This window comes from Butyrivibrio sp. AE3006 (genome assembly GCF_000424165.1).
Taxonomy (GTDB): Bacteria; Bacillota; Clostridia; order Lachnospirales; family Lachnospiraceae; genus Butyrivibrio.
On record NZ_AUJJ01000010.1, the window covers coordinates 115,344 to 173,014 of the forward strand.

Consider the following 57,671-nt stretch of genomic DNA (forward strand, 5'->3'; position numbering starts at 1 on the left):
AGCTATAACAAGGATCACGGAATCGCTGAGGCGACTGTGATCAGCGCTATAAAACTTGACGATAGTCAGGTGAGCGCACTTAAGTCAAAGCTTGAATCCATAAGCGGCAAGAAAATTCTTTTAACCCAGAAAACCGATGAAGCTGTTCTTGGAGGAATCCGGGTGGAGATCGAAGGAAAGCTCTATGACGGAACCGTTCAGGGCCGACTTGATGAACTCCGCAGAAAGGTCGACGAGACAGTCCTATAAGTAAGAATAAAACCCACGGAGGCTTTTAGAATGGAATTAAAACCAGAAAAAATATCCGAGGTGATTCGAAGCCAGATCAAAAACTATCAAAATGCGATCATTCAGAATGAGACCGGAACAGTTCTTACCGTTGGTGACGGTATTTCAAGAGTATCAGGACTCCTGAACTGTATGTCAGGAGAACTTCTTGAGTTCGAGAACGGCACATTCGGAATGGCTCAGAACCTCGAAGAGACAGTAGTATCTGCGGTTCTGTTCGGCGAAGATGTTGGTATCAGCGAAGGACAGACCGTTAAGCGTACCGGACGTGTTGTTTCCGTACCGGTAGGCGATGCAATGATAGGACGTGTTGTAAATGCTATCGGACAGCCGATCGATGGCGCAGGCCCTATCGAATCAGATGATTATAGACCTGTTGAAATTAAGGCACCCGGCATCATCGAGAGACAGCCCGTTAAAGAGCCGCTTCAGACCGGTATCAAGGCTATCGACTCCATGATTCCCATCGGACGCGGACAGCGTGAGCTGATTATCGGTGACCGTCAGACAGGTAAGACCACTATTGCTATAGATACAATCATCAACCAGAAGGGTAAGGATGTTATCTGTATCTACGTAGCTATCGGTCAGAAGAGATCAACAGTTACAGGCCTGGTTGCAGAATTGCAGAAAGCCGGCGCTATGGAGTACTCCATAGTTGTTGCTGCTACAGCATCAGAGCCCAGCCCGCTGCAGTACATCGCTCCTTACACAGGATGTACAATGGGTGAGTATTTTATGAACAAGGGTAAGCACGTGCTGGTTATCTATGATGACCTTTCCAAGCACGCAGTAGCATATCGTGCACTGTCACTGCTTATCCGCAGACCTCCGGGACGTGAGGCATATCCCGGTGACGTATTCTATCTGCACTCAAGACTTCTTGAGAGAGCAGCTAAGCTTTCCGATGAAAACGGCGGCGGCTCACTTACAGCCCTTCCTATCATCGAGACTCAGGCCGGTGACGTATCTGCTTACATTCCTACAAACGTTATCTCCATCACAGATGGTCAGATATTCCTTGAGACCGAGCTTTTCCACTCTGGTATCATGCCGGCGGTTAACCCCGGTATCTCAGTATCACGAGTAGGTGGTAATGCTCAGATCAAGGCCATGAAGAAGGTTGCCGGAACCCTGAAGCTTATCTATTCACAGTACAGAGAGCTGCAGAGCTTTGCTCAGTTCGGTTCTGACCTTGATGAAGACACCAAGTCACGTCTTGCACAGGGTGAAAGAATCGTTGAAGTACTGAAGCAGGATAAGAGTTCACCTGTTGCCGTAGAGAAGCAGGTAGCCATTCTGTACGCGGTTATCAACAACGTTCTTACAGAAGTTGCTGTTACTGATATAGCTGAGTACGAAGCAGGCCTCTTCGATTTCCTTGATTCAAATCCTGACGGAAGCGATGTTATGAAGACAATCCGCGAGACAGGAAAACTTGAATCAGATACCGAAGAAAAGCTTAAGAACGTACTTAAGGCTTATACCGATAATTTCCTTAGCAGGAAATAACAATCACGGAGGAATGATACATGGCTGCTAATATGAAAGCTGTGAAGCTCCGGATAAAAAGCGTACAGAGCACCATGCAGATCACAAAGGCGATGCAGCTGGTTGCAGCAAGTAAGCTGAGAAAAGCTAAGGAGAAGGCAGATAATTCCAAGCCCTACCTTGGAACCTTGCTGGACACCTTAAGAGACATCGCTGACGGTAACCAAGATTTCCAGTCACCTTATACCAAGGTGGGAAGCAATGATAAATGGTTATACGTTGTAATCGCAGGTGACAGAGGACTTGCAGGAGGATACAACTCCAACCTGTTTAAGTTCATGGAAAGCGAGACAAAGGGACGCGACATCGAGGTATTTCCCATTGGTAAGAAATCAGTGGAATACTTCAAACACAGAAATGTTCCGATCTTCACTGAGGAATTTTCAGAGGTTGCCAAGGTAACCATTTCTGACTGCTTCTCAGTGGCAAATCTTTTATGTAAAGCATATAAAGAAGAAAAATTCGGACATATTTTCCTGTGCTATACGGATTTCATATCCATGATGTCACAGGTACCAAAGGCCAGTCCGATACTGCCGCTTTCAGACCTTAAGGTTGAGGATGGAGAACCTAAAAAGTCGAAATCCCTGATTCTGTACGAACCGGATAGTGAGACTGTTTTCAATACAGTTGTTCCGGAGTATTTGGCGGGAGTGCTTTATTCGAGTATCAATATCTCTGTTGCGAGTGAACTTGCAGCGAGAAGAACTGCGATGGAAGCAGCTACCGACAACGCAGAAGAAATGATAGAAACACTTAGTTTGTACTATAACAGAGCACGACAGGCAAGCATCACGCAGGAAATCACGGAGATCGTTGCCGGTGCCGAAGAGCCGTAAAGGAGAAAACTCACAATGAGTGAAAAACATGTTGGAAAGGTAATACAGGTAACAGGACCTGTCCTTGACATTCGTTTTGGCGAGGGTGAGCTGCCGGATCTGCATAGTGCTATTGAAATTCAGAATGGAGATACAACTCTTGTTGCTGAGGTAGCACAGCAGATAGGTGATGATGTAGTTCGTTGTATTGCAATGAGCTCCACGGACGGACTTGTTCGTGGAACCGACGCTGTTGATACAGCGAATCCTATATCTGTTCCGGTAGGTGATGAATGCCTCGGACGAATTTTCAATCTTCTCGGTGAGCCGGTTGATAACCAGCCTGCACCGCAGACACAGGAGAGATGGCCTATTCACAGACCCGCTCCCTCCTTTGAGGACCAGGTTCCTGCAACTGAGATTTTTGAGACAGGTATCAAAGTAGTAGATTTAATCTGCCCTTATGCTAAGGGTGGTAAGATTGGTCTGTTCGGTGGTGCGGGAGTTGGAAAAACTGTCCTCATCATGGAGCTTATCAATAACGTAGCGAAGGCACACGGTGGTATCTCAGTATTCACCGGTGTTGGAGAGCGTACACGTGAAGGTAACGACCTTTACGGAGAAATGAAGGAAAGTGGAGTTATCAACAAGACTGCACTGGTTTACGGACAGATGAACGAGCCTCCGGGAGCACGTATGAGAGTTGCTCTTTCCGGACTGACAATGGCTGAGTATTATCGTGATGTAAAGAATCAGGACGTGCTTCTTTTCATCGATAATATCTTCCGTTTCACACAGGCCGGTTCAGAGGTTTCAGCGCTGCTTGGACGTATGCCTTCAGCCGTTGGTTATCAGCCTACACTGGCTACAGAAATGGGTGCTTTGCAGGAGCGTATCACTTCTACAAAGAAGGGTTCAATCACATCAGTTCAGGCCGTATACGTGCCTGCTGATGACCTTACAGACCCTGCACCTGCAACCACTTTCACACACTTGGACGCTACAACCGTTTTGTCCCGTGATATTGCTTCTAAGGGTATTTACCCCGCAGTTGATCCGCTTGATTCAACCAGCCGTATCCTTTCTCCCGACATAGTTGGAAAAGAACACTATGAGGTAGCAAAGGGTGTGCAGCAGGTTCTTCAGAGATACCGCGAACTGCAGGATATTATCGCAATCATGGGTATGGATGAGTTGTCTGATGAGGATAAGCAGACAGTATTCAGAGCACGTAAGGTTCAGAACTTCCTGTCACAGAGCTTCTCAGTTGCTGAGCAGTTCACAGGACTTCCGGGCAAATACGTTCCGCTTAAGGAGACTATCCGCGGATTCAAGATGATCCTTGATGGTGAATGTGACGATCTTCCTGAGTCAGCATTCCTGCTTGTTGGAACAATTGACGAAGTGTTCGAAAAAGCTAAGAAGAATTCATAAAATATAGCCTTCTCCATTTAATGGAGAAGATATCTGTAAAGCAGAAGGATACTAATATTCTAGCCTTCTCCTTTTAAGGAGAAGGTGTCTGCGAAGCAGACGGATGAGGTAAAATATGGCTACTTATCATTTACAGGTCGTATCCCTGGATGGAATGGAATATGAGGGCGAGGTTGAGAAGATCATGCTCCGTACTGTAGATGGCGATGTTGAGATTCTTGCGAGACACACCAACTACTGCACAGGAATAGGCATGGGAACTGCTCATGTAACCTTAGCCGATGGCAAGGAACGCCGAGCTGCCTGCATAGGTGGAATGCTTTCTGTCATGGACGGTATGGTCCGCGTACTTCCAACTACATGGGAGTGGAGCGACGAGATAGATGTGGAACGTGCGCGTTCAGCGAAAGCCAGAGCCGAAGAAAGGCTTAAGGATGCGCAGCTCACCAAGGAAGCCAGAGTCCGCGCTGAAGCCAAGCTTTATCGTGCACTTGTGCGCCTTGGTTCCGCACAGTGATGAAATGACGGTCTTGCGATTTTGAGGGAGTAACATACTCGGGGGAGATGTGATCCTGTCAGATTAGTAAAGGTCGGAACATTAGACATTATGAGGCGCTGTGGTTTGCCTAGACGGCTTGCTGCAGCGCTTTTGTTGTATCCGGCATGAATTAAGAACTAAAGAGAATAAATTTAATGATTAAAATAATAAAGGCCAGGAAAGGCTTCTATCACGAGTTATTCGTACTCGTGATTCCGATAGTAATACAGAATCTGATAGCATCTGCTGTAAGCATGGCAGATGTAGTTATGCTGGGAAGAGTTGATCAGACCTCAATTTCAGCGTCAAGTCTTGCAGGGCAGGTAATGTTCCTTCTAAATGTAGTATTCTTTGGGCTGAATTCTGCGCTGACTATTCTTGCTGCCCAGTATTGGGGAAAAAGAGACACAAAGACCATATCCAAGATCCTTGGAATAGGGCTCATAATCTCGCTTGTGATAACGGTATCACTGGCACTAGCGGCCTTTTTCTTCCCTCGTTATGTCATAAGAGTTTGGACCAATGTGCCGGAACTCATTGATGCAGGAGCTGTTTACCTGAGATATGTTGCACCATCATACATTTTTCTTGGAATAGCGCAGCCCTATCTTACCATCCTTAAAAGCTGTGAGAGAGTAATGTTTTCAACCACTCTGTCAGCTTCAACGCTGGTGCTGAATGTGATACTTAATGCGCTTTTGATATTCGGACTCGGTCCGTTCCCTGAGATGGGTATCGCGGGAGCAGCCCTTGCAACGACTATCTGCTGGGCCTACGGAGTTGCTGTATGTATCGTTGATTTTTGCAAACAAAAGATTTTGCCAAAGAATATCATCGATATGTTTAGGATACCAAGAGCACTGGTTTCTGACTTTGCTAAGTATTCGCTTCCTGCATTTATAAATGATGCAATGTGGGGTCTTGCTTTTAATATGAACTCCATCATTATGGGACATCTGGGCTCTGACATTGTGGCAGCCAACTCCGTAGTGTCTGTGGCAAGAGACCTTGTAACGGTTGTGGGCTTTGGAATATCGGCAGCAGCGTCCATTATGCTGGGAAAAGAGATTGGAGAAAATCGCCTTGATGATGCCAAAAAAGATGCTTCATCAATAATGAGGGTTACTGTCTTGTCCGGAATAATATCAGGAGCGGTTTTATTTGCCATTAGTCCCGTTGTTCCGGGGCTTGTGAAAATATCAGCAACCGCAGCGCACTATCTTAGGATAATGCTGTATATAAATGTTTTTTATCAGATGGGCCAGATTATCAACACCGTGCTTATCGCATCCCTCTTTAGGTGCGGCGGCGATTCAAAATATGGAATGGTCCTTGATATAGCATGTATGTGGGGCTTTGCGGTACCGCTTGGTCTCATTAGTGCATTTGTACTTAAACTGCCTCCTATAATAGTTTATGCTCTGATGTGTACAGACGAATTTGCTAAGATGCCCTTTGCTATCCGGCATTATATGAGCAAGAAATGGATCAGAAATATTACAAGAGAAATTAATTAAATCGTATTTCAAGTTGACGATATGGTATTAAGATTTTATGATTAAATAGTCTATGTTGTAGACAAGAAAAGTTTAAGGGGAAACAAATGAAAAAGGGGAAAAGTCTGATTATTTCTATCACAGCAATGCTGTGTCTGTTTTTTGTGGTTTTTGGCATGAAAACCACTGCTCATGCAAAAACCGGTGATCTGTATGAAGGAAACAAATTCAATGATACTATCAAAGAGTTTAATAACGAGAAAGTAGACTGGTTAACTGAAGATAAAGTCATTACAAAGATAGTATTTGCCAAAACTTCTGCTGTATCAACAAAAAACCTTGCGAGCAAAGTAGTAGGAGACGGCGTAACAGCATATTATAATGCAACCACAAAAACCTTATATATCTGCTCCGACGAGAAAATAAGATTCAACTTTTCTTGTGATGATATGTTTTTTAATATGCAGGCAGTAGAATCTATTGATTTCGGAAAAGACATCATAGATACGACCAATATGGTAAAAGCATATCAGATGTTCAGAGATTGTGTGAGCCTTAAAAAGCTTGACCTAAGAGAATTCAGAACACCAAAGCTCAAAGACATGAGTACGATGTTTCACTGTTGCATAAGCCTTGAAGAATTAAATCTCAGCAGCTTTGACACTTCAAAGGTTACCAATATGCACAGTACTTTCATGACGCTTTCCAGTATAAGGAGATTAGATCTTGGCAATTTTGATACATCAAATGTAACATCGATGACTCAGCTGTTTACATATGACTCTAATCTGGAAAGCCTTGACCTTTCAGGATTTGATACATCCAATGTAGATAATATGTACAGGATGTTCTGTTTTTGCAGCAGCTTGAAATCAATAAATTTTGGTGAAAAGTTTAATACCGCAAAAGTCAAAGATTTCAATGAAATGTTCAACGCATGCACTGACCTGGAATATCTGGATCTCAGCACCTTTGATTTTTCATCGGTTGATTATAAGGATGCAAAAGGCTTCATAGTCGGTTGCAGCTCACTTGAGTGTATAGATGCTCCCCATGTATTACCTGCTGATTTTAACTATCGCTCAGAATACTTTTGGGGGTCGCTTTCGGATCTTGGAGAAGTTGCACTTGATAACAATAAGGACGGCGTTCCCGATGACAATAGAAGGTTCAGCTGTTTCCTTGCAGCCAATGAAAGTAACAGATATCTTTTTGTAAAGCAGTTAGGAAAGCCCAAAAAGGAAGAGAAAAATACTCCTGAAGAAGATGACAGCGATATGGGCGATGAAAAGCAGCTTCAGGTAAAAAATAAAACTTCGGCAAGCACAGGCAGTAAAAACTCTGCCAAGCTACCCATGAAAATAACCATCGACAAAATAACCTATAGGATCGGAGTAGATGGTAAGGCAGAAGTAATCAAGATCGGAGCTACGAAAAAAGCAAGGATCAACTTCATCGAAGTGGACGGAGTGGCTTATCCGGTAGTTAAGATAGCAAATAATGCCTGCAAATCCAATAAGACCATTAAGGAAGTAACACTTGGTAAATGCATTAAGCGCATAGGAAAAAATGCATTCAAGAAATGCAAAAAGCTTAAGAAGGTAAACATATATGCCAATAAATCACTGAAGGTTCAGAAGAATGCATTCAAGAACTTGCCGAAAAAAGCAAGGATCAAGGTTAAGGGAGTTAAAGGCAAAACCAGAGATAAGATAAAAAAGGCAATTAAAAGGCAGACAAATGCAAATGTAATGTAAATAAATATACGACAGCACATAGCCCTCGCAGTTTTGCGGGGGCTATTGTTATCTTTGTATAAAATCCACCCCATGATATTTGTAGAATAGTGATAATTGAAGAACGGTGTCATTTAACCTATAATGTGTGTACGTTCACGGAAAAGCAAAATTCGCTGATTTTTCGCGATTTGGCTTTAACATCAGTAACAATCAACATTTCACAAATAAAAAAGTAAAGCGGGGTAGGAAAGATGGTAATTAAAAGCGTTACAGACAAAGAATTCAAAGAATACGGCAGAGTAGTGGAAGGATACAGTGTAGCTGAAATCCTTAAGGCACTTGAGAATGACACACCCTGCCCGGATGATGTTGTTTACGTAGCAGAAGAGCCTAAGCTGATGGCAACTGCTGATACTAAGGATCTTGGCACAAGCCTTTTTGGCGGCATGCCTTTCCAGTTCGGATACTGCAACGGTCACAACACAAAGATGAACTGCATGGAGTATCACAGAGACAGCGAGTTTAACCTTGGTACAGAGGATTTCATCCTTCTTCTTGCAAAGCTCAGCGACATCGAAGACGGCAAGCTTGATTCTTCCAAGGTAGTAGCATTCAAGTGCCCTAAGGGCGTACTCGTTGAGGTTTATGCTTCAACTCTTCACTATGCTCCCTGCCATGCAGATGCTTCTAAGGGCTTCAAGGTACTTATCGCACTTCCTAAGGGAACAAACGTAGGAACCACAGAGACAGCAGGCAAGAACCTTGATGACAGAACACTTTTCGCTACAAACAAGTGGCTTCTTGCACACAAGGACGCATCAGAGATCGCAGACGGCGCATACGAAGGCATCACAGGCGAGAACATTGATATTGCAGGTCTTATCTGATCACTGAAAAAATAAAAGCTTCCCGGGTGGGAGGTGTCACGAAGTGACAGATGAGAGGTAATGATGGCAACTATAACAGAAATTGCTGAACTTGCCGGTGTATCAATAGGTACTGTTGACAGGGTTTTACACAACAGAGGCTATGTCAAGGCCGAGACCAGAGAGCGTGTCGAGAAAGCCTGTGAAGAATTGCAATATGAACCCAACAGGGTGGCACAGGGCCTGGCGGTTAGGAAAAAGAAGCTTAAGTTTCTTTTCATGATCCCAAAGACACAGTACAGTCCGTTTTTTATACCGGTCAGAGAAAGCGCAGAGAAAAAAGCTAAATCTCTTGAGGCATATGCTGCCACAACGGATATCATCGAATATCCCGACAGCGCAGCTGAGGAAGCAGAGCTTATAAAGACGCTGAAAAAGAGCATAGGTGAATATGACGGAGTATGCATTACAGGAACGGTTTCACCTATAAACGATCTTATCATTGCAGAGCAGAAAAAACGCGATATTCCGCTTGTTTTCTACAACAGCAGACTGGACGGCGTTGAGCATCTTGCGTATGTGGGATGCGACTATATAGCTTCCGGAAGACTGGCAGCAGGACTTACTGCCATGGCGGGAGGCGATGATGCGAAGATCTGCTTTTTCACAGAGTATGACAGCATAAAAGAGAGTGCTACGGAGCGTATCAGAGGCTTTTCAAACGAGATGAGCTCAAGGTATCCCGATATGGAACTCCTCGGAAGGTGGAGCATATCCCTGGACAGAGAGGAGAATAAGCGCTCGGTAAAAGAGATGTTTGTAAAGTATCCCGAGACCAATGTGGTCTATGTCATAAATCCCAGAGATTATGACATCTGTAGACTCATAGCCGCAGAGGATACAGATCATAAGATAAGGATAATCACCAACGACCTTGTAGCGGTGCAGTATGAGATGTTCCACAAGGGCCTCATAACCGCAACAATCTGCCAGGAACCGGAGAAACAGGGCAAGCTTTCCCTGGAGATTCTCTTTAATTATCTGGCGTACGGTACAGTGCCCAAGAAGGTGAATTATACTGAGCTCAGCATACATATAGAACAGAATTTATAGAACCTCATCCGGTGCTTCGCACCACCTTCCCCTAAAAGGGGAAGGCATAAAGCCTTTTTCTCTTTAGGGGAAGGCATAAAGGCTTCTTCCCTGTATGGAAAGTCATAAAGCCTTCTCCCCTTTGGGGAGAAGGTGTCAGCGAAGCTGACGGATGAGGGGACATAGTTACCATATTTTGTCTCTTAAATATGTGAAATATGTCGTGTTGACAAAGCAGGCTACAAAACTTATGATTTAGTAGATGTGTGAACGTACACACATTTTTAAAAAGTTACTTTTTCGCAGTTTTTGTAAAACTGCAAAGCAATAAACACATTCAAAAAGGGTAGGAGGATAAAAGAATGAATAACATGCCCCAGGCTAAAATTGGTATCGTTGCAGTCAGCCGTGACTGTTTCCCGGCATCACTTGCAATCAATCGTAGAAAGGCACTTGTAGAGAGCTACACAAAGCTCTTCAACAAGGATGATATTTATGAGTGCCCTGTTTGTATCATCGAGAGCGAGACTCAGACACTTGAGGCTCTTGAGGATGTAAAGAAGGCTGGATGTAACGCACTTTGCGTATATCTTGGTAACTTCGGTCCTGAGATTTCAGAGACACTTCTTGCTGAGAAGTTTGGTGGTCCTGTAATGTTCTGTGCAGCTGCAGAGGAGTCACAGAATGACCTTATCGATGGTAGAGGAGATGCTTACTGCGGAATGCTTAACGCAAGCTACAACCTTCACCTTCGTAACGTAAAGGCATATATTCCTGAGTATCCTGTAGGAACAGCTGATGAGTGCGCTAAGATGATCAACGAGTTCGTTCCGATCGCAAGAGCACTTTATGGTCTTTCAGAGCTCAAGGTTATCAGCTTCGGTCCTCGTCCGATGAACTTCCTTGCTTGTAACGCTCCTATTCAGCAGATCTACAACATGGGTGCTGAGATTGAAGAGAACTCAGAGCTTGATCTTTTCGAGAGCTTCAACAAGCACGCTGGTGACGCTAGAATCGCTGACGTTGTTGCAGACATGGAGAAGGATCTTGGCGCAGGCAACAAGAAGCCTGAAATCCTTTCCAAGCTTGCTCAGTATGAGCTTACACTTCTTGACTGGATCGAGGAGCACAGAGGCGGTAAGAAGTATGTATGTATCGCTGGTAAGTGCTGGCCTGCATTCCAGACACAGTTTGGTTTCGTTCCCTGCTATGTAAACAGCCGTCTTACAGGCCGTGGAATTCCGGTATCATGTGAGGTTGATATCTATGGTGCAATCTCAGAGTTCATCGGAACATGCATCTCCGGCGACGCTGTTACACTTCTTGATATTAACAACTCTGTACCTGCTGATATGTACGAAGAGTCCATCAAGGGCAAGTTCGACTACAAGCACACAGACACATTCATGGGCTTCCACTGCGGAAATACATGCACAAGCAAGCTTTCAAGCTGCGAGATGAAGTTCCAGAGAATCATGGCTAGAAACCTTCCTGAGGAAGTTACACAGGGAACACTTGAAGGTGACATCATGCCCGGTGATATCACATTCTACAGACTGCAGAGCACATCTGATAACCACCTTAAGGCATACGTTGCACAGGGTGAGGTTCTCAATGTTCCTACAAGATCCTTCGGTGGTATCGGTGTATTCGCTATTCCTGAGATGGGAAGATTCTACAGACACATCCTTATCCAGCACAACTTCCCTCATCACGGAGCAGTTGCTTTCGGTCACTTCGGAAAGGCACTCTTCGAGGTATTCAAGTATGTTGGCGCAGAAGTAATCGGCTACAACCAGCCTGCATCACTTCCTTATCCTACAGAGAATCCTTTCGCTTAATTGCAGGGTAAGAATAATCTTTCTATAAAGCTTAATGAAGCACCTCTCGAAACGGTATATCCTTTCGGGAGGTGTTTTCCTTATGTATAACTTTATAAGTTGTATACAATATAGTTTGCGTTGTGGTAGAATCGAAGGAACATGAAACAGTGAGAGGAGCAGATTATGAAAATAGTAGCGGCAGAAATAGACAGCGTCGGAAATGACATTGATTACAGCGAACTGGAAGGCCTTGGGGATGTGACCTTTTATAAGGATAAGATAACACCGGAGAATGCGGCGGAGCGCCTTACTGGGATAGAAATCCTTTGCATCAATAAGTCTAAGATAACCCCTGAGATATTAGATAAAGCGCCGGACTTAAAGCTTATATGCGAGTTTGCTACAGGCTTTGACAATGTGGATATAAAGGCTTGTTCAGAAAGAGGAATAAAGGTTGCTAACGTTGCAGGCTATTCTACAATGTCTGTCGCCCAGCATACCTTTGCACTCCTCTTATATATCATGGAGTCATTAAAAGAATATGATGAATTCGTAAAAAGCGGAGAATTTGCTGCTCAGGAGCACTTCTGTAAGCTTGACATTCCCTTCCATGAAATCGATGGTCTCACCTGGGGCATCATCGGTATGGGTAACATCGGAAGTAAGGTGGCCCAGATAGCTACTGCATTTGGAGCAAAGGTAATTTTCTATTCCGCATCCGGAAGATGTGAGCACACAGAGAAAGACGCTCAGTATGAGATGGTCAGCTTTGATGAACTGCTTAAGAGAAGCGATATACTTTCTCTTCACTGTCCTCTTACAGACAATACCAGAAATATCATCGACAAGGCTGCCCTTCAAAAAATGAAAAAGTCAGCCATTCTCATAAATGTTGCTAGAGGCCCGGTCGTTAATGAAGAGGATCTTACGCAGGCTCTTCTTACCGGAGAGATCGCTGCTGCAGGTCTTGATGTTCTTACCGTGGAACCCATGAGAAAAGACAGTCCATTCCTTCAGATTCAGGACAGTAAGAAGCTTTTTATAACTCCCCACATGGCATGGGCCAGCGTAGAAGCCAGAAGCAGATGTGTAGGTGAAGTTGCCAAAAACATAGTGGCCTTTAGAAACGGCGAAGAGAGAAATATTGTTAATTAAAATCTTTTGCTTACAGTAAACAAGTATAAAAAAACTCCTGTAGAGGTCATTTAATATGACATTCTACAGGAGTTTTCAATGCAAATTTTTATTTAGGGTTACTTGGCTGCCATTTTGGAAGTAATCAGTGCATCAGCTTCTTCCTCTGAGTAATCATAATTCTCCATGAGCTCCTCTTTTATGGAATCAGGTGAATCATTATGTTTGACAGCATAGGAAACGAACTTTTCTGCATTTTCTTTTAATACCTTGGCTCTGACTTCTGCCTGCCATTCTCTTTTCATAACAATCTCTCTATCCCAGGCTTTCATATAGTGTGAACTCACCTCCGATCTGTTTTTGACTTCAGATACTATGTTATCAAGTGAAATTACTCTCTCGTTATGATCTGATGGTAGTGTTCCATCTACTATGTATTTTAGCATTTCCTCTAAGTCTTTGCCATAAGTCTGATCCTTGGTTATGACATTGTTGCTACCGTAAGCATAGAGAAAAATGTTAAGTCGTCCATCCTCATATTCTATGTGGGGATGTGTCTTCAAATGCATTTTGGCTGCATAGTACATATCACCTGCAAGAAATGGATCATAGGACAAAATGGTCACAGAAACATAATCGGGAAGTTCTCTGTAGTCTGTACTTGAAGGAAGAGTGCGTTCATCCGACAAGGCAGAGTAATATCGCTGTCTTCTCGGAAGCGATAATCTATCGCTCTCTCGATCCTCAATTTCGAGATCATAAATTGTGACACTAAGATCGGATGATTCAGGTACAGGTTTTATCTGAGCATCAAATCGTATGCCGTGCAATCCCCAATCAATTCCAAGAAAAGTTTTTTGAGGTGTAACCTCGATGTCGGAAATCTCTTGGCCAAGTACCGTTGACAGTATGATTCCGGCAACGGTTTTAGCCCGTTCATTGTCCTCCATTACACTGTCAAAGAGGAATCCGTTAATGAGATTCATAGATCGAACAGCCTTCTGGGCCTCTTCAAGAGTGATGCGACGCAAGAGCGCCGTTTTGTTGTTTTTCATAGAATTCCTTTCTATACATGCTTCTCCGGGCTTGTAAAAAGGAAAGTGAAATCATATGGAGGATAATTTAGCAGATTAAGAAGGTGCAGTCAATAAAAAAGCGTTTTTACAGGAATGGGATAATCATTCGTGTAAAAACGCATCAATCACAGTGTTGACAGCCTTCTTTTGGGAATCTGTCAGTACAAGATATTTAGAATTTAAGTCGGCCAGTTCTTCAGTAATCTGACCCTTTTCTAGCTGTTCTGAATCGCTGAAAAACTCAGCAAGGGTAATGCCAAAAACATCACACATGAGCTCTATCTTATCAAGTCCAGGGTACCTGTTATGCGAGTACCAGGTAACGATAGTTGTTTGAGGAACGCCGGAAAGCTTCGCAAGCTTGTAGACAGAAAGCCCTCTGGATTCCCGTAGTTCTGTAATTCTGCCAAGAGCATCAAACATTCTACATCGTCCTCCATCAGTTAATAGAAATTTTATTATTGTTATTATTTTATGAAATAATACGGAAAATGAACATATGTCGTGATTGCGATATACAAAAAACACAATATATAGTGCTGTTTATACTTATTTTATCTATATAAGAAAATTTTAATACGCCAACGCGATTTACAACAGCATGTATGCGCGATAGAATAACACATAGATGCGATATATCGAGAAACGTAAACGCGATATCGCAAACACGAATTTTTTATGAAGGGAGAATAAAACATGAGGAAAAACAAAAAGATATGGTCATGGGCACTGGCCGGTGCATTGGCTGTAAGTAACCTGAGCGGTGTAGTTGCAGCTCCATTCACGACTATTGTGGCACAGGCGGCCGATCATGAAGAAGGAGACTTGCAATTTAATGCTGAAAGTTACGATCTTCCTACAGGAGATTCTACTAGATCACTGAGAACTGCACTACAAATATATAAAGAAGAGGAAAGGCGATTCGTTGGAATTACTGATGAGGTAGTAGAGTTCAGTATTGAGCAGACAGGTGATGTGATTGTACTTTCAGATCAAGGAGAAGTATCTGTAAAAAATCAAACATTACCAACAACGGAGGCAACTGCTACCGTAACAGCGACAGTAGGTCAGAAGAGTACTACTGCTATTATAGTTGTTCCTGCTGCTACACCTACAGCAACACTTACAAACTTCACAATTGCTAATAAGAGAGCACAAGGTCAGACAAGTGACGTTAAGTATATTCCGGATAGTGATCTTAAAGCATCTGTAACCGGATATGGAGCTGAAGGACTTAACCTCACAGTTACCGAAACTTATGATATCACCGGCGGTACAGGAGACACATTTGCATATTCCTTTACCAAGGGTGAGGATGATGCTACTGATGTATTTGATGTGAATGACACTGCTGGATGGACAGTTGCTGATAAGACAGCAACCAAGGATATCAATATAGAGGTTAAAGATCTTCAAGCAAGTGCAGTAGGAAATTATACATTTGCTGCTTATATTGATAAAGATGGTGAAGAGGGATATGACGAAGAAGATGATTTATTCCTTAATGAATATTCATTCTCTGTAGTTGGATCACCTGAAGGCACTTTCGAGATTAAGGATAAAAATGCTGATGAGCCTCAAGCTATTGATGTAAATGGGCAGGTACAGCTTAAGGTTTGGAATAAAGGAAAACCTGTAGACAATTCAAAACTTAAGTGGTCTTCAAGTAGTAAAGAAAATGTAACGGTAACCGATGCAGGTCTCGTAACTGGTGTCAAAGCTGGTACAACGGCAGATGTAGGCGCTACATACACTATTAATAATGACTTGTCATTAAAAGTAGATCCGGTAGAAATAAGTGTTAATGCTTTGCCGCCTGAAATAGAAGATGAGTATGTACTGACTTTTGATGGTGTAGATGTACCAATGTCAAATGGTGAGGTTGAGATAGAAGAAGGAACCTCAGCAGATGTTATTCTTTCTTATGGTCATGAGGGAGCTTTTGAGCCTGTTTCAGTGTCTTGGAAGAGCACTAATACAAGTAAAGTAACAGTTAGCGGAAATGAAATTACTGGTGTTGCAGCTGATGCTGATGGCATCATAATTACAGGTACATACAAGGATCAAGAAGATAACACCAGATCTGTATCATTTAAAGTAGTAGTAACTGAAAAGGATGTACCTCAGCCAGCTATACCCACATATTATATTGATGGGGAAATTGACGATGCAATAAGTCTGTTCCCTGGCGATACAGCTCAGTTAGATTACATGAATGATGATGGCACTGCAATTGAAGGCAATATCTCATGGACAGTAGTAAGCGGACCTGGAACTGTTGACTCAAATGGTCTTGTAACAGTTGATGAAGAAGCGACTGCAGGAGCTGTAATAGAAGTACAGGCATCTGTTGATAACATATCAGTTGGAGGCGTGGTTACCATAACTGTAGCAGCGGATGTATATGCAATACAAGCAGACAAATATGAATTATATTTTGGAGAAAGTGCTACACTTACAGCTACATATAATGGCAAGCCTTTCACAGGTGGAACATTTGTATTTGCAGGGGATGCAGAACATAAAACTGATTTCTTTAAATTATCTGGAAATACAATTGAGGCTATAGCAGCAACGAGTGGTGCTATTACAACTAAAGTTGTATTAAAAGTAGGGGAAACAGTAAAAGGAAATCCGATTGAGATTAAATTATTAGCAGATGATCTTAAGGCGGAGTCAAATGTAACTGGAACTGATGATTGGAACATAACCGGTACAGCAGCAACAGCTACCATCAATAGCCTTGAGATTGGTGAGACAGTTGAAATTTCAGCGGTATATGGTACTGAAGATCTCACTAATAAGATGAAATGGTCATCTGATAATGAAGCAATCGAGAAAACAGGTAATGGTACTTTTAAAGCTATTGATGAATATGTTGGAAATATAGTTCTTAAGGGCGAATATAAAGTTATTCCTCAAGAAGGTGAAGGTGATGCTACAGTATTTAGTGTAACCTTGACAGTCAAGAAGGTTGTTCTTAGTACAGGTGCAGCAGAGGCGGCAGAGAATATCGAGAATAAGGCTGCTGAAGCTGACGAAAATGCGAATGCAGCAACTAAGAGTGCAGGCGATGCTATTAAGGCAGCAGAAGATGCAAAGGATAATCCTACAGCAGAGAATCTTCATGCAGCTGAAAGCGCTTTGGAAAAGGCAAAGAGTGAACTTAGCGCAGCAGAAGATGCTCTTAAAGCAGCACAGAATGCACTTGACGAAGTATGGGATGAAGATGCAGATGAATCTAAAGCTGGATATTCAGATTCTGCGAAGGCAGCAGTAGCTGAAGCAGCACAAAGAGTAAAAGATGCAAGAGAAGCAGTTGAAGAAGCGTCTGACAAAGTAGGCGAAGCTCAGGAAGCATTTGATGAACTTGCACCTGAAATTGAGAAACTTAAGGTTAAGGAAGCAGCTATCGCAGCAGCTAATACTGCAGCAGCAACAGCAGAAGCTACACCTACAGAAGAGAACATCAAGGCAGCTCAGGATGCCGTAGCAGCAGCTAAGGCTAAGGGCGCACAAGATGCAGAACTTAAGGAAGCAACAGATAAGATTGCTAAGGCTATTGATGAGAAGAAGAAGCAGGATGAGCAGAAGTCTGACGGCTCTGCACAGGGAACACCTGCACCTAAGGGAAGCGCACTTAAGGATGCAGATGGTAACGAGACAGGATTCGTTGTAACTGATGCAACACCCGGCAAGGCAACAGCTGCTTATAAGGGCACTGCAGCAGATAAGACAAAGAAGAAAGTCACAATTCCTGCAGTTACAAAGGACCAGAATGGTAACAAGTATACAGTAACAGCAATCGAGCAGAAGGCATTTGCCGGCACAAATGTTGAGACTGTAACAGCTCCTAACACTGTAAAGATCTTCAAGAAGAATGCTTTTAAGGGCAGTAAGGTAAAGAAGGTCATTATCAAGGTTAAGAAGAATGCTAAGGCTAAGGATTATAAGTTCAATAAGAACTGCTTTAACACTGGCAAGAAGATAACTATTGTTGTTAAGTGCACTAATAAGACTCTCAAGAATGATGTTACTAAGAAGTTCAATAACAAGAAGTGCATTAACAAGAAAAAGACCACAATTAAGTAATATTCTCCATCATAAGGAGTATTTTGTGACACACTTCATGGAAGGGGCGGACAGCTTTGTCCGCTCTTTCTATTTACAAAAGTATAAATAAAGATATAATAGTATATAAAAATATATAAATGTATTGCATTAGATATAAATTATTCAGGAAATATATGCAATATAGGAGGGGTTAAATGAACCGCAAAACAGTTATTGATTATTACGCTCTGCCGGATGAGATTAGGGTTGAGCTCATAGATGGGGAGTTTTTCGAGGTGCCAAGGAGAGGGGCGCTTCATCAGGATATAGCATCATATCTTCATGTTGTAATAGGAAGATATATTTTTGAGCAAAGGCTGGATGTGAAATTGTATGAGGCATCAGTAAGCGTCATGGTGGCATGTGATGACTACAATATGGTAGAGCCGGATCTGATGATCGTGTCCGATAAGAGTATGGTAGGCGGCGTGGAGATATATGGAGCACCGGATTATATTATTGAGATAGTATCGGATGTTACCAGAGAGAGGGATCTTAAATCCAAGGTGAAACTGTACCATGATTCTGGGGTGAAGGAATATTGGGCAATTGATCCTTTGGCAGGGAATCTGTATAAATATTTATTTATAGAAGGAACAGATAAACCGGAGGTTCTGAATTTTGAAGGCTCTGTCCCTGTCAGCATATTTGATGGCAGGCTCAGTGTGGATTTATCCGGGATAAGGGACATCGTAGAAGAACATAACAGAATTCCTGTTTAAATTATTTATTTGTCTTTACCGAATACCTGAGCTATCATATAATAGGTTTTCAAATAGAAATAACACTCTACAGAAATACTTATATAGATAGGGCATAACCTTAGCCTGTAGACTGTAATAAGTAAAAGGAGAAAAAATATGACTTTAGAAGAAGCAAAGAAGAAGCTGGAAGCGAACGGACAGATGCATGTCCTTAAGTACTATGACGAGCTTACAGGCTCAGAGCAGGAAGCTCTGCTCCAGCAGATCGATGAGACAGATTTCGAGGTCCTTAAGAATGCCAAGAATCTTGGTAAGGGCTCAGAGAGAGGTAAATTCGAGCCTCTTGCATGCATGCAGCTCTCAGAGATCGAGAAGAGAAAAGATGAGTTTAACGCTATCGGTACAGAGGCTATCAAACAGGGTAAAGTTGCAGCATGCCTTCTTGCCGGCGGTATGGGAACAAGACTTGGTTCTGATGACCCCAAGGGTATGTATAACATCGGTCTTACAAAGGAAGTATTTATCTTCCAGAGAATTATCGAGAACCTTCTTGATGTAGTTAATGCTACAGGTACATGGATTCATCTTTTCATTATGACCAGTGAGAAGAACCATGAGAAGACAGTGAAGTTCCTCACTGAGAAGAACTTCTTTGGATATAATGCAGAAAAGGTTACCTTCTTCAAGCAGGATATGGCTCCTGCATCAGATTATGAAGGTAAGGTATATATGGAAGCGAAGGGACGTATTTCTACATCTCCTAACGGAAATGCAGGTTGGTTTTCTTCTATGATTAAGGCAGGTCTTGATAAGACTCTTCATGCTGAGGGCATTGAATGGGTTAACATCTTCGCAGTTGATAACGTACTTCAGAGAATCTGCGATCCCTGCTTCGTTGGTGCTACAATCGCCCAGAAGGCAGAGGTTGGCGCTAAGGTTGTTAAGAAGAACGCTCCCGATGAGGGTGTTGGCGTTATGTGTCTTGAGGATGGCAGACCTTCAATCGTTGAGTACTATGAGCTCACTCAGGAGATGATGGATGCTAAGGACGAGGCAGGAGAGCCTGCTTACAACTATGGTGTTATCCTTAACTACCTCTTCAACGTACCGGCACTTGAGCGTATTGCCAAGAACGAGCTTCCTCTTCACGTAGTTGAGAAGAAGATTCCTTATATAAATGAGAACGGAGAGCTTATTAAGCCCGAGACTCCTAACGGATGCAAGTTTGAGCAGCTGGTTCTTGATATGATCCATGAGCTTGCAAGCTGTGTTCCTTACGAGGTTGTTCGTGAGTATGAATTCGCGCCTATCAAGAACAAGACAGGTAAGGATTCAGTTGAGTCTGCAAGAGAGCTCTGCAAGAAGAATGGAATTGAACTTTAATTGAGGGTATTTTGGGAGGACAAAGAATGGCTATTTTAGTAACAGGTGGTGCCGGATACATTGGCAGCCACACAGTAGTAGAACTTCAGAATGCTGGATATGATGTAGTAGTAATGGATAACCTTGCTAACGCAAGTGAGAAGGTTCTTGGCCGTGTTGAGGCTATCACAGGCAAGAAGGTTCCTTTCTACAAGGCAGATATCCGCGACAGAGAAGGCCTTGAAGAGATCTTCACAAAGGAAAAGATTGACAGCGTTATTCATTTTGCAGGTCTTAAGGCTGTTGGTGAGTCAGTTCAGAAGCCTTGGGAGTACTATGATAACAACATCACAGGAACACTTACCCTTGTTGATGTAATGAGAAAGCATGGATGCAAGAATATCATTTTCTCATCATCTGCAACAGTATATGGTAATCCTGCATTTATTCCGATTACTGAGGAGTGTCCTAAGGGACAGTGCACCAACCCTTATGGTTGGACCAAGTCAATGCTTGAGCAGGTTCTTACAGATATTCAGTTTGCTGATAAGGAGTGGAATGTAGTTCTTCTTAGATACTTCAACCCTATCGGAGCACACAAGAGCGGTACTATAGGTGAGAACCCCAATGGTATCCCCAACAACCTTATGCCTTACATCACACAGGTTGCTGTTGGTAGACTTCCGAAGCTCAACGTATTCGGTAATGACTACGATACACCCGATGGAACAGGTGTCCGCGATTACATTCATGTAGTAGACCTTGCTGTTGGCCACGTTAAGGCTCTTAAGAAGCTTGAGCCCGGCAGCGGACTTAACATCTACAACCTTGGAACAGGAGTTGGATATAGCGTTCTTGATATCGTTAAGAATTTCGAGGAAGCTAACGGTGTTAAGATTCCTTATGAGATTCAGCCCAGACGTGCAGGAGATATTGCTACATGCTACTCAAATGCAGATAAGGCTGAAAAAGAGCTCGGCTGGAAGGCAGAGAACGGAATCCGTGAGATGTGTGAAGACTCATGGAGATGGCAGAGCCAGAATCCTAACGGATATGAGGAATAATTGCAACCTATGTTTAGATTATGGATCAGGCTGATTAACGACAATCACCTTATAAAGGATATGACTGTTGAAGATAACACCATGGATACAAGGACCCATAAAGTGAAAAATGCATTGGAGAAGGCCTGCTATGAGTTTGACCTTAGTAAGCCTATATGGCTTAAGTCCACTGTGCATGATTTTCAGCTGCACAGCAAATGCAGATTTACAAAGGATGCATTTATTGAAGAAGTGCCATTCGATTACATGGAGATCCAGGTAATAGAGGAAGATGACTTCTATTATTGATGTCGCGAAATAGCGCATAAATACTGACAAAGCATATAAATATTTCCCGGAACTGAGATTGAACATTATGTTTAAATTTAGTTTTGGGAAATATTTTTTTGATACTTTTATCACAATTTCGTCACAATCTCTGCCTATACTGATACCATACAAGGAAAAGAAAAACAGCATGGATAACATAAAAACAACAATTTATCAAAGAAAAGAGGTAATGAACCATGTTTGATAATGAAAATACTAACGATCAGCAGATGGGCACAAATTCATCTGAGCCCACTAACAACACAAGTTACGGCCAGAGCAATTATGGCAGCTTCTCAGGAGGTTCTTATAATGGGACACCTTCCGGAAACTATAATTCAGGAAGTTATAACTCCGGCAGCTATAATTCAGGCAGCTACAGCCAAGGAACCATGAACGGAAATTACGGCTCAGCAAATACCGGAACACCGAATTATACAACAGGCGGTCAGGGAAGTTATAACGGCGGAACCTATGGTACATATCAGTATGGCAGCTATCAGCCGGCAGGCGGAGCACAGCCTCCGAGAAAAGGTGGAAAGGGCAAGAAAGCAGCTATCGTAATCGCTGCAACACTTATCCTTGCACTTGGACTTGGTGCCGGATATTACAGCATGACAAGGATCAGCGATAAGCTCATTGAAGCTAAGGGCGATGAAGATGATGATGAGATCGCTGCAGCAAATGAGTCAGGTGAAGATGCAGACGCTTCCGAAGATGCTGATGAGGATGCTGCAGATGCTTCTGAGGAAGATGCTGATGCTATAGGTGATTCCGGAGACACAGGAATCGCTTCAACCGGTGTAGTATCAGATTCTGCGATCATTACAACAGATGTTACTCAGGTGGTTGCAAAGGCAATGCCTGCAATGGTATCCATCAATAACAACTACACTCAGTCAATGTCTTATTTTGGACAGAAGTACAGCCAGGAGCTTACAGCATCAGGATCAGGCTTCATAGTTGGTACAAATGATACAGAGCTTCTCATAGCAACAAACTATCATGTAATTGAAGGTGCAGACACACTTGAGGTTCAGTTTGTAAATGAGAAAACTGCAAATGCTGAGGTTAAAGGTACTGATGCAAATATGGATCTTGCTGTAATAGCAGTAAGACTTGAGGACCTTGAAAGTGATACAAAATCTGCTATAGCAATTGCTGAGCTTGGCGATTCAGACTCTCTTGTACTTGGAGAACCCGCTATTGCAATTGGTAATGCGCTTGGATATGGTCAGTCTGTAACTACAGGTGTTATAAGTGCACTTAACCGTGTTATCGAGCTGGATGATTCTAAAGAAGGCACATTTATCCAGACAAATGCTGAGATCAATCCCGGTAACTCCGGCGGAGCACTGCTCAATATCAAAGGTGAGGTAGTAGGAATTAACTCAAACAAGATCGGCGGAGATACAGTAGAAGGTATGGGATATGCTATTCCGATTTCTACAGCAAAGCCCATCATTGAGCAGCTCATGACAGAGAAAACACGTGCAAAGATTGACGAGGATTCAAGAGGATACATCGGAATATCAGGTGTCAGTGTAACATCTGAGGTTTCAGAGATGTATGGACTTCCTCTGGGAGTATATGTAGCAGCTGTTACAGAAGACGGTGGCGCTAAGGCAGCCGGCATCGCAGAAGGCGACATCATCACCAAGTTTGATGGAAAAGAGATTTCATCAATGGCGGATCTTCAGAACAGACTTGCATATTATGAAGCAGGAGAGGTTGTAACAGTTACAATAGAAAGACAGTCATCCGGCGGATATCAGGAGCAGGAGGTTCAGGTAACACTTGGAACAAAGCAGACTGTAGAAGATGCAAACCAGAACGGAACTGAGGGTAAGACCTATGACGGAGAGCCCAAAGAGGATGCAATACCTGAGGATGGCCAGAATAATGAAGGTGGCCAGAACGGTGAAGGCGGTCAGAACGGTGAAGATGGCATGAACGGCGGAGATTTCGATATGTTTGAAAATCCCTTCGGCTTCCAGTTTAACTTTGGTAACTAATTGATAATTGAATCCCCAAAATAAGAAAATATCAGAATGCCCCACTACAGTGCATGTAGCGGGGCATTTGACTTAATTAAAATTTAATACACATTGAAGCGCATTTGATTTACACTTAAATTGAATTAATGCGATTAAACCGAAGCGGGAAGTAATTTTGAGATGATAGAAAGTTACGAATACAATAAAGAGCACAACACGATGAATCCGAGAGTTGCTTTTGCAACAGCTGCATTTATCATTAGTCTGATATCGGCAGCACTTTTACTCAGTGTATATTTTGCTATAATTCTGGGCGGAATCGCTATCGTGATGGCACTTCTATCAAGAGACTCTTCCGGAAAGCTCCTTCCTCAGGCCAGAAGGGCGATAATTTTTGGCTCGGTAGGGCTTATAGGTGGGTATTTTTTACTGGTTCAGGCAGTTATTTCCATGTTTGTGGATCCGGAAGTAAGGGCACTGGTTAACCAGTATTCACTTGCTATCAGTGGCGAGAGTTTCGATGATACTATTCAGGATTTGGAGAATAGTTTAGGAATTAAATTTGATTAAGTTTTGACGGAGATTGGCAGAGTGGGGGACTGCATAGGTACAGCTTTCTAGAGCCGCAGGATATATAGCGGAGGAAGGAGTGCTTATGAGTGGAATAGGTGCAATAGGATTTGGCGGCGGATACGTGCCGGGCTTTGGCTATCCCATGGGAATAGGCGGAGGAACCGGAGCTTCATCAGTGGGGGCTGAATCCAAGATTACTCTAAATCCCGGTGAAAGTGTTGAGAAGAGACCGGGGCTTAGATCTTCACCGGCAGAATGTGAGACCTGTAAAAACCGTAAATATCAGGACGGTTCTGATGAGATGGTCTCATTTAAATCGGCTGCCCATATTTCTCCTGAGGCTGCGCCTTCAAGGGTAAGAGCCCATGAGCAGGAGCATGTTTCCAATGCTTTTAAGAAGGCATCAGAGGGTGACGGTAAAGTCATCCAGGCTTCTGTAAAGCTTACTACTGCTGTGTGTCCTGAGTGTGGCAGGACATACGTTTCAGGCGGTTTGACCACAACACAGATTATGTATAAGAATGAGGACAATCCTTACCAGAAAAATAGGAAAGGTGCAGATGCGGCAGGTCTCGTAGGTGCCAATTTTGATGCAGGTGTTTAAAGCATTGGGATTGTCTGTGGAAAGGAATATATGAGACAACCCAAGAATGCAGACATGGTGAAGGCGACAGCAAGGGAGCGTCTTTACGGACAATATGGCACTACGATCGGTGCTGCTATTCTTTTTGCGGCGATTCAGCTGATAATTTCAAACATTGTAGTAGTAATGGTCAGCCCCAGTAATATTCTGACATATATCATTTATTTATTGTCCCTGTTTTTGGTGGACATCTTTTTGGGTGTCTTCTATTCGGGAATGGCATATCTTTACATGAACGTCATTTATGCTCAGCCGGTTTCTGCCAAGGATTTCTGGCACGGCTTTGCAAGTCATCCTGATAAGGCGCTTGTTTTGCAGATACCTTTTTCTGTGGCATACATGCTTCAGTCAGTACCGCTGTCTGTATGGCTTAATTTCTACAGAGAATCCGGAAATGTGATGATGAGAAATATCCTTATCGCCATAGCAGCGGTAGGGTTAGTTATGATGATAGCCTTCAATCTGGTGTTTTCACAGGTATTTTACCTGCTTCAGGATTTCCCGGATAAATCCCCCGAGGACATTTTCAGAATCAGTGCAGACCTTATGAATGGCAACAAATTCAGACTCTTTAAGCTTTATTTGAGCTTTATTCCGATGATTATTCTTGGAATATTGACGTTCTTTATCCCGCTTTTGTGGGTTAATGCCTACATGGAGGCTTCACAGGCCGCGTTTTACCAGGACCTTATCGCGGTTTCTTCACAGAACAGCATGGAATAAAAATACGGAGATTGTATTAAAATATGGACTTAATTGATGCTATTAAAGCTATAGATAAAACCCATGAGGATGACGTTTTAAAAAGACTCACAACTGTTTGGGGAGATTCCTTAAAAGAAGACGAGGTTTTGCAGGAATACCCAAGACCCCAGTTTAAAAGAGAAAGCTACATTAACCTCAATGGAATTTGGGAGTATGCTTTCTCAAACAAAGAGATCATGCCTGCAGCAATGGAAGGGAAAATTCTTGTTCCATTTTCACCGGAGGCTATTCTTTCAGGCGTTGAGAGACAGTTACAGCCGGATGAGACTCTCTTATATAAAAAGGAACTTAAAGGAATCCGCATTCCTGATGCAGACTCCAGAGTTCTTCTTCATTTTGGTGCAGTTGATCAAAAAGCCATTGTTTTTGTAAACAACGTACCTGTCGGCGCTCATCTGGGCGGCTATTTACCATTTACAATCGATATCACGGATTCACTTGAGAAATCGGAGGATGATCCCCTTTCTCTTTTTGGCGTGCTTACCGTTTTTGTAACTGATGACAGTGATACTTCATATCACAGCAGAGGTAAGCAGACCTTAAAGCGCGGCGGTATGTATTATACAGCTCAGAGCGGAATCTGGCAGACTGTGTGGATTGAGGTTGTTCCAAAGCTTCATATCACAGCCTACAGAATTATTCCGGACAGGGATCTTGCCCATGTGAATATTAAGATTTTCACAAATGGAGAGACTAAGGTTAAGCTTAGCGTAAAAGCAGCTGACAATGAGACTTTGATAGCTGAAGTTCAGGGGGATACCGTACCTGTAAGAGATGAGGGCAAACGTCATTCTCCTCACGAGCTTGGCAGATATTCACCGGATCTTGAGGATGGACACAGATCATCCCATGTTTACAGCTGCAGGATAAGCATTCCAAAGCCTCATCTGTGGAGTCCCGAGGATCCTTATCTTTATAACCTTGAAATAGAGGCAGAAAGCGATAAGGCAGAGTCATATTTTGCGATGCGCTCCTTTACAAGGCAGTTTGATGAGCAGGGTAATCCCAGATTTTTCCTGAATAATAAGCCTTACTTCTTAAACGGAGTTCTGGATCAGGGCTACTGGCCTGACGGACTTTATACGGCACCTTCTGATGAAGCGCTGATTTTTGATATTGTAGAGATGAAGAAGCTTGGTTTTAACATGCTTCGTAAACATATAAAAATTGAGGCTGCCAGATGGTACTACCACTGCGACAGACTTGGCATGGTGGTGTGGCAGGATATGGTCAGCGGAGGCTCATCCTACGCAAAGCCTGTTGTCAGCTACCTTCCGACGCTGTTTCCTGATGTGTTTGGCAGAATGCCGGATGGCCCCGTGAACTACAGGATGTTTTCAAGAGGCTCTGCGGATGGCAGAAAAGAGTGGACTCAGGAGATGGAGGATACCATCAAGACTCTTATAAATGTGCCAAGTATTGCAGTATGGGTTCTGTTTAACGAGGGCTGGGGACAGTTCAATGCTTCGGCAGCTACCATAAATGCCAGACAGTTTGAGGATGGAAGACTGATAGATCAGGCTAGCGGATGGTTTGATGAAAACGGCGGTGACTTCAGAAGTGTCCATAACTATTTCAGACCTCTTGAGGTTATCAAGGATAAGCACAAAAGAGCTTTTGTGATCTCAGAGTATGGCGGATATACCTGCTATATCAAGGGACACAGCAGTGTGGACAGGATTTACGGATATAAGAAATACGATTCTCCAGGCAGCTTTGCCAGGGCTTACAGAGACCTTATGAAGCTTGTTACAGAGAATCTGAAGGCAAAAGGCCTTGCCGGTGCTGTTTATACCCAGCTTTCCGATGTGGAGGAAGAGGTAAACGGAATTCTGACTTACGACAGAAGGCACAATAAATTAAAACTTGCCGGAAACCACAAAGCCACAAAGAGATAATATCTATGCTATAATTGACCTATTAAAAAACGCGGAGGAATAAACAGAGTATGGAAAACAAGAAGGCGGTTGTTTCACTTGGACATGAGGCACTTGGATATACCACTAACGAGCAGAAGGAAGCCGTTGGTGTTACAGCTAAAGCCCTTGCAGATCTTGCTCAGGCAGGATATCAGCTTAATATTACACACAGTAACGGACCTCAGGTCAGCATGATTCACAAGGCTATGACAGAGCTTCGTAGAATTTACATCGATTACACACCTGCACCTATGAGTGTCTGCAGTGCCATGAGCCAGGGTTATGTTGGCTACGACCTTCAGAATTCCCTTAAGAGTGAGCTCACAAGCCGCGGTATATCTACTCCTGTCAGCACAATCCTCACACAGGTTACAGTAGATCCTTATGATGAGGCATTCTATGAACCTACCAAGGTTATCGGAAGATATATGTCCAGAGAGGACGCAGATAATGAGATAAAGAAGGGCAACTTCGTTCAGGAGGTTCCTGGAAAAGGCTTCCTTAGAATTGTTGCTGCACCAAAGCCCATTGATATCGTAGAAATCGATACTATCAGAACACTGTCAGATGCAGGGCAGATAGTTATCGCCTGCGGCGGTGGCGGAATACCTGTAATTCAGCAGGGCCACGTACTTAAGGGTGCATCAGCAGTTATCGAGAAGGATGCAATAGCAGGAAAGCTTGCAACAGACCTCAAGGCAGACAAGCTCTTCATCTTTACTTCAGTTCCCTGTGTTTATAAGGATTTTGAAAAGGATACTCAGACTCCTATAGAGAAAATGACTGTAAGTGATGCAGAGAGATACATTAGTGAAGGACAATTTGGGGAAACAAATATGCTACCCAAGATAGAGGCTGCCATAGAGTTCCTTAAGAGTAATCCGGAAGGAACTGTTCTTATAACATCTCTGTCTGAGGTAGCAAATGCATTAAAGGGTAAGGCAGGAACATGCATTACTGCATGACATCGTGCCTGATCTCAATTTGAGGACCGCCTTTACCGCGGATATAATCACCGGTAATTGTTACGTGTCCGATGTTTTCATCCTTTGGTATCTCATACATAATATCGAGCATGAATTCTTCTATTATGGCCCGGAGCGCACGCGCTCCGGTGTCTTTTTCTAAAGCCTTTTCGGCAATAGCTTCAAGAGCATCGTCATTAAAATCAAGTTTTACTTCATCAAGAGCAAGGAGCTTCTGATACTGCTTCAAAATAGCATTCTTGGGCTCTTTTAATATCTCGATGAGCATATCCTTGGACAGACCCTTAAGAGTACAGATAATAGGAAGACGGCCAAGGAACTCAGGAATCATTCCGAATTTCTTAAGGTCATCAACTGTAACCTTGGTGATAAGGTCAGGGTCTTTGTCCCATTTATCCTTAAGGTCAGCATCAAAACCAATTGAGGTCTGCTTATTAAGGCGCTGCTTTATGATCTCGTCAAGATCCGGGAAAGCCCCGCCGCAGATAAAGAGGATATTTCTGGTGTTTACTGTAGCCATGGGAACCATAGCGTTTTTGCTGCTGGCACCTACAGGCACTTCTACATCAGCACCTTCAAGGAGTTTAAGCATTCCCTGCTGAACGGATTCGCCGCTTACATCTCTTGAAGTGGTGTTCTTTTTCTTGGCAATCTTATCTATCTCATCTATGAAGATGATGCCCTGCTGGGCCTTATCTATATCGTTGCCTGCTGCGGCAAGGAGCTTACTTACAACTGATTCGATATCATCACCGATGTAGCCTGCCTCTGTAAGGGATGTGGCATCTGTTATTGCCAGCGGCACATCCAGAAGTCTTGCAAGGGTTTTTACAAGATATGTCTTACCGCTTCCTGTGGGACCGATCATGAGAATATTGGACTTCTCGATCTCTATGTCATCCATGGTTCCTGTGGTAACTCTCTTGTAGTGGTTATATACCGCTACAGATATTATCTTTTTTGCCTGTTCCTGACCGATTACATAGTCATCAAGCTTTGCTTTTATCTTGTGAGGAGCAGGGATGTTCTCGATACTAAGCTCAGGTTTTACTTCAGGTTCTTCTTTTTTCTTCTTGATCTTCTGGGAGTTGGGGATTCCGCCTGTTCCCTGGAAGTTGGAAAAGTCCATGAAATTAAGACCGGGCATGCCTGTGTGCTTATTAAGCTCGTTCATAAGAGTAGGATTATTCAAAAGATTCTGATAATCAAACTGGCTGACTGTGTCCATGGTCTTGTGCATGCAGTCGTCGCATACGCAGATCCCGTTAGGAAGATGGAACATCTTGCCGGCCTTACTCTCAGGACGTCTGCACATGAAGCAGACATCTTCGTATTCAGGCTCTTTTTTATCGTTATTTTCATTATTTACGTTTCCGTTTATCTCGTCGATGTTGTTATTATTCTGATCACTCATAGCAGTTCTCCGTTTCTGTTAATACCAACTTAGATTATATGCGCAGCTTTCAGTATCTACAAGTGAAGAAAATATAAACTTACGGGTTTAGCTTTTGCCATTGAATTGTGCTAAACTTAAGCAGAGAAGAAAGAAGGTATTTAGAAATGGCAAAAACTACAACTAAAGACATGACGGAGGGGTCAATCATCAGGCAGATAATAATGTTTTCTCTGCCTCTTATGTTTGGAAACATATTCCAAATGCTCTACAACACGGTGGATTCCATCGTAGTCGGTAATTTCGTGGGAAAGGAAGCACTGGCGGCGGTTGGATCAACCACGATGATCGTGAACATGCTGGTGTTTTTCTTTAACGGGTTTTCAATCGGCGCAGGCGTCGTGATCTCCAGGTATTTTGGAGCAAAAGAACACGACAGGCTCCACAAAGCTATAGAGACCACCATGGCGACAACATTTATATTCTGTGTTCTTTTCACAATAATAGGAACTCTCGGAGTCGTACCGATGCTGAAGTTCATGGCGACGCCGGATGATGTAATGAGCGATGCCACAATATATTTAAAGACCTATTTCCTTGGATTTGCGGGACTTCTTATCTATAACATGGGAAGCGGAATCCTCCGCGCAGTGGGCGATACCACAAGACCGCTGATGTTTCTCATTCTGACAAGTATCATGAACATTATCCTGGATCTGTTTTTTGTAATAGGGCTAAAGGCGGGAATAGCAGGCGTTGCCTACGCTACTATAATCTCACAGGCGATATCGGCTATTCTTATTCTTGTTTTGCTGACAAGTGCAAATGATGTGTACAAGTTCGTGTGGAAGGACATTACGCTGGATCCTGCAATACTAAAGATGATCTTTATGGTAGGACTTCCTGCGGGAATTCAGTCTGTCATCACAGCATTCTCGAATGTTTTTGTGCAGTCCTATGTCAATCACTTCGGATCGAGCTGTATGGCGGGATGGAGCAGCTACAACAAGCTTGATACCTTTATAATGCTCCCTATGAGCAGTATGGCCATGGCAGCAACAACCTTTGTCAGCCAGAATATGGGAGCAGGCAAAAAAGAGAGAGCAGCAAGTGGCACAAGGACTACAGTTGTTCTGGCATCTGTGATAACCGCCATAATAGCACTGTTTTTGTATGTTTTTGCAGAACCTGCCATCAGGCTCTTTTCACAGGATATGTCCGTGGTGGAATACGGCGCGCTTTTCATTCATGCCAATGTTTTTTTCCTTATTGCAAACTGTGTAAACCACACCCTTGCAGGAGCACTGAGGGGCAGAGGCGATTCCAAGGGACCTATGGTCATAATGATCCTGTGTTTTGTGGTGATCAGGCAGATTTATCTTTTCGTGGTCACAAGATATGTGGCAAATACTGCGCTGCTTGTGGGACTTGGATACCCTGTTGGATGGGTTAGCTGCTGCATAGTTGAGGTATTGTACTACAGAATAAAGTGGGCGAGAAAAATAGAAATGGCAGCCGCTTAAATTTAACCGGAATTTATAGTATAGTAATACAATAGATTACTGTTTTTCTTCAGAAAAACGGGAATGCATTTCAATCTAGATCAAGGAGTACTATATAAATGGATATTTTACAGAAGATCACTGAGGAACTTGGCGTAAAGAAATGGCAGGTAGAGGCAGCAGTCGGACTTATCGACGAGGGCAACACAATACCTTTCATTTCCAGATATCGTAAGGAGGTAACAGGTTCACTTAATGACGAACAGCTCAGAACTCTTGGAGAGCGCCTTACATATTTAAGAGGCCTTGAGGAGAAAAAAGAACAGGTACTTGCCAGCATTGAGGAACAGGGCAAGCTTACAGATGAGCTGAAGGCAAAGATCATAGCTGCTGAGACAATGGTAGCTGTTGAGGATTTGTACAGACCTTACAGACCTAAGAGAAAGACCCGTGCTTCTGTTGCAAAAGAAAAGGGACTTGACGGTCTTGCTGATATTATCCGTGCTCAGGAGACCACAAAGACTCTTATTGAGGAGGCAACTCCTTATGTAAATCCCGAGAAGGAAGTTAAGAACATTCAGGAAGCTATTCAGGGTGCTATGGATATCATCGCTGAAGAGATTTCCGATGATGCCGATTATAGAAAATACATCCGTGAGGAGACCTGGAATCAGGGCTTTGTTACATCTACTGCCAAGGATGAAAAGGCAGAGAGCGTATACGAGATGTACTACAACTTCGAGGAGCCTGTAAACAAGATTCTTGGACACAGAGTTCTTGCTCTTAACAGAGGAGAAGCTGAGAAATTCCTTACAGTTAAGATCACAGCTCCCGAGGAGCAGATTTTAAGATTCCTCGAGACCAAGACAATTACTAAGGATAATGCCGAGACAACACCTATTCTTAAGGCTGTTTGCAAGGATTCCTATGACAGACTTATCACTCCCGCAATCGAGAGAGATATCAGAAACGAGCTTACTGAGAAGGCTGAAGACAGCGCTATTTCCGTATTTGGTAAGAACCTTGAGCAGCTCCTTATGCAGCCTCCTATCGCAGGGAAAACAGTTCTTGGATGGGACCCTGCTTTCAGAACAGGTTGCAAGCTTGCAATTGTTGATGCCACAGGAAAAGTCCTTGATACCAAGGTTATCTATCCCACAGCACCTCAGAACAAAGTAGAAGAGGCAAAGGCAGAGCTTAAAAAGCTCATCAAAAAATACGACGTTGACCTTATTTCAGTCGGTAACGGAACTGCTTCAAGAGAATCAGAGCAGGTAATTGTTGAGCTTATAAAGGAACTTGATAAGCCTGTTCAGTACGTTATCGTAAATGAAGCAGGAGCTTCAGTATATTCGGCAAGTAAGCTTGCAACAGAGGAGTTCCCTCAGTTTGACGTAGGACAAAGAAGTGCTGCTTCCATCGCAAGAAGACTTCAGGATCCTCTTGCAGAGCTTGTTAAGATCGACCCTCAGAGCATAGGTGTTGGTCAGTATCAGCATGATATGAACCAGAAAAAGCTGGGCGAAGCCCTTTCAGGCGTAGTAGAAGACTGCGTTAACAAGGTAGGTGTTGATCTTAACACTGCATCAGCACCCCTACTTACATATATTTCAGGAATCAGCAAGGTAATCGCTAAAAACATCGTAGATTACAGAGAAGCCAACGGTAAGTTTGAGAGCAGAGATCAGCTCCTTAAGGTTCCAAAGCTCGGACCCAAGGCCTACGAGCAGTGCGCCGGATTCCTTCGAATCCACGACGGTAAAAATGCTCTTGATGACACCAGCGTGCATCCTGAGTCCTACGAAGCAGCAGAAAAGCTCATGGATAAGCTTGGACTTACCATGGAAGATGTCCGCGAAGCTCAGAAGAAGACAGCAAAGGACATAAGCGCTGCAAAGAAAAACGATGGCAAGGCTGAGCAGAAGCCTGCCAAGAAGCAGAAAAAAGAGCAGAAGGTTTTCATAAAGAATACAAGCACAGCTATGGGTGCGGCTCTTGCAGCAGCTCTTAACGGAACAAGCCTTGGAGCAGACTCAGCTCCGTCATCAAATGATAAGGCAAATGATAACGGCGCAGCAAAGGATAGCAAGGCAGCAGTTGGCGGAAGTCTTCTTAAGAAGGTTGGAGATAAGAAGAAGCTTGCAGAGGAGCTTGGCGTAGGTGAGATCACACTTACAGATATCCTCTCAGAGCTTGAGAAGCCTTCAAGAGATCCCAGAGAGAGCATGCCTGCTCCTATTCTTAGAAGCGATGTAATGGATATGAAGGACTTAAAGCCCGGAATGATCCTTAAGGGAACTGTAAGAAATATCGTAGACTTTGGTGCCTTTGTTGATATAGGTGTGCATCAGGACGGTCTCGTACATATTTCCCAGATCACAGACCGCTTCATCAAACATCCTCTTGATGCCGTAAGTGTCGGAGACATAGTAGATGTGCAGGTTATCGAGGTTGATCTTAAGAAGCAGAGAATCGGTCTTACTATGAAAATTAACAAAAAGTAAGAAACTTTCTTTATGCCTGATGGATTTATGAATGAGTTTTTCAGAAAAGAGAAATTTATTCAATAACCCTATTGCAAGAATGAGATTTATATAGTATTGTATCTCAAAGATATGAAAATTCCATATTGTAATTTTCTCTTATTCAGAGTGGTGGAGATACATAGGATCTGTGAAGCCACGGCAACCCCGGACAACCGGAAGGTGCCAACCTGAGCGTAGTGAGTAAGTGACCCTGTACCGCATTGCTTTATATTAGCGGTAGGATCTGCGAGCAATAAGAGGATTTGATTATCTGTTATCAGGTCCGCTTTGCTTCGCGCACAGCGGACTTTACTAATTAATTTTTTTTCAGAGCGCAAATGCGCAGAAAGGATTTTTAAATGAGCGAAAAGTTTATTTTCACTTCCGAGTCAGTTACTGAGGGACATCCTGATAAAATCTGTGATAACATCTCTGATGCTATCCTTGATGCATGCCTTGCACAGGATCCAATGAGCCGTGTTGCTTGTGAGACTACAGCTTGCACAGGTTTCGCACTTATCACAGGTGAGATCACAACCAAGGCTGTTGTTGATTATGCAAAGATCGCAAGAGACACTATCGTAGAGATCGGTTATGACAGCTCAGAGAAGGGCTTTGATGGTAACACATGCGCAGTTATGGTTGCTCTTGACCAGCAGTCAGCTGATATCGCAATGGGAGTTGATAAGGCTATCGAGGCTAGAGAGAACAAGATGACTGACGAGGAGATCGAGGCAATCGGTGCCGGCGATCAGGGTATGATGTTCGGTTATGCTACAAACGAGACAGAGGAGCTTATGCCTTACGCTATCTCACTTGCTCACAAGCTTACAAGAAAGCTTACAGAGGTTCGTAAGAACGGAACTCTTCCTTATCTTAGAGCAGACGGTAAGAGCCAGGTTTCTGTTGAGTATGATGAGAACGGCAAGCCCGTTAGACTTGAGGCTATCGTTGTTTCTACTCAGCACGATGAGAAGGTTACTCAGGAGCAGATCCATGAGGATATCAGAAAGTACGTTATCGACGCAGTTGTAGATGCAAATATGGTTGATGACAACACTAAGATCTATATCAATCCTACAGGCCGTTTCGTAATCGGTGGACCTCAGGGTGATGCCGGTCTTACAGGACGTAAGATCATCGTTGATACTTACGGCGGAGCTGCTCGTCACGGCGGCGGTGCTTTCTCCGGTAAGGACTGCACAAAGGTTGACCGTTCAGGTGCTTACGCAGCTCGTTATGTTGCAAAGAACATCGTTGCAGCAGGTCTTGCTGATAAGTGTGAGGTTCAGCTTTCATACGCTATCGGTGTTGCACAGCCTACATCAGTTCTTGTTGATACATTCGGAACAGGTAAGGTTTCAAACGAGGCTCTTGTAAACGCAGTTCGTGATACATTTGACCTTCGTCCTGCAGGAATCATCAAGATGCTCGACCTTCGTCGTCCGATCTACAAGCAGACAGCTGCTTACGGACACTTTGGCCGCAACGACCTCAACCTTCCTTGGGAGAAGACAGATAAGGTTGACGAGCTTAAGAGCAAAGTTAACGCTTAATTTGTTCCAGGCAAAAACGGAAATAGCCTGCAAGGAATCGAATTTGACAAAATGATATTGTGGACCGTCGCACAAAGTTAGTGCGGCGGTTCTTTTTTTAATGTAAAATATAGCTCAGCAATTATTCTAAATGGGGACTTGATCTTATGGATTTACTTAAAAAATTTGTACCATATTATAAACCGTATATAGGCGTTTTTCTGCTGGATCTGGTGGCAGCATCTATTTTGTCGCTTATAGATCTGGTTTTTCCGCAGCTCCTAAGGGTGCTTAGGGAGACTCTTTTCCTTGATACTCCGGAGAAAATCGTGGCAGGAGTAATAAAGCTGGCAATCGGGCTTCTTATTATGTACACGGTAAGATCACTTTGTAAGCATTATGTAACCTATCAGGGACACATGATGGGAGCAAGGATGGAGTCCGGCATGAGAAGAGATCTCTTTGATCAGTTTGAGAGATTTTCTTTTTCATATTATGACAAAAATAATACCGGCGAGATGATGAGTAAGCTGGTGTCTGACCTTTTTGATATCTCGGAGCTGGCACACCACGGCCCTGAAAATATCTTTATATCTGTAGTGAAGCTGGCCGGTTCCTTCATTATTCTCATGACAATGAATGTGCAGATGACACTTATACTCGCGGTCATCGTGGTATGTATGGCTGTTTTCTCTTTCAGACAAAACGGCATCATGAGAAGGACCTTCTTTGATAACAGGAAAAAGATAGCAGGCATCAACTCTTCACTTCAGGACACCCTTGGAGGCATCCGCGTGGTTAAGTCCTTTACGGGAGAGGATATCGAGAAGGCAAAATTCGATGAGAGCAACGAAGCATTCCTTGAATCAAAGAAAGCCAACTACCTGACGATGGCGCTTTTCCAGTCAGGCAACAATTTCTTTGAAGGCCTTATGTACATTGCGGTAATAGTTTTCGGTGGTCTTTTCATTGCAAAGGGAACTTTGTCCGTGGAGGACCTGGCGGTTTATGCCCTATATATTAATGTATTTATTGCTCCTGTTAACGTGCTCATTGAGTTTACAGAGCAGCTTCAGAAGGGGGCAGCGGGCTTCCAGAGATTCAGGGAAGTTATGGATGTGATACCTGAGATTCAGGATAAGCCTGATGCAAAGGAAATCACAGAGTGCAAAGGAACCGTGGATTACGAGAATGTTTCTTTTTCCTACGATGAGGATGAGGAGAGGGTTCTCAGTCACATAAATCTACATGTGGATGCAGGCAAAAAAGTGGCCATAGTCGGCCCTTCAGGTGGCGGAAAGTCCACACTTTGCTCGCTTCTTCCAAGATTTTACGATGTAGATAAGGGAGCTGTAAAAATTGATGGCAATGACGTAAGAGACCTTACACAGAAATCTCTTCGAGGTGTCATTGGTATTGTACAGCAAGACGTGTATCTTTTTAATGGAACAATAAGAGAGAATATCGCCTATGGCAGACAGGGCGCAAGCTTTGAGGAAATAAAAGAAGCTGCAAAGAAGGCCGATCTTGACGAGTTTATCTCATCTCTTCCTAATGGATATGACACCAGAGTAGGGGAGAGAGGTACGAGACTCTCAGGCGGACAGAAGCAGAGAATATCAATTGCCAGAGTTTTCCTTAAGAACCCGCCTATTCTGATACTGGATGAAGCCACAAGTGCTCTGGACAACGAGTCAGAGAAATATATTCAGCAGTCACTTGATAAGCTCTCAGCCGGAAGGACCACAATTACCATAGCTCACAGACTTTCTACTATTAGAAATGCCGACGAGATCATAGTTCTTGATTCTGACGGAATACAGGAAAAAGGCGATCACAAGACTCTTCTTGAAAAGAACGGAATCTATGCAAAGTATTACAGGATGCAGGTAGGAGAGGCGTAACACATGTCATTTGCACATTTGCATGTCCATACAGAGTATTCACTTCTGGATGGATCAAACAAAATAAAAGAATATGTAAAAAGGATAAAGGAGCTTGGCATGACGGCCGGAGCCATCACGGATCACGGTGTCATGTACGGCGTTATCGATTTTTATAAAGCTGCGCTGGATGCGGGGATAAAGCCCATCATCGGGTGCGAGGTTTATGTGGCTCCCGGTTCCCGTTTTGAGAAGGAAGCAGGTATTAGTGAGAACAGATACTACCATCTGGTGCTTCTTGCGGAGAACAACAAGGGCTATGAAAATCTTTCCCATATTGTCAGCAGAGGTTTTACAGAAGGTTATTATTATAAGCCCCGCGTTGACCTTGAAGTTTTGCAGGAGTTTCATGAGGGAATTATCTGCCTTTCTGCCTGCCTTGCTGGTGAGATTCCCAAGGCGATTTCAAGAGGCGATATAGAGGAAGCAAGGGCAGCGGCCAGAAGATATGATGAGATTTTCGGCCACGGCAACTTTTTCCTTGAGCTTCAGGACCATGGTATTTCTGAGCAGCAGAGGGTGAACCCTGTCCTTATGGCCCTTAGTAAAGAACTGGATATTCCCCTTGTTGCCACTAACGACTGCCACTACACCTATGCTGATGATGCAGAGGCCCATGATCTTTTGCTTTGCATTCAGACAGGTAAAAAGGTAAGCGATGAAGACAGAATGCGTTACGAAGGCGGTCAGTACTACGTCAAGAGTGAAGACGAGATGCGACTTCTTTTCCAGTATGCCCAGGATGCCATTGATAATACGCAAAAGATTGCCGACAGATGTAACGTGGAGATCGAGTTTGGCGTAACAAAGCTGCCTCACTATGATGTCCCTGAAGGCTATGATTCCTGGACGTATTTAAATAAGCTTTGTATTGATGGACTTAATGAGAGATATCCCGAGGATGACGGAACCATCAGGAAGCAGCTTGATTATGAGCTTTCCGTAATTCAGAAAATGGGATACGTGGATTATTTCCTTATTGTATGGGATTATATCAACTACTGCAGAGAGAATGATATTGCAGTTGGCCCGGGACGTGGATCGGCAGCAGGCTCTGTTGTTTCATATTGTATGCACATCACAAATATCGATCCCGTTAAGTATGATCTCCTCTTTGAGAGATTCCTTAACCCCGAGCGTGTATCCATGCCCGATATAGACGTGGACTTTGAGTACGAGCGCAGACAGGAAGTTATAGACTACGTTACCGAGAAATACGGTGCAGACAAGGTAATTCAGATCATTACCTTCGGTACGCTTCAGCCTAAGGGTGTTATCAGGGACGTGGCAAGAGTGCTTGACCTTCCCTACAGTACAGGTGATAACCTTGCCAAGATGATTCCCACAGAGCTTGGTATGACCCTTGAAAAGGCTTTGTCAATGAATGCGGAGCTCAGAGGTCTATATGACACTGATCCTCAGGTTCACCATCTGATAGATATGTGTAAAAAGCTTGAGGGACTTCCCAGGCACACATCAATTCATGCAGCGGGCGTTGTTATCTGCTCCGCTCCTGCAGAGGATCTGGTTCCTCTTTCAAGGTCTGCGGAAGGTAATATCACTACCCAGTTTACCATGACCACCATTGAAGAGCTGGGCCTTCTTAAGATGGACTTCCTTGGACTTAGGACCCTTACTGTAATTAAGGATGCAGCCAGATTTGCCAATGAGACTAACGGTGCAAAGAAGGGTGATCCCAATTACATCGATATAGACAGTCTTGATTATAATGATGCTCAGGTTTTTGATGCCATCGGAAGCGGACATTGTGAAGGCGTGTTCCAGCTTGAAAGTGCGGGAATGACCTCCTTCATGAAGGAGCTTAAACCTCAGAACTTTGAGGATATCGTAGCGGGTATTTCACTGTATCGTCCGGGCCCCATGGACTTTATTCCTAAATATATCGCAGGAAAACAGGACGCAAATAATATTACATATTCGACGGATCTTCTTGAGCCCATTCTTTCGCCTACCTACGGCTGTATCGTATATCAGGAGCAGGTTATGCAGATAGTGCAGAAGCTTGGCGGATATACCCTGGGAAGAGCGGACCTTGTTCGAAGAGCCATGAGTAAGAAAAAACAGCACGTCATGGAGGTTGAGAGGGAAAACTTCGTAAACGGTAATTCTGAGGAAGGCGTTCCCGGCTGTGTTTCCAAGGGAATTGACGCGGATGTTGCAAATCAGATTTACGATTCCATGATGGACTTTGCGAAGTACGCCTTCAACAAGTCTCATGCAGCCTGCTACGCAGTTGTTGCCATGCAGACAGCCTGGCTTAAATACTACTATCCTGTGGAATTCATGGCAGCGCTTATGACATCTGTAATTGATAACCAGGCAAAGGTATCCTATTACATCATGACCTGCAGAAATATGGGTATAGATGTCCTTCCGCCTGATGTTAACGAAGGATTTTCCGGATTCTCCGTTGCCAGGTTTGAAGATAACGATGAGAGTAAGGATGAGCGTTACAGAGGAAAAGCCATAAGATACGCTCTTACATCCATTAAGGGTGTCGGAAGACCCATTATTGAGGGCATAGTAAGAGAGCGTGAGATGGGCGGCAAATTCAGGAATCTGGACGACTTCCTTAAGCGCATGATGGATGTGGGCGAAGTCAATAAGCGCGCCGTTGAGAACTTTATTAAGGCAGGTGCTCTGGATAGTCTTGGCGGCACAAGAAAACAGTTCATGCATGTATATGCAAGGATGATGGATCAGCTTCACGACCGCAATAAAAACAGCTTTGCAGGACAGATGTCCCTGTTTGACTTAGCTCCCAAGGAAGTAAAGGAGCAGTTTGAGATAAAGCTTCCAGATGTTGGTGAGTATCCTAAGGATATGATCCTGGAATTCGAGAAGGAGGTCCTTGGAATCTACGTATCGGGCCATCCTCTTGAAGAATACGAGGCTACGTGGAAAAAGCACATTACAGCCACAACCACTGATTTTTATATCAATGAAGATACCGGAATGCCCACGATACTCGATGGTCAGACAGTTACAATAGGAGGCATGATCGCGGATAAAACAACAAAATATACCAAGAACGATCAGCTGATGGCCTTCATAACCCTTGAAGACCTGGTTGGAAGCGTTGAAGTTATCGTGTTCCCCAAGACCTATGAGGGCAATGCCGGCAGACTTAATCAGGATGCGAAGGTTTTCATACAGGGAAGAGTATCTGCAGAAGAGGATAAAGAGGCTAAGCTTATAGCTTCCAAAATTACTTTGTTTGACGAACTTCCCAGAACCGTGTGGATCCAGTTTGCGGACATGGGAGACTACGAAGGTAAGAAAGATGCCCTGGATGACCTTATTGATGCAAGGAAAAAGGTACCGGGCGCCAGAGACAGCATTGCCATATACCTGAAAGATACAAAGCAGATCAAAAAGCTGCCATCTTCAAGCAATATCAGAGCCGATGAAGAGACAATTGAGAACCTAAACGGAATATTTGGTGAAGCAAACGTAAAGATTGTCTAAATTCTTAGGTTTAGAGCCCTTCAGATATTGCAGTTGAAAAAAATTTGCGATAATATAATAAACGTAAAAAGAGAATATTTTTTAGGTAAAGAGGTAATACCGATTATGGCAAAAGAGATAAAAACAATTGGAGTTCTTACCAGTGGTGGTGACGCTCCGGGAATGAACGCAGCAATTCGTGCAGTTGTAAGAAAGGCCCTTGCAAACGGTCTTAAGGTTAAAGGTATTAAGAAGGGTTATCAGGGACTTCTTAATGAAGAAATCTATGACATGGACCGCAGAAGCGTAGCTGATATTATTCAGCGAGGCGGTACAATCCTTGGAACTGCTAGATGTATGGAGTTCACAACTGAAGCTGGTCAGAAGAAAGGTGCCGAGATCTGCAGAAAGCACGGTATCGATGGCATGGTAGTTATCGGTGGTGACGGTTCCTACAGAGGTGCTCAGAAGCTTTCGGCGCAGGGAATCAACACAATTGGTATTCCCGGTACTATCGACCTTGATATAGCTTGTACAGATTATACTATCGGTTTTGATACCGCTATAAATACAGCGATGGACGCTATTGATAAGATCAGAGATACATCTTCTTCACACGAGCGTGTAAGTATCGTTGAGGTTATGGGACGTCACGCTGGTTACATCGCACTTTGGTGCGCAATCGCTAACGGTGCTGATGATATCCTTCTTCCTGAGAAGTACGACTTCAATGAGCAGAGAATCATCGACAACATCATTGATAACCGTAAGAAGGGTAAGACACATCACATTATCCTTAACGCAGAGGGTATCGGACACTCAGCTTCCATGGCACGTCGTATCGAGGCGGCTACAGGACTTGAGACCAGAGCTTCTATCCTTGGTTACATGCAGCGTGGTGGTAGCCCGACCTGTAAAGACCGTGTATATGCTTCCATGATGGGATGCTATGCAGCTGATATTCTTACAGCAGGCAAGACAAACCGCGTAGTTGCTTACAGAAACGGTCAGTTTGTTGACTACGATATCGATGAGGCTCTTGCAATGAAGAAGTCTATCAACGAATATCAGTATGAGATCAGTAAGATTCTCTAATCTACATTTGCTTATTGCTCCCTTCGGAATTTTCCGGAGGGAGTTTTCTATATCATAGGTTACACAATTAAGGCAGAAGTAATCCAAGCGCAAAGGGGGAAAGCCAATGGATGAAAAAAGAAGTACTTTAAACGGCAGACTTAGAGCAATTGAAAGTAACGATGATTCTAATATTCTAAAGCTTTACAGAAAAAATTTCCCAAAGGAATTCCAATGGTTCTCGGATGAGAGAATACTCGATAATACAGTAAGAGATGCAGATTATTGTGATGAAGCTTCTTTTATCTATGAGGTAGAAGATGGCGGTGTAGCTAAGGCTGCCGGAATTATCATTACAAAGCTGTCTCAGGATTATGAGAAAGAAGTATTATCCGATACCATGTGGATCACCATGCTGGCAGTCCGCGAGGAATACAGAGGCTGCGGTGTCGGCTCAGTGCTTCTTGACGCCGCTGTTAAAAAGGCGAAGGAGCTTGGCATCAAGGAAGTTGTGCTTGGCATGGAGTTTCGAAATCTCTTTTCCGGAATCCCGGCTCCCGATGATGCAAAGAAGGAGTTTTTTAAAAAGGCAGGCTTTACTCTTGGGGAAAAGGACCACTATGATATGTCTGCCAATATGCAGGAGAACTTTGTGCCGGATGAATTTGATGATTCAAAGTGCGAGGGATATCACGTAAAGAGAATGGAAGCGCGGGATGCTGATAAGGTTCTGGACTTCTTACTTAGAGAATTTCCTGACAGATGGCATTTTGAGATAGATCAGTATATTAAAACAGGCGGAGATCTGAAACAGATATTCCTTCTTATTCAGGAAAGCGACGGAGATGTTGTGGGCTTTTCCATGACTCATGACTACGGGGATGCCGACAGGAACGGCGGACTTGGACCGATAGGAATAGGAAGCTCTGTTCGCGGCAAGAAGCTTGGAGGACTTATCCTCACAAAGGCTCTTATCGGACTAAGGGAGCAGGGGGTTCGCGATACCTGCATTGACTGGACGGGAATCGTTGATTTTTACGGTAAATACGGTTTTCATAAGGAAAGAGTATACAGAGAGGGGAGCCTTAGTCTTAAATAAAGAAGACAGAATTAAGGTTTGGACACTAACGAGGTAACAGTAGAGGCGATTTGAAGTATGAAAATTGAAGGCGGACTTGTTTTTGACGAGAATTACAGTTTTACGAAGAAGGATATTTTTACAGATGGTGAGTTTTTTTCTGAAAAATCATCTGACGATGAGGTGATGGATGCAAGCGGCTGCTACGTGATTCCGGGGCTTGTGGATATTCACGTACATGGCTGCATGGGCAGCGATTTTTGCGATGCTACCGCAGAGTCTATAGAGGATTTCCTTAAATTCGAGGCATCCTGCGGAGTTACGGCTATATGCCCTACCACCATGACAGTTCCCAAGGAAAAGCTTTTGAGAGTCGCAGATGCCACGAAAGAATACATGGATACGAGGAAAGCTGCAGCTAAGGATGCGGGACATTTTATCGGAATAAATATGGAGGGACCCTTTATTTCCCCTGAAAAGAAGGGATCTCAGGAGCTTTCCGATATCTGCGATCCTGATGCAGACTTTGTAAGGCAGATGAATGACAGAAGCGGCGGCATGATAAAGCTGGTGGATATTGCACCGGAAAGACCGGGGGCTTTTGACTTTATAAAAGAGCTTAAGGACGAATTCATTATATCCGTTGCTCACACTGACTGCGACTATGATACCGCGCTTGAAGCCATGAAGCTTGGAGCCCATCATGTTACGCACCTTTATAATGCTATGAGGCCCTATCTTCACAGGGCTCCGGGGCCTGTTGGCGCCGCAATCGATGATAAGGCGTGCATGTCAGAGCTTATAACTGACGGAGTGCACCACCATAGTAGCGTTGACAGGAACACCTTTACCCTGCTTGGGGCAGATAGAGTTGTTCTTATCAGCGACAGCATGAGAGCCACGGGACTTCCTGATGGAACCTATGAACTTGGCGGTCACGAGGTTTTTGTAAAGGGAAAGAAGGCGCTTTTATCTGATGGAACAATAGCAGCCAGCGTCACCAATCTCTTTGACTGCATGATGACAGCGGCAGATGAGATTGGAATTCCTTTTGAGATAGCAGTCAGGTGTGCTACTATTAATCCAGCAAAATCAGTTAAGGCTGATGATATGATAGGAAGCATTGAAACCGGTAAATATGCAGATTTTCTCCTGATAGACAAGGACAGCCATACGCTTAAGCAAGTTGTCTTAAGGGGCAGGAGATTATAATGGTAGTGATATGATAACAAGTACAAATAACGCAAGAGTTAAGAAAATAGCAGAATACTGCAAGAAGGCAAAGGCAAGAAGAGAAGACGGAGTCTTCATAGTAGAAGGCATCCGCATGGTCAGAGAGGTGCCGATAGACCTTCTAAGAGAGCTTTATGTCACACCGGAATTTATGAAAAACATATCCGATGATGACAGATATATTATAGAAGAAATAGGCTCATCTGACAGTGCTGTCATAGAAGAGGTGTCAGAGGATGTCATGGAAAAGATGGCAGATACCAAGACTCCCCAGGGCATTCTTGCGGTTGTAAGACAGGCGCAGTGGAAACTTTCAGACATGCTTAGAGACAAACCCATGCTCCTTATTCTTGAGAATATTCAGGATCCCGGGAACCTTGGCACCATGTTCAGGACAGGTGAAGGCGCGGGAGTAACAGGAATAATAATGAGCTCTGATATGGCAGATGTATATAATCCCAAGGTTGTCAGATCCACCATGGGAGCTATTTTCAGAATGCCCTTTATTTATGTGGACTCTATTCCTGAAACAGTTAAAGCCCTTGAAAAAGAGCACGGTGTTATCACCTACGCAGCTCATCTTAAGGGAACAAAGAATTATGATGAGATAGATTATCATGGCCCATGTGCTTTTATGATAGGTAATGAAGGGAATGGCCTTACAAAGGAGGCAGCTGATGCAGCCTCAGAATATGTGCTCATTCCCATGCTTGGCAAAGTTGAATCTATGAATGCTGCTGTATCAGCGGCAGTGCTTACTTTTGAAGCAGCAAGACAAAGGAGGAATTAAAGTATGACAATCGGAGTAATAGGACTTGGAAACATGGCAAAGGCCCTTATTGGCGGAATCATTTCAAAGGGCATCTTTGATCCTCAGGATATCATCGGGGCTGATCCCTTAGAGGCAGCAAGAGAGAAGGCTGAGAAGAAGTTTCAGATTCAGGTTAAGGACAACAATGCAGATGTGGCAAGGGAAGCAGATGTGATCCTTCTTGCGGTAAAACCTCAGTTTCTTAAGGTTGCCATCGCTGACATCATGGATGAGATCGATGAGAATAAGCTTATTATCAGCATCGCTGCAGGTAAGTCTCTTGAGTGGATATCCAAAGAGTTTGAGAAGGAAGTAAAGATCATCAGAGTAATGCCCAACACTCCCGCACTTGTAGGCGAGGGATGCGCTGCAATCTGTCCCAACAGCCTTTGCAATGACGCTGATCTTAACCTGGCGCTTGATATTTTCAGAAGCTGCGGCACAGCCAATGTGGTTCCTGAAAACATGATGGATGTTGTTACAGGTGTCAGCGGTTCTTCACCTGCCTATGTATTTCTTTTCATAGAGGCAATGGCAGATGCTGCAGTGCTTGGAGGAATGCCCAGAAAGCAGGCCTATGAGTTCGCAGCTCAGGCAGTACTTGGAAGTGCCAAGATGGTCCTTGAGACGGGCAAGCACCCGGGTGAACTTAAGGACATGGTATGCTCCCCTGCCGGAACTACCATCGAAGCTGTAAAAGTGATGGAAGAATCAGGCTTTAGAGGCATTGTAATGGACGCTGTGGAGGCAGCAATACTGAGGAGTAAAGAGCTCTAAATTTGACAACAATGCTTCGGTTTGTTACAATATGAAAAGTTTTGCAGTAACAATTACGTAACAAACTTAAAAAGGAAGCAAAAAATATGAAGAAGTTGAACGCGTTAATGCAGGGAATTTTCGCATTTACACTGGCGATCCTATTATTCGGAACTTCCACCGGCATAACGGCAGAGGCTAGAACATTAAACGCCTTGAATAAGAACGATGTGGGTATCGGCAATATTTTGAACCCCACCGATGTTACAGAAATCTCAGAAGAGGATGTTGCAAAAGCACAGGATGTTGCATCCGCAATTAACAGTCAGCCTGAAGAAGCTGATGAAGAGGAAGAAGACGAAGAGGAGGATAACTCCAAACTCGTTATGGCAAACGTATCACAGGTAATGAACATCAGAGTATCACCTGAAGATGATGCAGAGAAGCTCGGAGTTCTTTACAAGGACTGTGGTGGTAAGATTATAGAACAGAAGGACGGTTGGACCAAGCTTGAATCAGGAGACCTGGTTGGTTGGGCCAAAGACGATTATCTCCTCTTTGGAGAAGAGGCAGAAGAGCTTGCACAGGATGTTGGTGTACAGCTCGTATCCAGCAAAGAAGATGCTCTCAGAATCCGTAAGGAAGCTGACGAGGATGCAGAGGTTCTGGGTGTTATTACAAATCATGGATTTGTAGAGATGATAGAGGATATTGGAAACGGTTGGATCAGCGTAGATTATAACGATGAAACAGGTTATGTTCAGGCTGAATATGTAGAGACCGATTTCAGAATCGATGAAGGCGAGACCATGGCTGCGATCAAGGCTCGCGAGGAAGCAGAAGCTAAGCGTAAGGCTGAAGAAGCAGCTAAGAAGGCTAAGCTTACAAAGAATACAGGTGCTGTTGCAGCAGGCGCTGATGAGGCAAGACTTCTTGCAGCACTTATTTACTGCGAAGCAGGTAACCAGCCCTATGAAGGAAAAGTTGCTGTAGGTGCGGTAGTTATGAACCGTGTTAAGAGTGGTGCTTATGCAAACACCATCTCAGGTGTAATTTATGCATCAGGTCAGTTTACTCCTGCACTTAATGGTTCAGTTGACAGAGTTTATGCAGGTAACGTTCCGGATAGTTGTATCCAGGCAGCCAATGCAGCTCTTGCGGGTGAGACCAATGTAGGCGGATGCACACACTTCAGACGTGCCGGCGGACATGACGGAATTGTTATCGGAGCTCATGTATTCTGGTAAGTTTGAAAATAACAAAATAAATTGATACAATAAAGCCTGACCGTGGCAGATTTGCTGCGATCGGGCTTAATCTATTTTGTGACATAATGTTTTTGGCTTGTATACCGAGGGAGGTACATAATGGCAATCAATTTACAGGGAAGAGATTTTTTGAAACTGCTGGATTTTACACCGGAAGAGATTGAGTACATGCTGGATCTGGCCGCTGAGCTTAAGGAGAAGAAACAAAAGGGTATTCTTCATGACGAGCTTAGAGGTAGAAATGTTGCGCTGATATTTGAGAAGACAAGTACTCGTACCCGCTGTGCATTTGAAGTTGCCGCACATGACCTTGGTATGGGAACCACCTATCTTGATCCTACGGGCTCACAGATTGGTAAGAAGGAGAGTATCGCAGATACAGCCCGCGTGCTTTCAAGCATGTATGATGGAATAGAATACAGAGGCTTTGGTCAGGAGATAGTTGACGAGCTTGCAAAGTATTCAAAGGTTCCCGTTTGGAACGGACTTACCAACGAGTTCCATCCCACACAGATGCTTGCAGATCTCCTTACTATCAGGGAGCACTTTGGACATCTTAAGGGAATCAAGATGGTATACATGGGTGATGCCAGATATAACACAGGTAATTCACTTATGGTTGCCTGCGCTAAGATGGGAATGCACTTTGTTTCATGTGCTCCAAGGAAATACTGGCAGAGCAAAGAGCTTATCGATACCTGTAAGGATATAGCAAAAGAGACAGGTGCTGTCATTGAGAATACTGAGGATGTTATGGCTGCTACAAAAGGCGCAGATGTAATAGCAACCGATGTATGGGTGTCAATGGGCGAGCCTGCAGATATCTGGAAAGAGAGAATAACTGATCTTAAGCCCTATGCTGTAACCTCAGAGGTTATGGAAAATGCCGGCGAAAAGGCAGTATTTATGCATTGTCTTCCTGCATTCCATGATCTTGGTACAGGAATCGGAAGAGAGATAAAGGAACAATTCGGACTTGATGAGATGGAGGTTACAAACGAAGTCTTTGAGTCCGAGCAGTCAATAGTTTTTCAAGAGGCAGAAAATCGTATGCATACCATAAAGGCAGTAATGTATGCAACGGTTGTTAGAAAATAATGGATAAAAAAACAATAGAAGCTGCGCTTAATACGGATTATGTGGGAAGAGACCTGGAGTTTTATCCTGTGATAGATTCCACCAACAATGTAGCCAAGGCAGCAGGTGATGAAGGAAGAGCCTCCGGTTTTCTTGCTGTAGCAGACAGGCAGGATGCTGGCAGAGGCAGCAGAGGCAGGAGCTGGATAAGTCCTGCAGGTCACAATATTTTCATGAGCCTTATGGTGAGACCAAAGATTCCTATGGATAAGGTATCAGGACTTACGCTTGTTATGGCGCTGTCTGTATCCGAAGCTTTAGATAAAGCTATGACGGCTGCAGGTGTAAGTGATGATGTAAGAACAGGCATCAAATGGCCCAATGACATCGTCTTAAACAAAAGGAAGATCTGCGGTATACTTACAGAGCTTCACATGATGCCGGGGAGCGGCGAATACTTTGTGGTGATAGGCTGCGGCATAAATGTTAATCAGCCATCTGACCTTTTTGCAGAAGAGATCCGTGATATGGCAGGCTCTGTTTTTTCAGAAACAGGAAAAGAGCTGGACAGATCAAAGCTCATAGCTCTTTGTATGAAATATTTTGAAGAGAATTATGCAAGATATGTAGAGCGATGTGACTTATCACTCCTTAAGGATGAATACGAGAAAAGACTTCTTAACAGAGATAGTAAAGTCAAAATCCTTGATCCAAAGGGAGAATATGAAGCTGTTGCCCTTGGAATAAATAAAGAGGGTGCTCTTTTAATAAAGAATGAGAAGGGCGAAAGCGAAGAGATAATCGCAGGAGAAGTAAGCGTGAGAGGCCTTTACGGATATGTATAGGAGCTCTTGCAGATAGATTTTTATTAAGAGAAAAATAGCAGATGGGAGATAGCTATGTTACTGGCAGTTGATGTTGGAAATACTAATATTGCATTTGGTGTTTTAAAGGGACAAAAGATAGTTGCTTCTTTTCGTATGATGTCACAGACGGCGCATACATCAGATGAGTATGGAAATAACCTTATAGCCATGCTTAGAAATAACGGCATAGACAGAGCGGAGATACAGGGAATAATCGTATCAAGCGTAGTTCCCAATGTGATGCACGCTCTTGTAAATGCAATGGTTAAGTACCTTGGGAAGCAGCCTTATATCGTTGGCCCCGGAATAAAGACAGGTATCAAGATTGTGACAAAGAACCCCGGAGAGGTTGGTCCTGACCTTGTGGTGGGTGCTGTTGCTGCTTATGAGATGTACGGCGGACCTGTGATTGTTATAGATTTTGGAACAGCTACCACTTATGTTTATATCGATGAAAAGGCTGAGTTTTCAGTTGGCGTTGTAAGTCCCGGAATCAGGATTTCAGCGAAGGCTCTTTGGCAGGATACAGCAAAGCTCCCTGAGATAGAGATCAAAAAGCCTGACAGCATCCTTGCGCAGGAGACCATCAGCTCCATGCAGGCAGGACTTGTGTATGGTCAGATCGGCCAGACCAAATACATAATCAGCGAAATGAAAAGAGAGCTTGGAAGAGACGATATAAAGGTTGTTGCAACAGGCGGACTTGGAAGACTGATCTCAGAAGAGGTGGAAGAGATAGATGTTTACGAACCCAATCTTTTGATCCACGGACTTCGAATTATTTATGAAAAGAATAAGCGCAACAAGCCGCACAATGAAAAATTCACAGAGGCAGAAGAGTAATGAGTAACAAAGATTTTGAAGATAAAGAAACAAGAGAAGTATACAGTGACTCAGAGAGTGTAGGCGATGAGAATAAACCTCATTCCGAGACACTTGAGGGCAAAAAGCCCGAGGGCAGAAGACTTATCATAAATAAAGAAACAGGTAAGATCACCAATGCAGAAACAGGCGAAGAGGTATCAGATATCCAGGTGGTGACTGAAGATGGCTCTCTTGGCAGCGTATCAGCAGGAGGAAGGATCATCCTCTGCGGAGCAAATGCGTATGAGATGAAGTATTATTTTAATCCTCTTTTCAAGAAGATTCCTGAAAGTATCCAGAAGGAGCTGCACATTATATCTGTGCTTTTTACTCAGGAAGCAGGTGGTGTTTTCACAATCGAGTTTGAGGATGACGGAACCATTACAATGGAGACCACAAGAGATGAAGATGATATCACCTATGATGAGATAAGCGCAGGACTTCTTATTGGTGAAGTCAGAAGACAGAGACAGGATCTCTTTGAGGCACTTCAGATGTACTACAGAGCCATGATCCTTCATGAGGATGTCAGCGCTATCTTAAGTGAGGATGATGAGTAATGCAAAGACACTTTAATGCTTTTCGGGATAAAAGTGTAAAATATAATGATTATCTTCATCCGCTTTTGATAGGTGATGTGGAACTGAAAAACAATATTATCTTAGGTCCCATGGCAGGAGTATCGGACCTGCCCTTCAGGCTTTTGTGCAATGAGATGGGAGCAGGACTTGTCTGCATGGAGATGGTAAGCGGCAAGGCCATAACCTACAATAATAAAAACACAGGTATGATGATGGAGATTCATCCCTCAGAGCGTCCCGTATCGCTGCAGCTTTTTGGAAGTGAACCCGAGATAATGGCGGAGGCCACAAGGATAATTTCTAACAGACCCTACGACATCCTTGATATAAACATGGGATGTCCCGTGCCAAAGGTTGTATCCAACGGTGAAGGTTCCGCTCTCATGAAAAAACCTGAGCTTATAGAGAAAATTGTAGCGGCAATGGTAAACGAAACAGACAGACCTGTGACCGTTAAGATAAGAAAAGGTTTTACCGAATCCAGCGTCAATGCGGTTGAATGCGCACTGGCAGCAGAGGAGGGCGGCGCATCCGCAGTGGCTGTCCATGGAAGAACCAGAGAGCAGTATTACAGCGGGAAGGCTGACTGGAACATAATCCGCAGAGTAAAGGAAGCTGTAAGAATTCCTGTTATAGGTAACGGCGATGTTGTAGACGGTCCAAGCGCAAAGGCTATTATAGAAGAAACCGGATGCGACGGCGTTATGATAGCAAGAGCTGCTGAAGGTAATCCCTGGATTTTCAGAGAGGTCATTTCATATCTGGAGACAGGGGAGGCAGTGCCAAGACCTTCTCTTAAGGAAATGTATGAAACTGTTATCAGGCATGCGGATCTGCAGCTTAAGTATAAGGGCGAGTACATAGGAATTCGTGAAATGAGAAAGCATGTAGCCTGGTATACCACAGGGCTTCCGGGTTCAGCAAAGTTCCGCGCAGCAATCAATCTGATGGACGACATGGATTCTCTCAAGAAAGCCTGTGCGGAGATATTTAAAATAGAATCATGAAAATAATTACCGGATCGCACTGCTTAATGTGGTGCGATTCTCATAATTTTAAATAATTTTGACTTTTTATGCATATACATATATAATACTTTGGACTATAAACTCGTATATCACGGACGCAGATGGCGGTCCGATTTTAAGAAGGGAAGTTATAAAAATGGAAGAGAAGAAAAACATTCTTACTTACGAAGGTCTTAAAGCTTATGAAGACGAGCTTCATGAACTCAAGGTAGTAAGACGTTCAGAAGTAGCAGAGAAAATCAAAGAAGCTCGTGAGCAGGGTGACCTTTCCGAGAATGCTGAGTACGATGCAGCTAAAGATGAGCAGCGCGACATCGAGGCTCGTATCGAGGAGCTTGAGAAGATACTCAAGAACGCAGAAGTTGTTATCGATGAAGATGTTGATATCAACAAGGTTAGCGTAGGTTGTAAGGTTAAGCTTCTTGATATGGAAGTTAACGAAGAGATCGAATATAGCATCGTTGGTTCATCTGAGGCTAACAGCCTTAAGGGCAAGATCAGTAACGAGTCACCTGTAGGTAAGGCTCTTATCGGAGCAAAGGTTGGCGACATCGTTGATGCAGAGACACTTATGGGAGTTTTCCAGTACAAGGTATTAGGAATTGTTCGTAAGTAATCTGAGATGGTATTAGTGTATTGGGGACGATGTAATTTGTCCCCAATACTTTTGTAACTATAGTTTTTTTGTTTAGAAGAAGGAAAAAGAAGTGGCAGAGAATCAGCAGAATAATCAAAAGAACCAGAAGACAGAAGATATTAACCAGCTTAAGAAAGTACGTCGTGAGAAGCTTGCTGACCTTCAGGCAGCAGGTAACGATCCTTTCCAGATCGTTAAATATGATCAGACACACCACGCACAGGAAATCAGAGATAACTTCGACAAGCTTGAAGTTGTACCCGAGACAGATGCAGAGGGTAAGCAGATCACTCCTGAGCTTTCAGAGATTCCTGAGGAGAAAATCGTTTCTCTTGCAGGTCGTATGATGAGCAAGCGTGTTATGGGTAAGGCATCTTTTGCAAACCTTCAGGATAAGTCAGGCCGTATGCAGCTCTACGTTTCAAGAAATGATCTTGGTGACGATTCCTACGCTGCATTTAAGAAGATGGATATCGGCGATATCATCGGTGTTAAGGGCTTTGCTTTCAGAACTAAGACAGGTGAGATTTCTGTTCATGTTAAGGAGCTGACTCTTTTATCAAAGTCACTTCAGCCCCTTCCGGAGAAATTCCACGGACTTACAGATACAGAGATTCGTTTCAGACAGCGTTATGTTGACCTCATCATGAACGAAGAGGTTAAGGATACTTTCATCAAGAGATCACAGATCATCCAGGAGATCCGTAACTTCCTTGCTGCAAGAGACTTCATGGAAGTTGAGACACCTATGCTGGTTGAGAATGCCGGCGGTGCAGCTGCAAGACCTTTCCTCACACACTACAATGCACTTGATGAGGAGAGAAAGCTTCGTATCTCACTTGAGCTCTATCTTAAGAGACTTATCGTAGGCGGACTTGAGAGAGTATTCGAGATCGGACGTGTATTCAGAAACGAAGGTACTGATACAAGACACAATCCTGAGTTCACACTTATGGAGCTGTATCAGGCATATACAGATTATGAAGGAATGATGGAGCTCACAGAGAGCATGTTCCGTTACCTTGCTGAGAAGGTTTGCGGCACAACACAGGTTCCTTACGGTGATCATATCATCGACCTGGGTAAGCCCTTCGAGCGCCTTACAATGAACGAAGCAATCAAGAAGTATGCAGGTGTTGACTTCGATACAGTTAAGACAGATGAGGAAGCTAAAGCTATCGCTAAGGAGCATCACGTTGAATTTGAGGATCGTCACACCAAGGGTGATATCATCAATCTCTTCTTTGAGGAGTTCTGCGAGGAGAAGCTGATCCAGCCTACATTTATCATGGATCATCCTATCGCAATTTCACCTCTTACCAAGAAGAAGCCCTCAGATCCTGAGAAGGTTGAACGTTTCGAGCTCTTCATCAACACATGGGAGATGTGCAATGCATACTCAGAGCTTAACGATCCCATCGACCAGCGTGAGCGTTTCGCAGCACAGGATGCCAATGCGGCAGCAGGCGATGACGAAGCAGAGCACACAGATGAAGACTTCTTAAACGCCCTTGAGATCGGCATGCCCCCCACCGGCGGCATCGGCTACGGTATCGACAGACTTTGTATGCTGTTAACGAATAGTGCTAATATAAGGGAAGTTTTGCTCTTCCCGACGTTAAAATCGACAAAAATATGACCTTCTACGAGGCTGTCCGTGGTTCTACGGAGATAGATGGATTCAGATGGATTGACCCCTTCTGACCCGCTTTCTGAAGAACATTACGGAACTTGTCGGAAGCTCATGTAAGACTTGAAAATCAGTTCATGGAACACAACGGAATGAGTTGTACACCATGATTTGCTGCCAATAGAATACAGGCAAGATTCAAAAGAAACAGCTTTTGAATGGCGCGTAAACAGGCACTTACTTTAGTGAAAACTAGGGTAGGTGCCTTTTTTACGTTATGGGATTGAGAGTGTAACTGTAAACAAGTTTAATTGGAGGCTTAAATGGCAAGAAAAAAGGAGCTTGATGAAGCTGAGAGAAAGAAGGAGCTGCTACGGAAACTACGCAAAGGACCTGATCTTGATAAGTATGTGGATGACAAAAAGAGAAGGTACCAAACTTTGGTCGGGGAGGGATCCTGCCTTTTATTGTCAGTAACTTCCCCATGATAACACAAAAGGCATGGCATTAAATAATCTGGCGTATTATGCACTAGAATAAATAAGTCCACACCTTTAAATAAAGTGATTCAAAAACAGAATTTGGAACGCAGGTAAAGTAACAAACAACAACTAATACAGGAATAATAGGTACAATGGGAACTGGAAAAACCCAGTTTACCAAGTCACTAATAGCTCAACTATACAGAAATCAAGCGGATAATATTGAAGGAAAAGAACTAGGTATACTTATTTTTGATTATAAGGGTGATTATAACGAGAGTAATAAAACAAAAATAGGAATGGATTATGCTATGCTCGAGTTTAAATGCTCGAGTATAGCATTTTTTGTGCAACTTTTACGCTGTTATTATATGAAATGGTAATGTCATGGGCGGATTTTTGCTCAAGGTCAGTATTTGTCGGATATTGCAGACATTGATTGCTGAAACGCGGATGGTTTCTGGCAATTTTGGAACGTGCTTTTTGAACACGCATAAATGCTGTTGTTTAAAATATGTTGGTTTGTATATGTTTATCTTTTTGAAAAGAGCGATTCAGCGTAATTGCTGGGCATAAGCGAGTTGATGTTGACATTGTGCAATATGCACAAACACGGATTTTAAAAGGCTAAGAGTGAAAAAGCTGAAAATTACAGCGTTAATGGTAATATTTAAATATAATATATACAAAATGAAAGTTGTTGACTTTGCACAATGTCTTTGCTATATTCATAATTGCGTGTAAACAAAAAATGTCAGTTTTTGTGCACAATAGAATGGTTTAATTAGTGTGATAAGCTGTAGTGATGGCTTATAATATATATTAGGGCTTTGAATCAATAAACTGACTAAACGGAGAACAATAATGGAAAAAAATATTGTTATTACAGATACTTATATGTTTAGTTTGCTGAAACTAAACAATAATGAAAAAAAGCAAGCAGTCAGCACTGTTAAACAAATGAGAAGTGATATTTCAATCCCGTCATTAAGCGTTCATGCCATTGATAGAGAAAAGTGCGATCCCAAATTTAGAAGTGCACGTGTAAATAGTGATATTAGACTGATTTTCTATGTTGATGGAGAGTATTGCTTTTTACTTTATATTGACCATCACGATGATGCATATGATTGGTGCGAAGGTAAGTACTTTAAGAAGACAGATTTTGGGGCAACCTATATTTTTGACGTGTTGAAGGAAGAAAAACTATTATCAGAGTTTGGCAGCACGGAGCAATCAGTAGATTATGAAAAAAGCGTGGGTGTTTTGGAAAGCAATGGTATTTCTCAAAAAGAATTGATTAAACTGGGGATTGCGAAGATTCACGCTGAAAATTTGTTGACGATAGACAATGATGAACAATTCGTTGAATATATAGAGATTTTTCCGGAAGAGTTACAAGAAGCTTTGATGGATTTATATATGGGCGAGAAGGCTTTTGATGTAGTCTTTAATGAAATACAAGATGCAGAGATCCGAAATGAGAATCAGATAGACATAAGTCAGAGCCTGCTCCAAAAAGATACAAAGAGAAGATTCTATGTTACTCAGAGTATGGAAGAGCTTGAATATCTTATGGAGAACGAATCGTTTGATAAATGGACTATTTTTCTGCATCCCTCACAGGAAAAGTTTGCAAATATTCATGTAAATGGTCCTATGTTGGTTGAAGGGGGACCTGGAACAGGAAAAACCGTTCTTGGAATTCATAGAGCAGCATATTTGGCTCAAAATGTGTTTAAGCCAGAAGATGGAAAGAAGATTCTATTTTGTACATACAGTAAGAAACTTGCTAGATACATTTCAGACAACATAGATAAGCTGTTTTTACAGAAGGGTATTACTAATAATGTTGAAGTTGTGGGTGTGGACTCTTTTATTTCTCAGCAACTAGGAGCTAATACACTTGCAGTTTCAATGGAGAAATTCGAAGGACTTGCCAAATATGTATATAGTACGCAGAGGTGGAAATATCCTTATAACTTTTATATGTATGAGTATTACCAAGTTATAGAACGTTATGGAATAGTTACGTTGGATCAGTATTTAAATGCCGACAGAACGGGTATGGGAGTTGGATTAAATGAAAACAATAGGAAAGGAGTTTGGGAGTTCTTTAGAAAACTATTTGAGGAGCAGAGAAAAAGAGGCATAGCAACTTTTGTTAATAGGGCTGAAAAGCTTCTGTATTTAACTGAAAAAGGTGAACTTAAACCTGCTTACGATGCTGTAATAATTGATGAGGCACAGGATTTGGAGCCATGTAAACTCCGGGCTATCATTTCATGCGTTAAAACTGGACCAGATTCAGTAATGATATTGGCAGATGATAACCAAAGAATATTTAATCTTAGATCATGGCGTAGTGATGTGGGAATAAATGTTGTTGGTCGTACGCACTATTTGTATTTGAATTATCGAACAACTAAAGAAATTAGCGATTATGCTACTGCAGTTTTGTTCAAAGGTGGAGATAAAAATGACTATATGAAAAACTATAAATCGATAGTCAAAGGGAATGATCCTATAGTTCAGGGATATAGAGATGAATCCAAAGAACGTGAAGCAATAGTTGCTACTATTTCAGGATTGATTCAAAGAGGAACAGAACCAAACCAGATTTGTGTTGTTTTTCCTAATACTAATGAATTGAGTAAGTTTGAAAGCGTTCTGGATAAGCACAATATTGAGCACTTGTTTTTGAAAGAAGACATAATCCCTCAAGATTCAACTGGGGTATGTTTGTGCAATGTTAACGGAATAAAGGGCTTAGAGTTTAGGGTGGTCATTATTTCTGCTGCGGATAAATATGGAAACTGGATAACTAATAAATTTGACGATATTGGTGATCCGGATGCGAAATTACGTTATTTGAAACAGGTTGATTGTGCGAGGTTTGTAGCAGCAACTAGAGCTAGAGATGAATTATATGTAACTTATACAGAGGGATAAAAATGGTTTTTCCTAAATTTGATTTTCATGGTAATTCTAAAGGCGAAGATGATATATGGTCGAAGATGAAGGTGTATTTGCCTGAAAACTATGTATCTTTCCACAATTATTGCCTGGATTCACAAGAAGTAGATTGGATTCTTTTGGTTCCAGATTTTGGCGTGCTTATAATTGAGATCAAGGCTTTTCTGCCTGATTCTATCTTATATGCGATTGATAATTCAAATATTCTATTAAGTAATGGAAACATGGAGTTTTCTCCATATAAACAGGCTAAACGATACTGGACCAAATTGTTATCAATGACAGAGAGCGATAGCTTGTTGTCAAAGGTTTATGTCGCTAAAGCAGTATGCTATCCGTACCTCACGCGTCAAGATGTTGCTGAAAAAAAGTTAACAAGAATTTGTGCAGATAAGCTGATTATTACAAAGGAAGACTTAAAAAGTTTTGATGAATTATCTGCAAGATTAACGACGATTTTTGAAACAACATATGAAGTAAAAATTCCAGGGGCTTTGGATTATGGCTTTGATAATGAGATAAAGAAGGCTTTTGCAAATTTTATTTCGGATGGTTGTATGGACGAATGCTCTACAGAACAGGCAGATGAGGAATTTATTGCTGAATCAGACTATTCAATTCTATATGTAAGGACGGATAAGTTGCCTGAGGACG

General features: G+C 43.0%; 46 protein-coding genes, 1 pseudogene and 1 riboswitch (2 of these 48 cut by a window edge). Of the genes and pseudogenes, 44 read left to right on the forward strand and 3 right to left on the reverse strand.

What is annotated here, in order from left to right; all coding sequences use genetic code 11:
* The 11 genes from atpH to G603_RS0106845 form a co-directional block, all read left to right on the forward strand.
* Positions 1-249, forward strand: the end of a protein-coding gene (atpH, locus tag G603_RS0106795) for an ATP synthase F1 subunit delta (protein WP_026524427.1). Its footprint begins 291 nt before the window's first position; only the last 249 of its 540 coding nucleotides appear in the window; the start codon falls outside the window, past its left edge; the stop codon is at positions 247-249.
* Positions 250-279: 30 nt separating this feature from the next.
* The gene (atpA, locus tag G603_RS0106800) at positions 280-1,800 is read left to right on the forward strand and encodes a F0F1 ATP synthase subunit alpha (RefSeq protein WP_026524428.1); all 1,521 of its coding nucleotides are present in this window, start codon (positions 280-282) and stop codon (positions 1,798-1,800) included.
* 20 nt (positions 1,801-1,820) lie between these two features.
* The gene (gene atpG, locus G603_RS0106805) at positions 1,821-2,678 is read left to right on the forward strand and encodes an ATP synthase F1 subunit gamma (RefSeq protein WP_026524429.1); all 858 of its coding nucleotides are present in this window, start codon (positions 1,821-1,823) and stop codon (positions 2,676-2,678) included.
* A 15-nt stretch (positions 2,679-2,693) separates the two neighbouring features.
* Positions 2,694-4,091 (forward strand): F0F1 ATP synthase subunit beta, encoded by a 1,398-nt coding sequence (gene atpD / locus G603_RS0106810; protein ID WP_026495818.1) that lies wholly within the window; start codon positions 2,694-2,696, stop codon positions 4,089-4,091.
* A 115-nt stretch (positions 4,092-4,206) separates the two neighbouring features.
* Positions 4,207-4,608 (forward strand): ATP synthase F1 subunit epsilon, encoded by a 402-nt coding sequence (gene atpC, locus G603_RS0106815; protein ID WP_026495819.1) that lies wholly within the window; start codon positions 4,207-4,209, stop codon positions 4,606-4,608.
* Positions 4,609-4,784: 176 nt separating this feature from the next.
* Positions 4,785-6,146 carry an MATE family efflux transporter gene (locus tag G603_RS0106820; protein WP_051207574.1) on the forward strand — a complete coding sequence of 454 codons (1,362 nt, stop codon included), beginning with the start codon at positions 4,785-4,787 and terminating at the stop codon, positions 6,144-6,146.
* An 86-nt stretch (positions 6,147-6,232) separates the two neighbouring features.
* Complete coding sequence (locus tag G603_RS21395; protein WP_026669737.1) at positions 6,233-7,882, forward strand: BspA family leucine-rich repeat surface protein; 1,650 nt, start codon at positions 6,233-6,235, stop codon at positions 7,880-7,882.
* A gap of 233 nt (positions 7,883-8,115) precedes the next feature.
* Complete coding sequence (locus G603_RS0106830) at positions 8,116-8,751, forward strand: DUF4867 family protein (RefSeq protein ID WP_026524432.1); 636 nt, start codon at positions 8,116-8,118, stop codon at positions 8,749-8,751.
* A 63-nt stretch (positions 8,752-8,814) separates the two neighbouring features.
* Positions 8,815-9,843: a LacI family DNA-binding transcriptional regulator gene (locus G603_RS0106835; protein WP_026669738.1), complete on the forward strand. Its 1,029-nt coding sequence runs from the start codon at positions 8,815-8,817 to the stop codon at positions 9,841-9,843.
* 341 nt (positions 9,844-10,184) lie between these two features.
* Positions 10,185-11,663: an L-fucose/L-arabinose isomerase family protein gene (locus G603_RS0106840; RefSeq protein WP_026524434.1), complete on the forward strand. Its 1,479-nt coding sequence runs from the start codon at positions 10,185-10,187 to the stop codon at positions 11,661-11,663.
* 165 nt (positions 11,664-11,828) lie between these two features.
* The gene (locus tag G603_RS0106845; RefSeq protein WP_026669739.1) at positions 11,829-12,800 is read left to right on the forward strand and encodes a D-2-hydroxyacid dehydrogenase; all 972 of its coding nucleotides are present in this window, start codon (positions 11,829-11,831) and stop codon (positions 12,798-12,800) included.
* Positions 12,801-12,898: 98 nt separating this feature from the next.
* On the opposite strand, the gene G603_RS0106850 is transcribed toward G603_RS0106845, so the two are convergent.
* The gene (locus tag G603_RS0106850; RefSeq protein WP_155832632.1) at positions 12,899-13,834 is read right to left on the reverse strand and encodes a hypothetical protein; all 936 of its coding nucleotides are present in this window, start codon (positions 13,832-13,834) and stop codon (positions 12,899-12,901) included.
* Positions 13,835-13,957: 123 nt separating this feature from the next.
* Positions 13,958-14,278 (reverse strand): helix-turn-helix domain-containing protein, encoded by a 321-nt coding sequence (locus tag G603_RS0106855; RefSeq protein ID WP_026669741.1) that lies wholly within the window; start codon positions 14,276-14,278, stop codon positions 13,958-13,960.
* Positions 14,279-14,551: 273 nt separating this feature from the next.
* Here G603_RS0106855 and G603_RS0106860 point away from each other — a divergent pair, with 273 nt between their 5' ends.
* The 11 genes from G603_RS0106860 to arcC all read left to right on the forward strand — a co-directional run bounded on the left by G603_RS0106860 (position 14,552) and on the right by arcC (position 28,269).
* Positions 14,552-17,947: an Ig-like domain-containing protein gene (locus tag G603_RS0106860; protein WP_026669742.1), complete on the forward strand. Its 3,396-nt coding sequence runs from the start codon at positions 14,552-14,554 to the stop codon at positions 17,945-17,947.
* Between the two features lie 176 nt (positions 17,948-18,123).
* Positions 18,124-18,690: a Uma2 family endonuclease gene (locus tag G603_RS19555; RefSeq protein WP_051207576.1), complete on the forward strand. Its 567-nt coding sequence runs from the start codon at positions 18,124-18,126 to the stop codon at positions 18,688-18,690.
* 138 nt (positions 18,691-18,828) lie between these two features.
* The gene (locus G603_RS0106870; protein ID WP_026669743.1) at positions 18,829-20,055 is read left to right on the forward strand and encodes a UTP--glucose-1-phosphate uridylyltransferase; all 1,227 of its coding nucleotides are present in this window, start codon (positions 18,829-18,831) and stop codon (positions 20,053-20,055) included.
* Between the two features lie 26 nt (positions 20,056-20,081).
* Positions 20,082-21,098, forward strand: a complete 1,017-nt coding sequence (gene galE / locus G603_RS0106875) for a UDP-glucose 4-epimerase GalE (RefSeq protein ID WP_026495829.1) — start codon at positions 20,082-20,084, stop codon at positions 21,096-21,098.
* Positions 21,099-21,107: 9 nt separating this feature from the next.
* Entirely contained in the window at positions 21,108-21,386 is a 279-nt protein-coding gene (locus G603_RS0106880) for a hypothetical protein (protein WP_026495830.1), read from the forward strand.
* A gap of 218 nt (positions 21,387-21,604) precedes the next feature.
* Positions 21,605-23,422: a S1C family serine protease gene (locus G603_RS21400; protein WP_051207578.1), complete on the forward strand. Its 1,818-nt coding sequence runs from the start codon at positions 21,605-21,607 to the stop codon at positions 23,420-23,422.
* Positions 23,423-23,584: 162 nt separating this feature from the next.
* Positions 23,585-23,974, forward strand: coding sequence for a hypothetical protein (locus tag G603_RS0106895; protein ID WP_026495831.1), 390 nt, complete (start codon positions 23,585-23,587; stop codon positions 23,972-23,974).
* 85 nt (positions 23,975-24,059) lie between these two features.
* Positions 24,060-24,581 (forward strand): hypothetical protein, encoded by a 522-nt coding sequence (locus G603_RS0106900; RefSeq protein ID WP_026495832.1) that lies wholly within the window; start codon positions 24,060-24,062, stop codon positions 24,579-24,581.
* A gap of 30 nt (positions 24,582-24,611) precedes the next feature.
* Positions 24,612-25,343 (forward strand): DUF975 family protein, encoded by a 732-nt coding sequence (locus tag G603_RS0106905; RefSeq protein ID WP_026669744.1) that lies wholly within the window; start codon positions 24,612-24,614, stop codon positions 25,341-25,343.
* Positions 25,344-25,366: 23 nt separating this feature from the next.
* Positions 25,367-27,283 carry a glycoside hydrolase family 2 protein gene (locus G603_RS0106910; RefSeq protein ID WP_026669745.1) on the forward strand — a complete coding sequence of 639 codons (1,917 nt, stop codon included), beginning with the start codon at positions 25,367-25,369 and terminating at the stop codon, positions 27,281-27,283.
* A gap of 50 nt (positions 27,284-27,333) precedes the next feature.
* Positions 27,334-28,269, forward strand: coding sequence for a carbamate kinase (arcC, locus tag G603_RS0106915; protein WP_026669746.1), 936 nt, complete (start codon positions 27,334-27,336; stop codon positions 28,267-28,269).
* On the opposite strand, the gene clpX is transcribed toward arcC, so the two are convergent.
* On the reverse strand, positions 28,259-29,704 hold the full coding sequence (clpX, locus tag G603_RS0106920) for an ATP-dependent Clp protease ATP-binding subunit ClpX (protein WP_026669747.1): 1,446 nt from the start codon (positions 29,702-29,704) through the stop codon (positions 28,259-28,261). The genes arcC and clpX overlap by 11 nt on opposite strands.
* Positions 29,705-29,850: 146 nt before the next feature.
* Here clpX and G603_RS0106925 point away from each other — a divergent pair, with 146 nt between their 5' ends.
* From G603_RS0106925 to G603_RS0107030, 22 genes and pseudogenes are all read left to right on the forward strand, one after another.
* Positions 29,851-31,206 (forward strand): MATE family efflux transporter, encoded by a 1,356-nt coding sequence (locus G603_RS0106925; RefSeq protein WP_026669748.1) that lies wholly within the window; start codon positions 29,851-29,853, stop codon positions 31,204-31,206.
* 98 nt (positions 31,207-31,304) lie between these two features.
* Positions 31,305-33,689: a Tex family protein gene (locus tag G603_RS0106930; RefSeq protein ID WP_026669749.1), complete on the forward strand. Its 2,385-nt coding sequence runs from the start codon at positions 31,305-31,307 to the stop codon at positions 33,687-33,689.
* 135 nt (positions 33,690-33,824) lie between these two features.
* Positions 33,825-33,918, forward strand: a riboswitch (SAM riboswitch).
* 151 nt (positions 33,919-34,069) lie between these two features.
* Positions 34,070-35,266: a methionine adenosyltransferase gene (metK, locus tag G603_RS0106935; protein ID WP_026669750.1), complete on the forward strand. Its 1,197-nt coding sequence runs from the start codon at positions 34,070-34,072 to the stop codon at positions 35,264-35,266.
* A 146-nt stretch (positions 35,267-35,412) separates the two neighbouring features.
* A complete protein-coding gene (locus tag G603_RS0106940; protein WP_026669751.1) occupies positions 35,413-37,149 on the forward strand; it encodes an ABC transporter ATP-binding protein in 1,737 nt (578 codons plus the stop codon).
* Between the two features lie 3 nt (positions 37,150-37,152).
* A complete protein-coding gene (locus tag G603_RS0106945; RefSeq protein ID WP_026669752.1) occupies positions 37,153-40,677 on the forward strand; it encodes a DNA polymerase III subunit alpha in 3,525 nt (1,174 codons plus the stop codon).
* A 105-nt stretch (positions 40,678-40,782) separates the two neighbouring features.
* A complete protein-coding gene (pfkA, locus tag G603_RS0106950; RefSeq protein WP_026495845.1) occupies positions 40,783-41,751 on the forward strand; it encodes a 6-phosphofructokinase in 969 nt (322 codons plus the stop codon).
* Between the two features lie 106 nt (positions 41,752-41,857).
* Positions 41,858-42,829, forward strand: a complete 972-nt coding sequence (locus tag G603_RS0106955; RefSeq protein ID WP_026669753.1) for a GNAT family N-acetyltransferase — start codon at positions 41,858-41,860, stop codon at positions 42,827-42,829.
* A gap of 57 nt (positions 42,830-42,886) precedes the next feature.
* Positions 42,887-44,020, forward strand: coding sequence for an N-acetylglucosamine-6-phosphate deacetylase (gene nagA / locus G603_RS0106960; RefSeq protein ID WP_026669754.1), 1,134 nt, complete (start codon positions 42,887-42,889; stop codon positions 44,018-44,020).
* A gap of 10 nt (positions 44,021-44,030) precedes the next feature.
* Positions 44,031-44,831: a TrmH family RNA methyltransferase gene (locus G603_RS0106965; protein WP_026669755.1), complete on the forward strand. Its 801-nt coding sequence runs from the start codon at positions 44,031-44,033 to the stop codon at positions 44,829-44,831.
* Positions 44,832-44,834: 3 nt separating this feature from the next.
* Positions 44,835-45,629 (forward strand): pyrroline-5-carboxylate reductase, encoded by a 795-nt coding sequence (gene proC, locus G603_RS0106970; protein ID WP_026524454.1) that lies wholly within the window; start codon positions 44,835-44,837, stop codon positions 45,627-45,629.
* An 86-nt stretch (positions 45,630-45,715) separates the two neighbouring features.
* Positions 45,716-46,855: a cell wall hydrolase gene (locus tag G603_RS0106975; RefSeq protein WP_026669756.1), complete on the forward strand. Its 1,140-nt coding sequence runs from the start codon at positions 45,716-45,718 to the stop codon at positions 46,853-46,855.
* A 126-nt stretch (positions 46,856-46,981) separates the two neighbouring features.
* Positions 46,982-47,974 carry an ornithine carbamoyltransferase gene (gene argF / locus G603_RS0106980; protein WP_026524456.1) on the forward strand — a complete coding sequence of 331 codons (993 nt, stop codon included), beginning with the start codon at positions 46,982-46,984 and terminating at the stop codon, positions 47,972-47,974.
* On the forward strand, positions 47,974-48,798 hold the full coding sequence (locus tag G603_RS19565; RefSeq protein ID WP_051207581.1) for a biotin--[acetyl-CoA-carboxylase] ligase: 825 nt from the start codon (positions 47,974-47,976) through the stop codon (positions 48,796-48,798). Before argF ends, G603_RS19565 begins: the two co-directional genes overlap by 1 nt.
* Positions 48,799-48,852: 54 nt before the next feature.
* Positions 48,853-49,662 carry a type III pantothenate kinase gene (locus G603_RS0106990; protein ID WP_026524457.1) on the forward strand — a complete coding sequence of 270 codons (810 nt, stop codon included), beginning with the start codon at positions 48,853-48,855 and terminating at the stop codon, positions 49,660-49,662.
* Positions 49,662-50,243, forward strand: a complete 582-nt coding sequence (locus tag G603_RS22775; protein WP_242834849.1) for a DUF6145 family protein — start codon at positions 49,662-49,664, stop codon at positions 50,241-50,243. Before G603_RS0106990 ends, G603_RS22775 begins: the two co-directional genes overlap by 1 nt.
* Positions 50,243-51,271, forward strand: coding sequence for a tRNA dihydrouridine synthase DusB (dusB, locus tag G603_RS0107000; RefSeq protein ID WP_026669757.1), 1,029 nt, complete (start codon positions 50,243-50,245; stop codon positions 51,269-51,271). The genes G603_RS22775 and dusB overlap by 1 nt, the downstream gene beginning before the upstream one ends.
* Before the next feature lie 157 nt (positions 51,272-51,428).
* Positions 51,429-51,908, forward strand: a complete 480-nt coding sequence (gene greA / locus G603_RS0107005) for a transcription elongation factor GreA (RefSeq protein WP_026669758.1) — start codon at positions 51,429-51,431, stop codon at positions 51,906-51,908.
* A gap of 91 nt (positions 51,909-51,999) precedes the next feature.
* Entirely contained in the window at positions 52,000-53,568 is a 1,569-nt protein-coding gene (lysS, locus tag G603_RS0107010) for a lysine--tRNA ligase (protein ID WP_026669759.1), read from the forward strand.
* Between the two features lie 314 nt (positions 53,569-53,882).
* On the forward strand, positions 53,883-54,047 hold the full coding sequence (locus G603_RS22295) for a hypothetical protein (RefSeq protein ID WP_155832633.1): 165 nt from the start codon (positions 53,883-53,885) through the stop codon (positions 54,045-54,047).
* A 131-nt stretch (positions 54,048-54,178) separates the two neighbouring features.
* Positions 54,179-54,424, forward strand: a pseudogene (locus tag G603_RS23290) (helicase HerA domain-containing protein); the annotation flags it as partial.
* Positions 54,425-54,905: 481 nt separating this feature from the next.
* Entirely contained in the window at positions 54,906-56,993 is a 2,088-nt protein-coding gene (locus G603_RS0107025) for a UvrD-helicase domain-containing protein (protein WP_026669761.1), read from the forward strand.
* A 2-nt stretch (positions 56,994-56,995) separates the two neighbouring features.
* Positions 56,996-57,671: the 5' portion of an ATP-dependent helicase gene (locus G603_RS0107030; RefSeq protein WP_026669762.1), read on the forward strand. 2,411 nt of this gene lie beyond the right edge of the window; 676 of the gene's 3,087 nt are visible here — the first part of the coding sequence; its start codon is at positions 56,996-56,998; its stop codon lies beyond the right edge, outside the window.

What these genes read in the sequence shown, in the direction of transcription:
- atpA (WP_026524428.1), top strand. Translation starts at nt 280, where the DNA reads ATGGAATTAAAACCAGAAAAAATATCCGAGGTGATTCGAAGCCAGATC.
- atpG (WP_026524429.1), top strand. Translation starts at nt 1,821, where the DNA reads ATGGCTGCTAATATGAAAGCTGTGAAGCTCCGGATAAAAAGCGTACAG.
- atpD (WP_026495818.1), top strand. Translation starts at nt 2,694, where the DNA reads ATGAGTGAAAAACATGTTGGAAAGGTAATACAGGTAACAGGACCTGTC.
- atpC (WP_026495819.1), top strand. Translation starts at nt 4,207, where the DNA reads ATGGCTACTTATCATTTACAGGTCGTATCCCTGGATGGAATGGAATAT.
- G603_RS0106820 (WP_051207574.1), top strand. Translation starts at nt 4,785, where the DNA reads ATGATTAAAATAATAAAGGCCAGGAAAGGCTTCTATCACGAGTTATTC.
- G603_RS21395 (WP_026669737.1), top strand. Translation starts at nt 6,233, where the DNA reads ATGAAAAAGGGGAAAAGTCTGATTATTTCTATCACAGCAATGCTGTGT.
- G603_RS0106830 (WP_026524432.1), top strand. Translation starts at nt 8,116, where the DNA reads ATGGTAATTAAAAGCGTTACAGACAAAGAATTCAAAGAATACGGCAGA.
- G603_RS0106835 (WP_026669738.1), top strand. Translation starts at nt 8,815, where the DNA reads ATGGCAACTATAACAGAAATTGCTGAACTTGCCGGTGTATCAATAGGT.
- G603_RS0106840 (WP_026524434.1), top strand. Translation starts at nt 10,185, where the DNA reads ATGAATAACATGCCCCAGGCTAAAATTGGTATCGTTGCAGTCAGCCGT.
- G603_RS0106845 (WP_026669739.1), top strand. Translation starts at nt 11,829, where the DNA reads ATGAAAATAGTAGCGGCAGAAATAGACAGCGTCGGAAATGACATTGAT.
- G603_RS0106850 (WP_155832632.1), bottom strand. Translation starts at nt 13,834, where the DNA reads ATGAAAAACAACAAAACGGCGCTCTTGCGTCGCATCACTCTTGAAGAG.
- G603_RS0106855 (WP_026669741.1), bottom strand. Translation starts at nt 14,278, where the DNA reads ATGTTTGATGCTCTTGGCAGAATTACAGAACTACGGGAATCCAGAGGG.
- G603_RS0106860 (WP_026669742.1), top strand. Translation starts at nt 14,552, where the DNA reads ATGAGGAAAAACAAAAAGATATGGTCATGGGCACTGGCCGGTGCATTG.
- G603_RS19555 (WP_051207576.1), top strand. Translation starts at nt 18,124, where the DNA reads ATGAACCGCAAAACAGTTATTGATTATTACGCTCTGCCGGATGAGATT.
- G603_RS0106870 (WP_026669743.1), top strand. Translation starts at nt 18,829, where the DNA reads ATGACTTTAGAAGAAGCAAAGAAGAAGCTGGAAGCGAACGGACAGATG.
- galE (WP_026495829.1), top strand. Translation starts at nt 20,082, where the DNA reads ATGGCTATTTTAGTAACAGGTGGTGCCGGATACATTGGCAGCCACACA.
- G603_RS0106880 (WP_026495830.1), top strand. Translation starts at nt 21,108, where the DNA reads ATGTTTAGATTATGGATCAGGCTGATTAACGACAATCACCTTATAAAG.
- G603_RS21400 (WP_051207578.1), top strand. Translation starts at nt 21,605, where the DNA reads ATGTTTGATAATGAAAATACTAACGATCAGCAGATGGGCACAAATTCA.
- G603_RS0106895 (WP_026495831.1), top strand. Translation starts at nt 23,585, where the DNA reads ATGATAGAAAGTTACGAATACAATAAAGAGCACAACACGATGAATCCG.
- G603_RS0106900 (WP_026495832.1), top strand. Translation starts at nt 24,060, where the DNA reads ATGAGTGGAATAGGTGCAATAGGATTTGGCGGCGGATACGTGCCGGGC.
- G603_RS0106905 (WP_026669744.1), top strand. Translation starts at nt 24,612, where the DNA reads ATGAGACAACCCAAGAATGCAGACATGGTGAAGGCGACAGCAAGGGAG.
- G603_RS0106910 (WP_026669745.1), top strand. Translation starts at nt 25,367, where the DNA reads ATGGACTTAATTGATGCTATTAAAGCTATAGATAAAACCCATGAGGAT.
- arcC (WP_026669746.1), top strand. Translation starts at nt 27,334, where the DNA reads ATGGAAAACAAGAAGGCGGTTGTTTCACTTGGACATGAGGCACTTGGA.
- clpX (WP_026669747.1), bottom strand. Translation starts at nt 29,704, where the DNA reads ATGAGTGATCAGAATAATAACAACATCGACGAGATAAACGGAAACGTA.
- G603_RS0106925 (WP_026669748.1), top strand. Translation starts at nt 29,851, where the DNA reads ATGGCAAAAACTACAACTAAAGACATGACGGAGGGGTCAATCATCAGG.
- G603_RS0106930 (WP_026669749.1), top strand. Translation starts at nt 31,305, where the DNA reads ATGGATATTTTACAGAAGATCACTGAGGAACTTGGCGTAAAGAAATGG.
- metK (WP_026669750.1), top strand. Translation starts at nt 34,070, where the DNA reads ATGAGCGAAAAGTTTATTTTCACTTCCGAGTCAGTTACTGAGGGACAT.
- G603_RS0106940 (WP_026669751.1), top strand. Translation starts at nt 35,413, where the DNA reads ATGGATTTACTTAAAAAATTTGTACCATATTATAAACCGTATATAGGC.
- G603_RS0106945 (WP_026669752.1), top strand. Translation starts at nt 37,153, where the DNA reads ATGTCATTTGCACATTTGCATGTCCATACAGAGTATTCACTTCTGGAT.
- pfkA (WP_026495845.1), top strand. Translation starts at nt 40,783, where the DNA reads ATGGCAAAAGAGATAAAAACAATTGGAGTTCTTACCAGTGGTGGTGAC.
- G603_RS0106955 (WP_026669753.1), top strand. Translation starts at nt 41,858, where the DNA reads ATGGATGAAAAAAGAAGTACTTTAAACGGCAGACTTAGAGCAATTGAA.
- nagA (WP_026669754.1), top strand. Translation starts at nt 42,887, where the DNA reads ATGAAAATTGAAGGCGGACTTGTTTTTGACGAGAATTACAGTTTTACG.
- G603_RS0106965 (WP_026669755.1), top strand. Translation starts at nt 44,031, where the DNA reads ATGATAACAAGTACAAATAACGCAAGAGTTAAGAAAATAGCAGAATAC.
- proC (WP_026524454.1), top strand. Translation starts at nt 44,835, where the DNA reads ATGACAATCGGAGTAATAGGACTTGGAAACATGGCAAAGGCCCTTATT.
- G603_RS0106975 (WP_026669756.1), top strand. Translation starts at nt 45,716, where the DNA reads ATGAAGAAGTTGAACGCGTTAATGCAGGGAATTTTCGCATTTACACTG.
- G603_RS19565 (WP_051207581.1), top strand. Translation starts at nt 47,974, where the DNA reads ATGGATAAAAAAACAATAGAAGCTGCGCTTAATACGGATTATGTGGGA.
- G603_RS0106990 (WP_026524457.1), top strand. Translation starts at nt 48,853, where the DNA reads ATGTTACTGGCAGTTGATGTTGGAAATACTAATATTGCATTTGGTGTT.
- G603_RS22775 (WP_242834849.1), top strand. Translation starts at nt 49,662, where the DNA reads ATGAGTAACAAAGATTTTGAAGATAAAGAAACAAGAGAAGTATACAGT.
- dusB (WP_026669757.1), top strand. Translation starts at nt 50,243, where the DNA reads ATGCAAAGACACTTTAATGCTTTTCGGGATAAAAGTGTAAAATATAAT.
- greA (WP_026669758.1), top strand. Translation starts at nt 51,429, where the DNA reads ATGGAAGAGAAGAAAAACATTCTTACTTACGAAGGTCTTAAAGCTTAT.
- G603_RS22295 (WP_155832633.1), top strand. Translation starts at nt 53,883, where the DNA reads ATGGCAAGAAAAAAGGAGCTTGATGAAGCTGAGAGAAAGAAGGAGCTG.
- G603_RS0107025 (WP_026669761.1), top strand. Translation starts at nt 54,906, where the DNA reads ATGGAAAAAAATATTGTTATTACAGATACTTATATGTTTAGTTTGCTG.